We start from the raw sequence: 57,671 nt of genomic DNA on the forward strand, positions 1-57,671 counted from the left end.
ATCAAGGAAGTAATTCGCATTAATAATGGCATTTTATTAATGTGAATTACTGACGAAGAGTTATGAAAAATATACTAGAATTTAATTACATAGCTCTGAATTCAGTTCACTTATAGCCGTTTAGTCTTGGAAATAAAATGGCAAATTCATTAGAGTATCTTTGAAATTTTTATGAATAACGTTTTAAATAATTTCTGTTTCCTTTACTACTACCATTCTCATTTAATATTTGAATAATTTCATTTTTTAGCTTGGAACCCTATAACATTTATTAGATTTTTAAATTATAAAACCTAAAATAAAACTAGACTATTACAAAATTAAAATACTTAACTTTGTAATAGTCTAGTTTTATTTCAAATCATACAATTCTTTATAGATTTTATAATTTCTATTTACTTTTTTTACATATCTTTTTGTTTCATTAAATGGAATTAAGTGTAAATTTTCTCCATCCTTTGAGTATTCATCATTTTTTAACCACTTTTGAACATTTCCTCTACCACCATTGTATGCAGCCATCATGAGCTCAATATTACCATTAAACTCTACACTTAAGTTGTCTAAATACCAACATCCCATTCTTATATTAATTTCTGGATTATATAGCATATCATAAGTTATATCATCCATTCCAATTTGAGAAGCTATCCAATCTGCAGTATCTGGCATTATTTGCATTAATCCATATGCACCTTTATGAGATATTGCATCTTCATCAAAATTACTTTCTGCTTTAATTACAGCTGCAACTAAGTTAGGGTCCACATTATATTTGGTAGAATAAGTCATTATGTATGCCTCATATTTAAGTGGATATATTCTTTTAAGCAAAAAGTCTTTATTTAAAAATATAATAATTACTAAAACAAACAAAATAATTTTTATTAATGCCTTAAATCTCTTCATTTTTCCCCCTCAAATATATTTCAGTTAAAATAGAATCTAATTGAGTTTTAGCAAATTGTATATCTTTACTATTATCAATTATATAATCAGCAAATTTAATTTTTTTCTTTATTGGCAGTTGACTATTTATCCTCTTTTTTACTTCAATTTCACTTTGTAAATCCCTTTTCATAACTCGTTCAATTTGAATTTTTTCATCCACTACTACTAAAACTACAATATCCATATCATATTGTAAATTATTTTCTATCAAAGTTGGTGCATCTACTATACAAATTTTTTCCATATTTTCTTTGCACTTTTTTATTTTATCAAAAATTTCTCTTTTAATATAGGGTATTATTATATTTTCTAAATCTTTTTTAAGTTTTTTACTGGAAAATACATATGCCCCTAATTTTTTTCTGTTTAAAGTTCCATCTTCATAAAAATATTCTTTTCCAAATGCTTGTTCTATTTCTAAAAGAATTTCAGGATAAATACTTAAAACGTCTCTTGAGATTTTATCGGCATCAATAACTGTTATATTTTTTTGTACTAGCATATTGGAAATGGTACTTTTACCACTTCCAATACCTCCAGTAAGTCCAACTACTATAGTTTTATTTGGCGTCATACCAACTATCCCCTATATTTATATCAACTTCTAGGGGAACATCCAAAGTTAATACTTTTTCCATCTCATTTTTCACTAATTCTTTCACTACTTCAAGTTCATCTTTATATACATTTAAAATAAGTTCATCATGAACTTGTAATATAAGTGTACTCTTAAGCTTTCTGTTTTTAAGTTCTTTATATACATTAACCATAGAAAGTTTAATTATATCTGCAGCACTTCCTTGAATTGGTGCATTCATTGCTAGTCTTTTTCCAAGGGCTTTTAATATTTTATTTGAAGACATTATTTCTGGTATAAATCTTCTTCTATTTAAAATAGTTGTTACATAGCTTTTATTCTCTGCTTCACTAATTATGTTATCTATATATTCTTTTACCTTTGGATATCTTGCTAAATAAGTATCTATATACTCTTTTGCTTCTTTTCTTGTTATATTCAAATCTTGAGCTAAACTAAAATCACCAATACCATATACAATTCCAAAGTTTACTGCTTTTGCATTGCTTCTCATTTGAGGTGTGACATCTTCTATATTAACATTAAAAACCTCTGAAGCTGTAGTTGTGTGTATATCATTATGTTTTTTGAAAGCATTTATTAAATTTTCATCATCTGCTATATGTGCAAGAACTCTAAGTTCAATTTGAGAATAGTCTGCTGATAATAAAACACTCTCTTCATTATGAGGAATAAATACTTTTCTTATTTTTCTTCCCATTTCATATTTTATAGGTATATTTTGAAGATTAGGTTCTGTACTTGAAAGCCTTCCAGTAGTTGTAACTGTTTGATTAAAACTTGAATGTATTCTTGAATCTGAATCAATAACTGGTTTCAATCCTTCAACATAAGTAGAATATAATTTCGCTAGTTGTCTATAATAAACAATTTTATCTATTATAGGATGTTTATCTTTTAATGCATCTAATACTTCTGCATTAGTTGAATATCCTGTTTTTGTTTTTTTAATAACTGGTAGATCTAACTTTTCAAATAATATTTTTCCTAATTGTTTAGGTGAATTTATATTAAACTCTTCTCCTGCAAGTTCATATATTTCACTAGTGTAATCATCTAATTCTTTCTTAAAACTTACCCCTAATTCATAAAGAGAATCTTTGTCTATTGTAAAACCTTCACATTCCATATTTGATATAGCTTTAGTTAGAGGTTGCTCAACATCATATAGAAGCTCTTCCATATTTAATTCTTCTATCTTTTCTTTTTCTTTTATATATACATCTTCTAATTTAGATAATAATATCATTTGAACTTTATCATCATCTTCTTTGATTTCTTCCATAAGCAAGTTTGAAATTAATGTTTTCAAACTATATTCTGACTTTGATGAATCTATTAAATAAGCCGCTATTTCAGTGTCAAATTTAATACCATTAAGTTCTATACCATCTTTACTTAATGCTGTGTAAAGACTTTTTACTCCATGAGATATCTTATCTATATTCTCATTTTCAAAAAACTTCTTTAATACTTTTACAGTTTTTTCTTTGTCATCTTCTTTTATTTTAGATAACCTAATTAAATAAAGTTGTTCTTTTATCTTTATATATATTTCATTTATATAAATTTTAGAATAAAACTTATCATCTTTTACACTAAAAGTAAAAAACACTTTTTCATTTATTTCACTTAAAATATTTTCTAACTTATCAATATTATCTACAACTTCAAATTCAACATTTTGAGATTTTGCATTTTCTTCACTAGGCATTTCTGATTCTAATCTTGCTATTTGGTTTTTCATTTGAAGTTTATAAAATAATTCTTTTAATCCTTTAATATCATATTCTTTTTTAGATTTTATTTCTTCTAAATTTATTTCAACAGGTGCATTTTTTACTATAGTTGCTAATTTTTTACTAAAAATTGCTTGTTCACTATATTCTAATAAATTTTCTTTAAGTTTTTTACCACTTACTTTATCTAAGTTTTGAAGTAAATTTTCGATACTCTTATATTCCTTTATAAGCTTAAATGCAGTTTTTTCTCCTATACCAGGTACACCTGGTATATTATCTGATTTATCTCCCATAAGCCCTTTAACATCAATAAATTCATCTGGTGTAACTCCAAAATCTTCAATCATTCTATTTCTATCATAAATTTCTTTCTCAGTTACACCTTTTTTATTTATAACTACTTTTATATTGTCAGTAGCAAGCTGTAATGCATCTCTATCTCCTGTAACAATATATACTTCCATACTATTATTTTCTGCAAAGTTTGCTAATGTTCCTATTAAATCATCTGCTTCATATCCATCTAGTTCAAAAATATTTATAGCCATTTTATTAAGCATTTCTTTTACTATAGGAAATTGCATTTTTAATTCATCGGGCATATGTTTTCTTCCTGCTTTATACTCTTCAAAAGCTTCATGTCTAAAAGTTGGCTTTGATCTATCAAAAGTTGTTACTATATAATCTGGCTCTATTTCATCAATCATTTTAAATAACATATTTGAAAAACCATAAATTGCTCCAGTAAATAGCCCTTCCGAATTAGATAAATTTGGCATAGCATAAAATGCTCTATACATTAGACTATGTCCATCTAAAATAAGTAGTTTTTCCTTACTCACGTATAATCACCTCATTTTTTAAAATCATTTCCTTTAGTTTTTTAAAATCATCATTAGGGTAAACCTTTAATATTTCATTTAATATTTCAAATGCTAATATATTTTCAATTACAATGGATGCAGGTACTACTCCGCAAACATCAGATCGTTCATATCTTGTTGTAACATTTTTTCTATTTTTCAAATCTACTGATTTTATATCTAACTTTACTGATGGTATAGGTTTCATAAAAGCTTTAACTCTTATATTTTCACCATTGGAAACACCAGCCTCAATGCCACCACCACTATTGGACTTTCTTTTTATAGTGTCTTCGTCAAAATATATTTCATCTATATAGTCACTTCCAAGAAACTTTTCTTTGCTTAAAGCATCGCCAATTTCTATACTTTTAATTCCTTGAAGTGACATTATTGCCATACTTAAAATCCCATCTAATTTTCTATCATAATGAGCATAACTTCCAATTCCTAACGGCACACCTTTAATTTCTGCAATTATAGTTCCTCCAACAGTGTTTCCTTCTTTTTTGCATATGTCTATAAGATTTTTTATATCTTTTTCTGTGTCCTTATCAAATACTCTAACTTCACTGTTATTAACTTTATCATATACCCTATCATCAAATAAGTTCATATGTACATCTTCGTATTTTCCTATAGATTGAACTTTACTTCTTATTTCTATATTTAAACCTCTTAATATATCTTTACAAACTGCTCCAACGGCAGTTCTTATTGCGGTTTCTCTCGCTGAAGTCCTCTCAATAGAATTTCTAATATCAGAAGTATTATATTTATAAAATCCAACTAAATCACCATGCCCTGGTCTTGGAATTATAATCTTTTCATCTTCTAATGCATCTCTTTCCATGAATTCTTTCCAATTTTCAAAGTCTCTATTAAAAATTACCAACGTTATGGGATTTCCTGTAGTTATATTACCTCTTATACCTGACCATATTTCCACTTTATCATTTTCTATCTTCATTCTACTTCCACGGCCATACCCACATTGTCTTCTTTTAAGTTCATTATTAACATAATCTAAATCTATCTTAAAATTAGCTGGAATTCCTTCTAATATTGCCACTAACGCTTTTCCATGTGATTCTCCAGCATCTAAAAATCTTATCATTTTAATATTCCCTTTCTAAAATTTAAAACTTCTAATAAATCATATATTGTAATAGTTTATTATAGCATTCCTACATATTATTAACAATGTTCTATTAAATAATATGTGCCTTTATATTAAATTTAAACAAAATGTACTATTAATGTACTATTTTCGTCGAAATTTTAATTTTCATAATTGTATTAATATACCATATTATAAATTTTATTATATAAATTTATTCATATAATAAAAATCTTTCATTGCAATTTTTTATTCATGTATATTATAATAAGAATGTACGAATTTTCTTAAAGATTTTTTTGTTTATAAATTTCGTACTTGGGAATGCTTTCCATGAAAAGCTATTCATAAGATATTTTTTTGCTTTTATTTTAGTACTACTTAATATTATTAAATTTTTATAAAATACATTACAACAAAGGAGAGTGCACATTCTTATGAAAAGAATTTTAGATAACATAATAAATGATAGTAGAGACTCAGCCAATACAGGAAAAGTTGCAGATTACATACCTGAACTTGCAAAAGCTAACCCGCAAGCTCTAGGAATTTGTGTTACAACTCTTGATGGAAAAGAATATTACGCAGGAGATTACGATACAAAATTCACTATTCAAAGTATTTCAAAAGTTATTACATTAATGGTTGCTATTTTAGAAAATGGAGCTGAGTATGTATTTTCTAAGGTAGGTATGGAACCTACAGAACTTGCATTTAACTCAATAACTAATTTAGAAACAAGCCCTCAAAAGCGCCCATTAAATCCAATGATAAATGCTGGTGCTATTGCAGTCACTTCTTTACTTAATGGAAAAACTCCTGAGGATAAAATTAACACAATCCTTAATTTAACTCGTAAAATTTGTGAAAACGATTCTATCGCTATAAATGAAGAAGTTTACAGAAGTGAAAAAGCTACTGGCAATAGAAATAGAGCTTTAGCATATTATATGAAAAGCAATGGAATTTTTGATGGTGACATAGAGGAAATTTTGGATGTTTATTTCAAAGCTTGCTCTATGGAAGTAACTTGTAGAGATTTAGCAAGAATTGGTGCAATGCTTGCTAATGATGGCGTTCTTATAAGTGGAGAAAGAATTGTTTCAAGAGATATATGTAGAATTATAAAAACTATAATGGTTACTTGTGGTATGTATGATGCTTCTGGTAAATTTGCTGTACATATTGGAATTCCTGCAAAAAGCGGAGTTGGTGGTGGAATAATGGCTGCTGTTCCTAGAAGAATGGGAATAGGTCTTGTAGGTCCAGCACTAGATTCTAAAGGAAATAGTTCTGGCGGTCTTAAAGCTTTAGAATTATTATCTAGAGAATTTGATTTAAGTATATTTTAAATATATAGTTTTTACTAACATCTGTAAAAATCAAAGCAATCACAGTTTTCAATTTTGTAACTGTGATTGTTTTTATATATAGGGTTCAAATTCAAAGTAATCTCTTTCTTAAATGATACTATTAAGCTTACAATTTATTGCTATTTTTATATTTGAAACCAAGTAAGAGTTAAGAGTGATGGTGAATATCCCGGGGATTGAAATCCCCACTACAATGTTTTATTTGTACTTCAAATAAAATCAGTATAATATTTATCCATAAAAAGTTCATTTTGGAGAATAAATTCCCCATCATAATATTCTTACTAATCATAGTTTTAATAGTAACTATCATTATTACTTTGGATATTTTATAAAGCTAAATTTTTATATTGTGTTTAAATAATTTGCTTTGCAAATCTAATAAAAATTAATTTTTTAAAATTGGATCTCCAATTTTTACATTCACTTTCAACTTTCAATTTTTCATTTTCAATTAAATTAATTAGAATTCCCAAATGAAACAAAAATAATTGTACTTTTCAACTTGTTTCTCTATATAATTATATATATGAAAAATTTTTCATCTAATTTTAAAGGAAAATATTGAAAAGTTATTGATTTTATTATTGCATTATGTTAAAATAATTTTTGTCAGGTTGTGACATGCTAGTGTGGCGGAATGGCAGACGCATTCGACTCAAAATCGAACGGGAAACCGTACGAGTTCGACTCTCGTCACTAGTACCATATAAGATCATGAATTTATATTCATGATCTTATTTTTTATATAAAATCACTAACTTCCTATAATATATAATTATATAAAAAAATCCCTTGAATAATAGTACTATTTTATAAGTAAATGTTATTAATAACATCCTCTCTCATTTATGTATTATAATTTAATTATTTAAAGTAAATATATTTTTTTCCTTTTTATTAAATTTAAATTTATTTTTATATTTTTTCATCTATTTTGTATCATTTCTTAATACATCCTCATATGTTATATTATCAAAATAAATTTTATCAAAGTAAAAGTAAATTTTTAACATCAAAGTTTAAGCTTAATATTTAACTTGCAAAATTTACTTTTAAATTTATAAAGTGAGGTTTTTTAGAAATGACAAATCAATATAATTTCTATATATGCTCTGATGATGACTGTCAAGGTTGTTCAAATTGCTCAAATAATTGCAACAACAATAATAATAATTGTAACAACTCATGCAACAATAACAATAACAATAACAATTGCAATTGCAATGATTCATGTAACAACAACTGTTGTGATGATTATTTTTGGAATCCGTTTTGGTTTTTCTTCTGGTAGTAATTTATAAACTCAAATATAATTTTATTTAAAGTCCTTATAAGTATATATGACATAAACTACTAAAGTTAATTGTTTATTTTTATAACACCCTATGTATATTTAACATTCTTACCTTATAATTCATAAAAATAGAAGGGCTCCTCCCTTCTATTTTTTGTACAAAGTTAATCTGCATTCTCACTTTTATCATTATTAACTTTTTCTATTTTCTTTGTGCTTTCTTCATCATTATTACTTTTGTTATTCTTCTTAACGAATTCATCATCATTTTCAATTTTATTTATATTAGATTTATTAACCTCTAAATTAATTCTTCTTTCTAATCCGTTTATTCCTTTTGTAAGTTTTCTAATATGTTTGTTTACATATGAATTTTCATTTGAATTTGCTTCTACGTATAGACTTTCACTTTTCCTATTTTTTAAATAACCTAACTCTACCTTTAAATTTGCTTTAGTTGATTTTAATATCTTAGCATTGTCTAAGTGATTATTTGATTCCATTAATTCAATAAGGGAACCTGAAACTATAACACCATCTCTTTCTTCATCCTTGTGTTCATTTTTCACTTTTTCTTTAATTTTATTTTCAGCCTTTTCTCGCTCTTTCTCTTTTTCCATAATTTGAGCATTACAAATTTCTTGTTCTATTTTCATTATTTCTTCATTTACGGATTTTAACTTTTCTTTTAATTCTTCTGGTTCCAGTCCCTTTTCTTGTAATTCTTGTTTTTTCTTCAATAAATTTTCTTTCACTTTGTTTAAATTTTCTATAATGTTATTATTATTTTTAGTATTAATCTTAATAGATTGTGTATTCTTTTGTTCATTGTTCATTTTGTTGTTTTCATTATTATATTTCATACCAAAGCTTGTGTAATTGTTTAAACTTAAATCTACTGACCTAATATTCATAAATCTTCACCTCTATCTATTCTTTCGTATATATCTATCCTAAGTTTATATATCACTTTAAAAACATAACCTTATATTTAAATTTGTAATAAACATGAACTATTTTTCATAAGTTATTATATAATCTTTAGATAAAATATTTTAAAGACTATTAAATAAACTTTACTAAGGAGTTGATTTTTTATTATGTATAAAAGGCTTACTGCTATCATTCTTATATTATTCATAACATTAGGACTTACAGGTTGTTCTTCTGATTTAAAATTTATTTTTAAAAAGGAAAAACTCTCTTATAATTTTTACACTGACCAATTAATTAATTCGTACATAAAAAATCCACCATTAGAAGTATATGTTTTTGATGTAAATATGTACAAGCAAATAAATTTATCTCAAGATCAAAGTTTTGATATATTAAAATTTGTAAATTCTTTAAAACCTGAATATTGTAATCCTGATATAAAAAATTCTATTGGAGATAAAAAATCAATATACAAAGTTTTTATATCTTTTGCAGATACTAAGTATGCTATAAACATATATGATGAAAATTATATCTCCATTTCACCTTGGGATGGTTCATTAGACAAGGATTATGTGGATATGAAGGATATCCCTCTTTCTCTAAATTTATATGGATTATGTAAATACTATGTAGAAAACAATAGATAACTTTAAATTTAATATAATCCTAGATTTACTTGTAGCAAACTTCCTCATGGGTGTTAAAAATAGTCTTTTTTATATACAATTATGAATCTAATAACATCAATGTTTATGATATATTTTCAGAAAATTTAAAATCAGCATTATAATTTATAATGCTGATTTTTTATGTTTATTTGCTCTCTTGCAATAAATTATCTTTTAGTTCAACAACTCTCTTATTTAAGATAGGATGCACTTTATATGGAACTATATCGCATAAAGGATCTAACACAAAAATCCTTTCTTCCATTCTCGGATGTGGTATTATTATATCTTTATCATAACTTACAATGTCATCATAAAATATTATATCTAAATCTAAAGTTCTTGGTCCATATTTTATTATTCTTTCTCTTTTCATTTCCAACTCTACATCTAATAAATATCTCATTAATTTTTTAGGACTTAATATAGTTTTTACTTTTATTGCCGTATTCAAAAATTTATCCTGAGCTTCATATCCCCATGGCTCTGTTTCATAATAATTTGCTATTTCCAATATTTTTGTATGATTAGAATTATTTATAGAACTAAATGCATCTAATATATTTTTCTTTTTATCTCCCATATTGCTTCCTACAGCTATTATAGCTTCATGCCAAGTTCTTTCCATTTTTATTGAGACATAGTCTAAGTGTTTTTTTACCGGAGCCCATGGCTTCTTAAGTTCTAATCTTACAGTTTTTATTTCATCATATTTAAACATTATAAATTTAATTAATTCTTCACTTGCTTTTTCTATAAGATCATAACTTTTTCTTGTAAATTCTTTTTCTATTTCATCACATAATATACCATAGTGTACTGTATTATTTAAATCATCATCATTACCAGCTTTGCTTAAATCTAAATCAACTTCCATAGTTAAAATAAATTTTTGTCCTAAACTCTTTTCTTCCTCAAAATATCCATGGTTCGCAAAAACCTCTAAATCCTTTATATATATTTTGTCCATTCAAACACCTCTTGCTAATTGTCTTGTCATTTTATAATTTTTCTACTACTCACACTTTAGTATAGCTTCTGTCATCATAGCAGTACGTTTATTAGCTTTAACATCATGAACTCTAACAAATTCACACCCGCTCATAATTCCCATAACAGTAGTTACCATAGTACCTTCTACTCTATCTTTAGGTTCTTCTATATTTAAAGCTTTCCCTATAAATGATTTTCTTGATGTTCCCAATAAAACTGGATAACCCATTTCTTTTATTTTTTTTAGATTTTTCATAACTACAAGATTATCTTCATAAGTTTTAGCAAATCCTATACCTGGATCTAAAATTATATTTTCTTTTTTTACACCATTTTTTATTGCTATATCTATGCTTTTTTGTAAATCCACAATCATATCCTCTATTATATCATTGTAATTCTTATCTTCTCTATTATGCATTAAGCAACATGGCACATTATATTTTCCTGCAACTTCTGCAATGTATTCATCTTTCTTAAATCCCCAAACATCATTTATAAGCGATGCTCCATTTTTTATTGCTTCTTCTGCAACTTTTCCCTTATATGTATCTACCGAAATTGGAATGTCACTAACTTCTCTTATCGCTTTTATAATCGGTATAACTCTTTCAAGTTCTTCTTCTAAACCTACTGATTTATGTCCTGGTCTTGTAGATTCTCCACCTATGTCTATTATGTCTACACCTTCTTCAATCATCTCTAATGCCCTTTTAACAGCGTTTTCTATGGTATTATAATTTCCTCCATCCGAAAATGAATCTGGAGTTACATTAAGTATACCCATTATTATAGTTCTTTCATCTAAATCAAAATTTTTCTTTTCAATTTTCATTATTCTAGTCAAATCACTCACCCCTATAAAAATTTCTCATTAATATTTAATTATAAAATTTTTCTTTTTTTTATCCCAATAACAATCTAGTTCGCTTTTACATGCAAAGCACATTCTAGATAGTTTATCACTTTTATAAAGAATTTCTCCTAATTCACTTTTGCTTTCTTCTTTTCTATGAAATTTTATAGCATTTAAAATCATATCTATATCTTCATCACAATAATTACATTCCTTTAGTATTATCTTTCCTAAAATTAAACTTCCTTCTTCATGTGGAATATTTTCTTCATATTGAAGTACTCTTCCCAAATCATGCAAAAGTGCTGCACCATATATTATTTCTTTATCTATCTTTAAATTATTTTCTAAAACCATAATATATGCAATTCTAGCTACATCTAAAGAATGCTCTATACCATGTTTGCAAAAAACTCTATTTTTCTCAAGTTCTTGTAATTTTTTTAAATTTTTTTTAAAAGTTTCGTTATTAATTATAAGTTCTATTTTTTTCATAATATTTTAGTCCTTGTTTTATATATTAAAATTTAATTAAAGATATAATTTGATTTTGCATATCTATATTATCTCTTAAAATTCCCCTTCCAACTATAGTAGTTGTTTTAGTTCCAGGTTTTTTAATTCCTCTCATAGTCATGCACATATGTTCTGCTTCAATTATTACAAGAACTCCTTTTGTATCCAAATTATCCATTATAGCTTCTGCTATCTGTGCTGTTAATCTTTCTTGTAATTGTGGTCTTTTAGCAAATACCTCTACTGTTCTTGCAAGTTTACTAAGTCCAGTCACTTTACCATTAGGTATATACGCTATATGTGCTTTCCCGTAAAAAGGTATAAAATGATGTTCACACATAGAATAAAATGTAATATCCTTTTCTATAACTATATCATCATTTTCTACTGTAAAAACTTTTTCTAAATGTTTCTTTGGATTTTCTTCTAATCCACCAAATATTTCTTCATACATTCTAGCAATTCTATTAGGTGTTTCTAAAAGCCCTTCTCTATTGGGATCCTCACCTATAGCTTCTATAATCATAGTTACTGCTTTTTCAATTTTTTCCTTATCTATCATATTAAACACTTCCATTTCTATAGTTGTATTAACATTTGTAGGTCATTTTTAATCTTATATTATAATTTTTTACCTAATTATAGTGTTATAAGTTTATTTTAGTTGCAACTAAATTGTCAATTAAAATACTTTAAGTTATGTTTTATAAAAATTTAAGATAAAATTCTCTAATTTCATTTATTAAAGGACTTTCTTTCATTTTTGTCTTTTCTATTTCTGAAACTTTCATAACTCCCATTAAACTATTAGTTAAAAATACTCCATCTGCATTTAACACTTCTTCTTTTGTTAAATTTTTTTGTATAATCCTGTACCCTATAGTTTCTATGTTATCTATCAAAAATCCTCTTATTATTCCTGGTAAAATTCCACAATTAACTTTTGGAGTATAAATTATATCATCTTTTATTATAAATATATTTGATACTGAACCCTCAGCTAAAAAACCATTTGTGTTTAAAAATATGCTTTCATCAAATCCATCTTTTTTAGCATCTTCTTTTGCTATAATATTTTCTAAATAATTTAATGATTTAACATATGTTAAAGTAGAATATTCATTTTTTCTTATCTTGCTAAATTTTATTTTAAATCCATCTTCATAATTTTTTTCCAAATATCCAATATCTCTAACTTTATATACAACATTGTCACTTGAAACCATGATTTTTAGTGCTTTATTTCTAATATCTAGTTCTTTTATTTTGCTAATTACATCTTCTATCCTTAATTCATTATCCACATTTAAAGTTTTCAGCGAATAATTTAATCTATTGATATGTTCTTCTAAAAATATAGGTTTATCTTTTATAAGTATTGTCTCAAAGCATCCTCTTCCAAATATAAATCCATCATCTAAAATTATTTTACTTCTGCTTTCCAAAAAACTCACACTCTCTTCTTATATAATCTATATAATTATACAATTTTTTAACTTAACGCTCTCATTAAAGCTTTAGCTTTATCTATAGTTTCTTCATATTCCATTTCTTCATTAGACTCAAAAGTAATTCCTCCACCTACTCCAAAATATGCTTTATTATCTTTTATGAATATAGTTCTTATAGCTATATTTAAATCTACATTACCATCTAACCCTAAATATCCAATTGCACCAGTATATATATTTCTTTTAACCTTTTCAATTTCATCTATTATTTCCATTGACCTTATTTTTGGTGCACCAGTTATTGATCCCCCTGGGAAAGTTGCTTTTATTAAATCTATGCTTGAACACTCATTTTTTAGTTTTCCAATTACTGTGGATACTAAATGAAATACAGTACTATATTCTTCTAGCTTAAATAATTCTGTAACCTTTACTGAATTTTTTTCACAAACTTTACTTAAATCATTTCTTTCTAAATCTACTATCATTAAAAGTTCTGACTTATCTTTTTCACTTTCTAAAAGTTCAGTTTTAAATTTAAAATCTTCTTCATCATTACCCCCACGAGGTCTAGTTCCCTTTATAGGTCTAGTTTCTACTATCCCTTCTTTAACACTTAAGAATCGTTCTGGTGATGATGATAAAATTTTAAAATCATTTAAATTCATATATGATGCAAAAGGTGCTGGATTTATAGTTCTCAATTTTTCATATATTTCAAAAGCATCTTTTTCTATTTCTTTTTGAAACCTTTGTGTTAAATTAGTTATATAAATATCACCATTTCTTATATACTCTCTAACCTTTGAAACCGCTTCTATGTATTCATCTTTTCCAAAGTTTGATTTAAAATCATCAACATTATATTGTAACATTGAAAAATCCTTTTTCTTAACTTTTTTACCATTATTAATAAGTTGTTCTATATTGTCAATGCTCCTCATTTCATCACATAATTTTCCAAGTGCTGTTATTGTACATTTTCTTTTTAAATTATCAAATATAATTATATTATCATAAAAATTAAAGTAACACTCTGGAATTACAACATCTTCCACTGCTATTTCATTTATTTCTTCTATATTCTTAAGTAAATTATAAGAGAAATATCCCATTGCACCACCTATAAAAGGAAAGTCTGTTTTATTTTCAATTTTATCCTCTAAAAATATTTTATCTAATTCTTTAAAACAATCACCCTTAAAAGTTTTTCCATTTATATTGCATATATCATCTTTATACATAAATGTCTTATATGGATTTAATCCTATAAATGAATATCTCCCTAAACTTTCAAAATCTCTACCACTATCTAAAAATATAACCTCATTATATTCTTTGAATATGTTGAAAATTTCAAAAGGATTTAAACTACACTCTATCTCTTTTATATACATTTCATAAGTCCCCCTAAATTTACGCTTTAAACTCTTTATTCCATGACTTAGCATTTTTTGTGAAATTTTTTATAATCTCATGTCCAAATTCAGTAAGTTCTGCTTCTGGATGAAATTGAACTCCTTCTATTGGATAATTTTTGTGTCTAACACCCATTATTACATTATCTTCTGTTTCAGCCGTAATTTTAAGTTCTTTTGGTAATGAACTTCTTTCAATTATTAATGAATGATATCTTGTAACATTTATTGTGTTTTTTATATTTAAAAATACACCTTCTCCATCATGTTTTATAGCAGATATTTTTCCATGCATAGGCATTTTACCTTTAAGTATATTTGCTCCAAAAGCATGTCCAATAGCTTGATGTCCTAAACAAACACCAAATATAGGTATTTTGCCTTTAAATTCATTTATTACATCTAAAACTATACCACTTTCCTTGGGTGATTTAGGTCCTGGTGAAATTATTATACCTTCTGGATTTAATTTATAAATTTCTTCTATTGTTATTTTATCATTTCTGTAAATTATAGTTTCTTCATTTATTTCATCTAAATATCTTACCAAGTTATATACAAAAGAATCGTAATTATCTATCATCAAAAACATTGTCTTCTCCCCTTTTATTAAAAAGTTTGTTAAATTTATATAATTATATAGTGAAAATGTAAATATTGAAATTTATTAATTATTTAAAAACATCTTAAAATTCAATAATATATTTGCAAGTTGAATTTACTATGTAAAATATATTAATCATTATTTTTCTAATGCTTTATATCTATGTTATATTAGTAATAATATTATTATTATGTTTTCTTATTTAAGAATACAATTTTATTGGAAATAAAACAATTCATTGCGCTATAGTAAGGAATTACATTTAAAGGAGATGTTAACTTGAAGATTGATTTACATACACATACAACTGCTTCTGATGGAGTTTTAACACCAGTGAAGCTAATAGATAAAGCCCTTAAAAACACTTTAGATATACTAGCTATCACAGATCATGATACAACAAATGGTTTAGAAGAAGCACTGACATATAGTAAAACTAAAAATATAACTATAATTCCTGGTATTGAACTTTCTACAATACATAATAATGAAAGCATTCATATATTAGGTTATTTTAAAGATGATAGTTATAAAGATAAATCATTTCAAAATTTTTTAGATGATTTAAAAAGTTCTAGAATAGAAAGAGCTAAAAAGATAATCTCAAACTTAGAAAAATTTTTTAATATATCAATTTCATATGAGGATGTTAAGGATAACTATATAATAGCAAGGCCTCACATAGCTAAAGCAATAATAAAGAATGGATATAATTATACTTTTGATGAAATTTTTAAGAAATTCATTAATAAAGATAGTCCTGCATATGTAGAAAATAAAAATATTTCACTTGAAGAAGGTATTGATATACTTAAAAAATATAATGCTTTTGTTTCACTTGCTCATCCTGTATTAATAAAAAAATCTAATATTGAAGATTTAATGGAATTAAAATTTGATGGTATTGAAGCGTATTATTCAATTAATAGTGATTATGATACAGCTAAGTATATTAATCTTGCCAGAAAATATAATAAAATTTTGACATGTGGTTCAGATTTTCATGGAATTGAAAAAGATTCTAACCATGGAGATATTGGTTGTGTATCATTAGATGATAAAAGAATATCTATCTTTATGAATTCTTTAACTTAAATTTAACTTAAATTATATTTAATTACAGTTTTATGTAAACATATTAATTTATTGTTAATATTTTCTTTTTTTATTTTATTGTTTCCATTTTTGAGTTATAATTTATTTTGTATAAAATAGAATAAAAAAGGAGAGTGATGCATATGTGGAGGATTATTCCTAATTTCTATTGTAGAATTAAGACCTCCTAATATGTAATTAATGTTGTCTTAATTTTCTTTGGAAATTATATATATATCCATAATTTTTTTATAAATTATGAGTATATATAGGATAAGTTACATACTTGAAAATATTTTAATTCATAAATATAAATAATTTTTATATTCAAGTTTGTTTTACTCTACATTAATTAAAACATATAAAAAACTAACATGTTAATTAAATTGACTTATTATTTTGTTTATGTGTTTAAAGAAAGAAGGAATTTAAGATGAATAAATCAATAATTTTAGCAGAAGAAAGACTTAAAAACGAAACGGGTAAAAAAGTAAGAAAGCTTGGAAAGGTTCCTGGAATAATTTATGGCGAATTTTTAGAAACTAATATTCCTGTAAAAATGGATGAACCCTCACTATTAAAGCTGCTTAATGCTAATTCAGATGGTTCTATAATACAACTTAAAGTTAACGATTGTATGAAACGTTGTGTTGTAAAAAAAGTTGAAAAGGATTGTGTTACTAATAAAATTATGCATGTTGAATTCCAATATGTAAAAGAGAATGAAGTAATAAAACTAAGACTTCCTGTAAAATTCGTTGGTCATGAGAATTTAGCACTTAAAAGATTAGTTCTTGAAAATAACTTAAATGACATAGAACTTCAAGGTCCAGTTGAAAAAATACCTGAATACTTAGAAATAGATGTTAGTAGTTTAGAATATAATGATAAAATATTTGTAAAAGATATCAAGCTACCAGATGATATTAAACTTATAACTAATCCTGATACACTTGTAGCTTTAGTAAATTAATATATTTTTATTATATAAGGGTTTATCTCAGTAATGAGATAAACCCTTTATCTTTATTTAATATATTATTTCAATTTTATTTTGCCTCTATAGCAATAACAGCATACCATTCATTAATAAGTGGAATTAAATCAAATTTATTTTCATTACAAATACCCTCTCCAATTGTTACTAATTTAACATTATCAAATCCTCCATTTTTATGAATATTATATACATCTTTTTCAAATACCATTTCACCAATACTATCTAAATTACATAATTTTAAAGCATCATTTATCTTTGACTTAATGTTTTCATTATCTTCTTCTATCATTGCGGAATTTATAAGTTTTCCACTTTGCTTAAGTACTCTTTTGCATTCTTTAATTCCTTCAAGTTGAATTCCAATCATATTACATATTCCAAAGAAACTTACACATCTATCTATAGTTTTATCTTTTAATGGCAAATTCAAGCAATCACAAGCTATAAAATTAACTTTCAAAGAACTGTTTGTATTTTTTAATTTTATCCTATCATATTTTAATACTTCAAAACTTAAATCTGTTAAAATTATTGTTGGATTATAATTAATATTGGCAGCCATATATCTTGCAAGCATTCCTCTTCCAGATGCTATATCTAACACAACCTCTGGCATACTGCAATTTAGATCATCTATAATGTACTTTTTTAATTTATTATTTAAGTCACTTATTATAACATCAGTATTTTCTTCTATTTTTTTATCTAATTCATCATAATTAAGCTCCTTATAAGACTCACTCCATTGATTCATAGATTCTTGTTCTTTTGAGTTAAAATCTAGTACACCATCCTTTATTGAATACTTCTCTCCACAATTACAAAAAATTTCTCCATCTAATATCTCATTATCTTCCTCTTTTGTAATGTTATTAATCTTAAATTTTCCATTGCACTTTGGACACTTAACTATTTCTAATAAATCTAAATACATAACATCTTACCCCCTTAATATTTAAAACAACTTCAGTTGTTCTATTTCACACTCCCCAAGTGATGAGATTGTCAATCCTATTAATCGTATATCTTCTTTTAATTCTATACTATTTAGTATTTCTAAAGCTTCAATATAAATTTCCTCATTAGTACTAATATATGTATTTAACGTTCTACTTTTTGTGTGATTTTCAAAAGATGCTGTTTTTATTTTAACTGTTAAAGTCCTTCCTGATAAATTATTTCTTTTTAAGTATTCTTCTATTTTAAATGAAAATATTTTCAAATACTTTTTCAATTCATCTTTATCTTTTGTATCATTTTTCAATGTTATTTCTTTTCCAATGGATTTTCTTTCTCTAGTTGTAATTACTTCTCTATTATCCATTCCTCTAATTCTATAATAAATTTCTATTCCTTGTTTCCCAAAATATTCATAGAGAAATTCTTTATCTAAATCATACAGTTCTTTTATATTAAAAATAGCCATATTATTAAGTTTTCTTTCCATTTGTTTTCCTAGTCCATGAACTTTCCCTATAGAAAGAGGCCATAATATCCTAGGTATCATTTCTTTATCTATAATCTTTATACCATTAGGTTTATTCCAATCTGATGCTAACTTTGCTAAAAATTTATTATATGATATGCCTACCGATAAAGTAAGTTTTACCTCATCCATTACAAGTTTTTTTATTCTTTTTGCAACTATATATGCATCTTCATTTATATCCGTTATATCTAAATATGCTTCGTCTATACTAACAGGTTCTATTTTTCCTGTAATTCTATGTAAAATTTCAAAAACTTTACTTGATACTTCTTTATATCTTGAAATTCTTGTAGGTAAAAATATTGCATTTGGACATAGTGCTTTAGCCTTATATATAGGCATAGCTGACCTTATTCCATATTTTCTAGCTTCATAAGAGCATGTAGCTACAACACCTCTTTCTGAAACTCCCCCAACAACAACTGGCTTCCCTCTTAATTTAGGATTATCCAAAACCTCTACAGATGAAAAAAATGCATCCATATCTATATGAATGATTACTCGCTCCAAATATTTCACCTCTGCTACTTTTTATATTTTCATAACTTCTATTATATCATTTTATAGCTTTTCTTTTTAAAATTATAAATAAAATTTACAATTATTTATCAATATAAAAAAATAAAGTCCTGCTATAAGCAGAACCTTATTTTTTATATTATAAATTTTAATTAAGCTTCTATTAAGAATGCTTCATATGCTCTTCTTGCTTCATATATATCAGCTTTACTTGCTATTTCATATGGAGCGTGCATGTTGTGTAGAGCAACTCCTGAGTCGATAACTTCCATTCCATACTCAGCTAAGATGTAAGCGATTGTACCACCGCCGCCTTGGTCAACTTTTCCAAGCTCTGATGTTTGCCAAGAAACATTGTGTTTTTCCATTATGCTTCTTAACTCAGCAATGAATTCTGGGTTAGCATCGTTACAGCCACCTTTTCCTCTTGCTCCAGTATATTTATTGAATACAATACCTTTTCCGAAGAATGCATTGTTTTGTTTTTCACTTACTGATGGATAGTTTGGATCAAATGCAGCACTTACGTCTGAAGATAACATTTTTGAGTTAGCTAATGCTCTTCTTACTTTTAAGTCACTGTAATCCCCCATTAAGTTTACAACTTCAGCAACCATGTTTTCGAAGAATCTTGATTGCATTCCTGTAGCACCTTGGCTTCCAACTTCTTCTTTATCAACTAATAAAGTTACACAAGTTTTCTTTGTTTCTGTTAAAGCTGCCATTGCTTCATATGAAGTATAAGCACAGATTCTATCATCATGTCCATATGCCATAACCATAGAATTGTCTAATCCATAATGTCTAGCTCTTCCAGCTGGAACTACTTCAAGTTCTGCTGAAACGAAATCTTCTTCATCTATTCCGTATTTTTCATTTAATAATCTTAATGCATTTAATTTAACTCTATTTTTAGCTTCTTTGTCTTCAACTGGAATACTTCCTATGCAAACATTTAAGTCTTCACCTTCGATACCTTTTGCTAAAGTTTTAGCCATTTGGTCTCCTGATAAGTGAATTAATAAGTCAGAAATTCCAACTACTGGTTCATTTTCATCTTCACCTAGAACAACATTAACTATTGATCCATCTTTTTTACAGAATACTCCGTGTATTGCTAATGGAAGAGTTGTCCATTGATATTTTTTAATTCCACCATAGTAGTGAGTTTTTAACATTGCAAAATCTGCATCTTCATATAATGGATTTTGTTTTAAGTCTAATCTTGGTGAGTCAATGTGAGCTCCTAAGATGTTAAATCCTTTTTCTATTGGTTCTGAACCGATTAAGAATAATGCTAAAGTTTTTCCCATGCAATTAGCATATACTTTATCTCCAGCTTTTAAAGATTTATATGTATTTATATCTTTATAACCTTGAGCTTCTGCTAATTTAGTGAATTCTACAACACATTCTCTTTCTGTTTTGCATTTAGACATGAAGTCTACATATCTATTTGATAATGCAAATACCTTTTCTAAATCTTCTTTAGTGTATTTGTCCCAAGCTAATTCATATTTTTTTGTTAAATCTGCCATATTTTTTTCCTCCCTAAAATTTAAATTTTGAAAAAATTTATATCATTTCAAATTTTTATATCTCTCGGAATATATTGTACATAATATTTCTAATAATTACAAATGTTATTTTCTTATTTTTTTTAAATTGTTCAATAATTATTAACATTTTCTTAACTTTTTCTTCAAATCTCTATGTTATTTAAATCTTCTAACCTTTTTTCAATAGTTTCTACTGCAGTAATATTTTGAGTAGCATTATATCTAAAATTAACCGCTGCTGCTTCTATTATAACTGCTAAATTTCTACCTGGCCTTATTGGTAAAGTTATTTTTGGAACTTTAACATTTAATATTTCTATTTCTTCTTTATCAATTCCCAATCTTTCATAATATTTATCAGGATTCCAATTTTCAATAGATATAACTAGTTTTATAAATTTTCTAGGGATTATAGCACTTAATCCATATATAGCAGAAATATCTATTATGCCTAATCCTCTAACTTCTAACATTCCCTTAGTTACATAGGGACATGTTCCTTGAAGTGTTCCATCTATTTCTTTTATATCTACAGCATCATCTGCAACTAGTCTATGTCCTCTTTTTATAAGCTCTAATGCTGTTTCACTTTTCCCAATTCCACTTTCACCTAAGATAAGTATTCCTATACCATACACATCTACTAGAACTCCATGCATTCTAGTTTCTGGCGCTAATTCTGTTTCTAAAAAGTTAGTGATTCTTCCTGTAAATTTGCTAGCTTTTAATTTTGTTCTCAAAATCCATATCCCATGAGTTTTAGCGCATTGTAAAAGTTCATCATCTACTTCTAATCCACGAGTTATAATTATACAAGGAATATCTAAAGAAAAGAACTTATCTATTCTTTCACTCCTTAATTCTTTCGAAAGCGACTTTAAGTAGTAATATTCGCTTTTACCAATTACTTGTATTCTTTTCGTGTCGAAATAATCATAATACCCAGATAATTGAAGTCCAGGCCTGTTTATATCACAGGCCTTTATTTCTTTTTCTGTATTTCCTTCAATTAAAACTTCTACATTAAAATTTTTTATTATATCTTCAACAGTTACCATACTTAAATTTCTCCTTAACTTCTTGGTTTTGGTGGAATTCTTTCTATTCCCTCTAACTGTGCTCTAAAATTTCTTTTTACATTGTTTATGTATCTTTGTCTTAATTCTTGTTGTTCTTCTTTTTCTTCTTCAGTTAATCCTTCATTTTGACTTTTTTTGTACAAATAGTTTATTCTTTCTATCATTTTATCAAAATCCATAATAATACCTCTTTCTTAATTCGATTGCTTTTTACATTTTTTTCTTTATATATTTTTTAAAATTGCTTCTTTAATACTGGTATCTGTCTATTTACTAGCTTTTTTTCTTTTTTATGAATATACTTTCATAATTTTTTATATATTGTAAAAAAATAATTAAAAATGTATTTTTTTGACAAAACTTTTCTCTTAACATTACTAATTATTTCTGATACAATTTAATTTGTAAAAATCAGTAAAAAAAATAATATTTATGTAGGAGAAAGAAAATGAATGTTGATGCCAAAATTTTACAAGAAAAAATTGACTACTACAAATCTATCTTAAATTCATTAGTTTTAAAAAATTCAATAACTGATAATGAGATAGTCAATTATTCCCAAATGTTAGATAAATATATAGTTGAATATCAAAAACTTATTTTTAATTAATTAGATAAAATTTCATATATACGTTAAATACATATATTGTTCAAGCTTCAGATATTTATTCCTTTCTGAAGGCTTGATTTATTTTTTATCTAAATTTAACATTATTAAATCTATATCATCTATTTCATTTTTAGAAAATACTGCTATAAAATTCATAACATCATAACACACTTCAGTTGGTTCATAACATATCACTTCATAATTTAATTCTACTTCTTCACTACACTCTTCTACAATCTCTTCCACATTATCCATTGCAAAATCAGTTAAATATGGCAATAGATATTCATAATACCAACTTTCACTTTTACTTTCTTCCTCACATTCATCATTTGCATATTCTTCTGCTGCCTCTAGTTCTAAATCATCAAAGTAATAATTAAATTTTAATATTATTCTTGAATCATCATAAGATAACTCTTTTATATCCTCTAGATCACATTCTGCTAAAAACTCTACTATTTTCTTCTTATCCAAAACATTACCTCCTCTAATTATTATAAATCTATTATATTATATACTCAAATAGCAAATGCTTTTATTATAATTTTAACATTTTTCTTAATTTTTATAATGTTGAAATTTAAAGTTTTTTTTCAAAACTACTTATATTTTTTTTCATTTTGTTATATAATTTTAAATCGCAAAGGAGGAATAATTATGCAAATAAATGTTATAGGTGTGCCTTTATTTTTAGGCTGCGACAAAAAAGGTGTAGATTTATCACCAAATCAATTAAGAGAACAAGGTATGTTAGATATTTTGAGAAAGAATAATCATACAGTTTTCGACTTAGGAAACTTATATGTTCCTTCTATTAGTGAATGTGATAAGTTTTCTTCTCACCCTAAAATGAAATATCTTAATACTATAGTTGAGGTAAATTCAAATTTAGCTCAAACTGTTTACTCTTCATTAAATTCTAATTCTTTTCCTTTAGTTATTGGAGGAGATCACTCTTTAGGATTAGGTAGTATTTGTGGTGCTAGTAAATACTATGAAAATCTTGGAGTAATATGGATTGATGCTCATGGTGATATAAATACACCAGAAACTTCACCTACTGGAAATGTTCATGGAATGCCTTTAGGTGCTGCAATGGGTTTTGGAGACAAAACTTTAACTAATTTATATTTTAATGGTTCTAAAGTTAATCCTAAAAACGTTTTTATCATTGGTGCTAGAGATTTAGATAAAGGCGAATTAGAATTAATATCTAAAGAAGGTATAAATGTATATTCTACTAAAGATGTAGAAAGCAAAGGTATACTTTCTATACTAGAAGATATAAACAATATATTAAACAAAAATAATGTAGAAAACATACATCTTAGCTTTGATATAGACTCTATTGATCCTGAGTTTGCATCTGGAACTGGAACACCAGTACCTGATGGTATGACAGTGGATGATGTAAAAACCTTATTATCTAACCTTTTAAAAACAGGTAAAATAAAATCTATGGATTTTGTAGAATTAAACACAAAGCTTGAAGATGGTACTATTACTATAAACTTATGTTTAGATCTTTTGGATGTTATATCTGAAAGCTTATAATAAAAAAACTATAGGCAAAATTTGCCTATAGTTTTTTACATTACTTTATTAATTTTAAATACTCATCTATAAAGTTTTTACATTCCTCATATTCTTTTTCACTAGGTACAAAATTAAATTTAAATCCATTATCTAATGTTTTAAATTTTAATTCTTTTAATCTATTATGAAGCATTGATACCCCTTCACCGCTCCAACCAAAAGATCCAAATGATTCTGCTGCTTTTCCCTTATTAACTACAGCACTAATACCAGTTAATAAATTCCATGCAGGCGCTACTGCATCTTGATTTATTGTTGGTGATCCTACTAATATTCCACTTGCTTTATCAACTTTGTCAATTAAATTTATTAAATTATGACTTGTTATTTCATGCGCTTCTGCTTTTATCCCTCTTTCATTTATTAAATCTCTCATGAAAAATGCTATTTTTTCTGTATTACCATAAGCAGAAATATAAAATATTTGTACATTCTTTTCCTTTATTGGTTCTTCTTCAGCCCATTTTCTATATAAATCTATATACTTAAATATTTGTCTTTTTGTATGAATTGGTCCATGACTTGGAGCTACTAAATCAAGTTCTAAATCTTCTATTTTATCTAGTCCCATATTTACAAATTTCTTGAATGGTCCCATTATGCAATCGAAATATAATTTCATTTCACTTTCATAATCTCCACCACAATCTCCAGTTATACATCCTGTTGGACAATAATGACATCCCATTACATCACAAGTAAATAATGTTCTATCATATTCATCATATGTGAACATTGTATCTGGCCAATGTAAATTTGGTGCTGATATAAATTTTAATGTTCTCTTTCCTATATTTAATTCTTTATCTGCTACTAATTTATTGAATGGTCTATTTAAAATGTTTTCTAAATACTTTAATGCCGCTTTAGATGCTACTATAGTAGCATTAGGATATACATCTAAAACCTTTTCTAAAGATCCACTATGGTCAAGTTCAGTATGGTGAACTACTATATAATCAATACCTTTATCACCTATTACTGATTTTATATTTTCTAAAAACATATCTGAAAATCTATTTTTTACAGAGTCAAATAGAACTATTTTTTCATCTTGTATTAAGTAAGAATTATAAGTAGTTCCTCTTTTAGTTTCCATTATTATATCAAAAACTCTAAGTTCAGGGTCACTAACACCTACCCAATATAAATCTTCTTTTAATTTTTCTGGTTTCATAAAAACACCCTCTCTAATAAAACATTTACAAATACTTTTACTAATTTTTCATTCATAATATTTATTTTAAATTTTTTATATTAAATATAGGATTCCATAATATTAATAAATTTATTATCCTTTATAAAAAATTATTAACAATTTATTCACTAAATATATATTATCATATCAAATATTTCTTTTCAAGTAATAGTTATTATTAAGAAGTTAACATTTTAGATAATTCTCCATTGAAAAAAATAAATTCTTTATGCAATGCTCTTGTTAAGTTAACATAAAGTATTTTTTTATCTAATTCACTTGTTATATTATAATTATTTTCGCTACAATTATATATTATAGTAGTATCAAACTCTAATCCTTTAGTCATATAACTAGGTATTATTATTCTTTTACCTTTAATTTTAGAAGTACTATTACTTATGCATTCCCATTGTTTATTCATTTTTTTTGCATATTTAAAAATTTCTTTACATTCGCTTAGTGTTTTGCATATTATAGCTATTGTTGTTTTATTTTCAACATCTATTTCATTTATTATCTCTTCAACTTTTCTTATAAAATCTTCATTAGATTTAAACTTTAATATTTTAGGTTTATCTCCATGTCTTAAAACGGGTTTAGCCGGTATTATATCTAACTTTTGCTCTTTTAATACCTCATTTGCAAAATCTATAATTTCTACTGTTGATCTATAACTTTGTGTTAAATTTATATATATTGTATCATCATTATATACTGAACTTATAACTTTTTTCCAATTGTCAATTCCCTTATAATTGTAAATTCCTTGTCCTAAATCTCCAACAATTGTTACTGAATTTTGAGTGCTTAAAAGTTTTATTATATGCATCTCAAACATACTATAATCTTGTGCTTCATCTACTATTATATGAATAAAATTCTTATCTATTCCTTCAATTTTCATCTTCAAATATAGTATATGACATAAATCTTCACTATCAATAACCTTATTTTCTATATTATTTTTACTACTTTCCACAATATAATTTACTATTTTAGAAGGCAACTTATTATTAGTTATATTATTAAAAAATTCTTTACTTGAATATAATTCATTATATAGTTCAATAACATTTCTACTTTTCCATTGTTTGAAAAATTCTTTTAATACTTCTGATGAATTTCTTTTAAGCATAGAAATTTCTCTATCTCTTTCATCATAAAGTTCTATAATTTTTTTTCTTTTTTCAAGTTCATCAATTTCTAAACTTTTTATATCTTTTATCATAAAAAAGTAATCTTTTTCTATTTCATCTTTAAGTTTATCTATTCTATTATGCAATTGTTTCTTAAAATATCTTTCTATTTCTTCTTTTCTTTTCTTTATTGGCAAATGTATTAAATCCCTCACGTATAATCTTTTTATTTCATTTTGAGAGTATAATATATATTTTCCTACCTTTATATCATCTAAATTTATATCTTGTTTTTCTAAATACATTACATATTTGTCTATCAATGTTTTATAAGTAAGAGAACCTTTAATTTTACTAATAGCTTTTATATATTTACATTCTTCCTCATTTACTTCTTCTATTAAATATGCAAGTTTTTCATCTTTATTTAAAATCTTACCTTTATAACCTATAAATTCTTTACATATACCATCAAAAGTATTTTGTTTTATATTGTAAACTCCTAAATTAGGTAATATCTCTGAAATATAATCTAAGAAAATTTTATTTGGTGCTACTACTAATATATCTTTATCTTTTACTTCTTCTTCATACTGATAAACTAAATATGCTAACCTATGAAGTGCTACAGTTGTTTTTCCTGAACCAGCTGACCCCTGTATAATTATAGGTCTATTTTTATATGCTCTTATTATTTCATTTTGTTCTCTTTGGATTGTTGCCACTACATCCTTAAGTTTACTACTTACATTTTGATTTAGTGTAACTTTTAAAAATTCATCTACTAATTCATCGCCTTCTGCATTTGATTTCAATATTATCTCATTTATTCCTTCATCAAAGGCATCAACTAGCGCTCCATCTCTAATTAAAAACTTCCTTTTCAACTCTAATTCACCTTCTACTTTACCTGCTGGTGAATTGTATGAGCACTTTCCATATGTCCCACTGTAATATAAATTGGCTAAAGGTGCTCTCCAATCTATTATTACCTCTTCATTTTTCAAGTCATCATTTAATCCAAATTTTCCAATATAAAAACTTTCCTTTTCATTATATTTTTCTTTAAAATCTATTCTTGAAAAATAAGGAATATTTTTTGATTCGTTAAATTCATGTAAGTTTCTAGAAATAAATTTAAACCTTTGCTCACATAAAATTAAATCTGTACTGTATGTGCCTCCACTTGCTTTTTTCAAATTTGAAATTCTTTCTTTACATTCTTCATTTTTTATAGTTAAATCATCAACTTTATCTTCTATCCAAGTCTTTACATTTTGAAATTTTTTAATTTCAAGCTTCATCTCATTACTTCTTATAGCCATAAATACACCTCTACATAAATTTATATTTTGAGTTAATTTTTATGGACTTTGAAAATTATTTATTTCATTTTCTTTACATATAAACAGATATTAAACAGATATTTTCTTAATAACCTTTAAACTTACTATCAATTATATCAGAAAATTTAGTTTTTTAACCAATATTTTCATTATATTATAAATTAAAATTTGTTTAATTTGTTAACTTTTTGTTCATACTTTGTTTGAAATTTCACAAAAAAAATAATCATAACTCTAAGAATTTCTTCTTTTAAGTTATAATTATTTATCACAGAGTATATATTTTATTCTTCTTCTTCAACTAATTCATACATAACTTCAGCTTTTGACATATACATTATACCTGATAAATGATCTATTTCATGGCAAAAAGCTCTTGCTAAAAATCCTTTAGCTTCATACATTACTTTTTTTCCTTCTACTGTCATTCCTTCTACAACAACTTTAGTAGGTCTAACTACTTCACCTTCATGCATAACATAGCTTAAACAACCTTCAAAGTCTTTTTTACTTCCAGAACTTTTAACAATCTTAGGATTTAAAAGCACTATTGCATCGGAACCATCCCTAAGGTCTATTAATATAGCCTTTTTTAAAACACCTATTTGTGGTGCAGCAAGTCCTACTCCATCACAACTATACAATGTATCTTTTAAATCTTGCACTAACTCAAGTACCTCATCGTTTATTTCTGTTATATCTTCACATACAGTATTTAATATGTCATCACCGTATTGTAAAATTTCTCTTATTGCCATAAATATCTCCTTCCAAAACTTTTCTTCTTGATAGTTTAAATTCTATTACAACGTATTTTAAGTTTATTTCCTATATATTATATAACAAACAAGAATTTTTTTCATCATTTCTTTATATTACTTTCATCTATAACGTTTATAATAACTTTATTGTTTCTTCCGGCTTTTTCTTCCTCATTATAAATAAATTTTAAATCTATTGTCGTACTTCCCACACCTTTAGAATATAAATTTAAATTCTGTCTTCTTATTAGTTCTCTCGCTCCATTTCTTATTCCTAATTTATTTTTAGTTGGAGTTATATAATCATCACCTAAATAAGATATTATCTGTTCATTTATTTCACTATCTATTCTCCATTTATAGGATACCATTGAATTCGCAGGTAATGATATTTTAAACTCTTTTCCAATAGGTATAGTAATTTGTATACTTTCATTATCTTCAACATTATGTTTTTCAAACTTAATTAAATTATCTTCTTTATATATTACATAAATATTTTGAGAAGTATCATCTGTTTCAATATAATTATGATTAGTTATAAGCCACTTATCATTACCTATACTAAAATTTACACTAGAAAAGTATTGAACTAAAGAAAAACAGAGTAATACAATTATTAATAATACAATAAATATTATCTTTTTTTTCATCTAACATCACTCTTTTCTCAAAGCTATAATATTTATTATATTCACAATACATTATTTCTCTATTATATATATGTTAAAATTTAAATTATTTATATAGGAATCCAAGTTGAACCTTTAAGTTATTCATGTTTCAGTTGAGAATTTTAATTTTAAGTTTTAATCTATATTTCAAAAAAATTGACAATTTTCAATTGTCAATTGCTTCTAAAAACTAAGAATAAAATTTAAAACTAATATTATCAATTAATAATTGTATAAAATAAAATATGAACTTGGAACCCTATATTATTCTATAAAAAATAGATCTAAGTTTTTTCAACTTAGATCTATCTCTATTTCTAATTATTAGCGGCTTTAGCTTTCTGTTCTTCCATCATGCTCTTAACTTTCATAAGTCTTGTTAAGGCTCCTCTTTCATTTTCATCAAGTTTCATTTTTATGTACTTGATTGTTTCTTGTAATTGAGGAATTGTCATATACTCTAAAGCATTAACTCTTCTTCTTGTCTTTTCAATTTCATCTGCCATAAGCTGAGTTGATTTTTCAACCTCTGCAAGCTCAAGAAGCTTTGGTAATATTGAGTATAAATCTTCTAAGGATTCATCAAGCTCCATAGTAGTGGAAGCAAATCCATATGGATATATACTTCCATTATCGCCTTCTAATTTTCTTATAAATTCCATCATTGGAACATTAACACTCATTACATTTTTAGTAGATACATTAACAGATATACTTTCTTTTGGACATGCAAGCGCTGTTTCCAAAACCTCTGGTTCCATAGCTGCACTTGCCATAAAAAAGTTTTTAAATACATTCTGTAAACTATCTTCAACTTCTGCTCTTAATTTATTATTATACTTAACAAGATCTATAAATCTTCTCATAAGCTCATCTTGCTTATCTTTTAAAAGTTTATGACCTCTTGTTGCTGTAGTAAGTCTCTTTTTTAACTTACTAAGCTCCATTCTAGTTGGATTAACATTTAGTCTTGCCATATTTAATCATCCTCTCTTAGAGGTAAATACTTCTCTAAATATTCGTCCCTGATTCTCTTAAGCTCCGTTCTAGGTAGTATAGTTAATAAATCCCAACCTAATTTTAATGTATCTTCTATTGGTCTATTAGCATCAAATCCTTGTGATACATATTCTTTTTCAAATGCTTCAGCAAATTTAGCAAACTTTTTATCTGTATCAGAAAGAGCTGACTCTCCTAATATTGAAGCAAGTTCTTTTGCTTGTTTACCTTGTGCATAAGCTGAGAATAATTGGTTCATTGTATCAGCATGATCTTCTCTAGTTTTACCTTTACCTATCCCCTTATCTTTAAGTCTTGATAATGAAGGAAGAACATCTATTGGAGGCATTATACCTTTTTTGTATAATTCTCTTGATAATATTATCTGTCCCTCAGTTATATATCCTGTAAGGTCAGGAATTGGGTGAGTCTTATCATCCTCAGGCATTGTAAGTATTGGTATTTGTGTTATTGAACCTTCTTTACCTTTTATTCTTCCTGCTCTTTCATATAATGTTGAAAGGTCAGTATATAAGTATCCTGGATATCCTCTTCTTCCTGGAACTTCTTTTCTAGCTGCTGAAACTTCACGTAATGCTTCTGCATAGTTTGTTATATCAGTCATAATAACAAGTACGTGCATTCCTCTTTCATACGCTAAATATTCTGCAGTTGTAAGAGCCATTCTTGGTGTAGCTATTCTTTCGATAGCTGGGTCAGATGCTAAGTTCATAAATAGAACTGATCTGTCTATAGCTCCTGTTTTTGTAAATTCTTCAACGAAGAATTCAGCTTCTTCAAATGTTATACCTATTGCTGCAAAAACAACGGCAAATTTTGAATCTGAGTTTAAAACCTTCGCTTGTCTTGCAATTTGAGCTGCAAGTTCAGCATGTGGAAGTCCTGATCCTGAGAAAACAGGAAGTTTTTGTCCTCTAACTAGAGTATTAAGTCCATCTATTGCAGATATACCTGTTTGTATAAACTCTGATGGATAGTTTCTAGCTACTGGATTTATAGCTTCTCCATTTATATCAAGTCTTTTGTCTGGAATTATATTTGGACCGTTATCTTTTGGTCTTCCCATACCGTCAAATACTCTTCCTAACATATCTTCTGATACACCAATTTCAAGTGGTCTTCCTAAGAACTTAACTTTAGTTCCTTTTAAGTTTATTCCTGATGATCCTTCAAATAACTGAACCATTGCATTGCTGCCATTTACCTCAAGAACTTTACCTCTTCTTTTTTCACCTGTTTGTAATTCTATTTCAACTAGTTCGTCAAATTTTACTCCTTCAACGCCCTCTACAACCATTAAGGGTCCTACAACTTCTGTAACTGTTCTGTATTCTTTAAGCATTTAGGACACCTCCTTCAACGATTAGTTTATCTACTTCTTTAACTAGTTCTACACCAATTTCATCTATTTTATCTATTTCATTCTCTGGTATATACTTACTTCTAGCAATTTTATCTCTTACTTGCATTTTTAAGATTTTATCTAAATAAACTCCTGCTTCTAATGCTTTTTCAGCTTGTTCTTTAAATGCTATAACTAATTTTAACATTTTATATTGTTTATCAAGTGATGTATAAGTGTCTATCTCATGGAAACCATTTTGTTGTAAATAGTCTTCTCTTATAGATTTAGATACTTCTAATTTTAATCTATCTTTTTCAGATAATGCATCCATACCGATAAGTCTTACTATTTCTTGAAGACTTGATTCTTCTTGTAAAAGAACCATAGCTTCTGTTCTAAGTTCTGACCAATCATCTGCTACTGTCTTATCCATCCAACTTCCTATTTTATCTAGGTATAGTGAATATGAATTTAACCAGTTAATTGCTGGGAAGTGTCTTTGATATGCAAGTTGTGCATCAAGTCCCCAGAAAACTTTAACTATTCTAAGTGTACCTTGTGTTACTGGCTCTGATAAGTCTCCCCCTGGAGGTGAAACCGCTCCAATTGCTGTTACAGCTCCTTGTCTTCCATCTTTTCCAAGTGCTATAACTTTACCAGCTCTTTCATAGTAATCAGCAAGTCTTGATCCTAAGTATGCTGGATAACCTTCGTCTCCTGGCATCTCTTCAAGTCTTCCTGACATTTCTCTTAATGCTTCTGCCCAACGTGAAGTAGAGTCAGCCATTATTGATACAGAGTATCCCATATCTCTAAAATATTCTGCAATTGTTATTCCAGTATATATACAAGCTTCTCTAGCTGCAACTGGCATGTTAGATGTATTTGCTATAAGAACTGTTCTTTTCATTAAGCTTTCACCTGTTTTAGGGTCTTTAAGCTCTGGGAACTCATTAAGAACGTCTGTCATCTCGTTTCCACGCTCTCCACATCCAACATAAACAACTATTTCAGCATCTCCCCATTTTGCTATTTGGTGTTGAACTACTGTTTTACCAGCTCCGAATGGACCTGGAACAGCTGCTGCTCCACCCTTTGCAACTGGGAAAAATGTATCTATAACTCTTTGTCCTGTTGTCATTGGTTCAACTGGGTTTAATTTTTGTGCAAATGGTCTTCCTTTTCTTACTGGCCATTTTTGCATTAATTGTATTTCTTTATCTCCATTAGAAGTTTCAACTATGCATACTGTTTCTTCAACAGTGAATTCACCAGTTTTTATTTCTTTTATAGTTCCTTCTATACCATATGGAACCATAATTTTATGAAGTACAACTGCTGTTTCTTGAACTGTTCCTATAATATCTCCAGCTTCAACTTCATCACCTACATTTAAAGTAGGATTGAACTCCCATTTTTTAGTTCTATTTAATGATTTTACACTTACTCCCTTTGTAAGGAATGAAGATTTAGATGCTTCCATAAATGCATCTAGTGGTCTTTGTATTCCGTCAAACATTGACTCTATAAGTCCTGGTCCAAGTTCAACACTTAATGTTTCACCAGTAGTTATAACTGGGTCTCCTGGTCCAATTCCTGAAGTTTCTTCATAAACCTGAATTGAAGCTTTATCGCCTCTCATCTCGATGATTTCACCTATAAGACCACTTTCTCCAACTTTAACAACGTCATATATATTAGCTTCATCCATATCCTCAGCAACTACTAAGGGTCCTGAAACCTTAACAATTTTTCCGATCTTCAAGCTACATACCTACCTTTCTATAAGATATTAACACCTACAGCCTTCTCAACATTATCACTAATTCTCTTTTTACCAATATTTAAAGAACCTTGGTTACTTGGAATTAATATAATTGAAGGAAGCATTTCTCTTGTATATCTTTCAATAGTTTCTTCTAAATGCTGTGCTAATTGCTCTGTTACAAATATAACTGCATATTTTTCTCTTGCTAATTTATCTATTGCTTTTCTAGCTTCTTCTATTTCCACAACTGGAAAAACATCTATACCGATTGCTTTAAAAGCTAATACAGAATCCTTGTCGCCTACTACACCTATCTTATGCATATATATCACGCAACCTTTCTCTTATAATATTGCTATCAACTTTATTAAGTTTTCCTGCAAGTATTATTCTTACTATTTTAAGTTCCGTTTCTCTTGCCATAGTATAAGCTATTATAGGTTCTGGTCCAAAGTTAACTCTCTTAGCATTTTTTATATAATCCATTAAATAATTATCTGAGTGAACTTCAATTGAAGTGTATTTTTTGCTTAAATTAAAATCTTCAAGCACTGAATTTAAAACTTTATCATATCCATACTTAGATACTTTCTTTATAAATGTTTCAAAACTTACACTAAGTCCTTCTAATAATATAGCTTTAGATATATATCCATCTTCGATTATAACTTTTTCTAAAAACTTCATGTCTTTGTCTTGAGATTTAACTCTAAGCATAGTTTTTATATTTGTTAGATCTATAACTCTTCTTACATAACCTTCTATAAAGTCAACTTCACAAGTTTTTGCTTTTTCTAACATATCCTTATATTGATATTTATCTAAAATTATATCAATATTTTGTGAATCCTTAGTTTCTTCAAAATCTATTTCGGTTTTCTTTATGGCTTCTCTCATTATAGGCTCTAGATTTCTTAAATCATTAGTTACAATAGATGTCTTTAAAACATCGACATCTACTGTACCTAATGGAATTAATAGTGATGATAAATCACTATTAATTATTTTAGACTTTTCTAGAACTTTAATATTATGATAATCATATTTTAAACTCATAATATCTACAATTAATTTGTAAGGAGAAACCTCATACATAAGAGAGTATAATTTTTTTAACTCCTCGCTTAATGCAGCTTCGTAATCTTCAACTCTTTTTAATAATGATATGCTATCATTATATTGAGTTTCTGAAAGAACTTTTATAGCATCTTCTAATGAAGGGCTTTCAATCATTCTTTCAATTTTTACTTTATCAAGGAGTTTCGTTTCAATAACTCTTAACCTAGCCACCGCATGAGTAAAGTCCATTCTATCCATATGGCTATCCTCCTTAAAATTAATTAAATAACGTATTAGCTACTTCATTTTCTAATTCGTATCTTAAAGAGTTTATAACATCTTCAAATGAACAGTTAATTTCTATTCCATTTTTAGAAAGTATAAATCCTCCATTAATATCTCTATCTTCATTACTTAAAGAAATTGTTGCATTTTTAATTTCACTATTTAATTCACTTATGAATTCTTCAGTTATTTTTTCTTTATCCTTAGCATTTACTATTAAATCTTGCTCACCATTTAAAGGTAATGATTTAATTTGATTTTTTACATATGCTAAGAATTCATCTTTTTTCATATCATTTAATTTATTAATAGCTTCATCAAAAGCTCTATTTATAACAGTTTGTTTTGCTATAAGCTTTTCATTTCTTACTTGTAATTCAGCTTTAGAGATTCCTCTATCAAAAAGGCTTTTTCCCTCAATTTTAGCTTTCTCTAGAATGCTTTCACTTAATTTTTCAGCTTCATTTTTCTTTTTATTAATTATTTCAGTCTCTTTTAATTTTGCTTCATTAAGTATATCTTCGCTTTTATTTCTAGCATCTTCTATAATTTTGGAAGTTAAATTATCTAAATTCGACATTATAATCACGTCCTCAATTAAAAACTTATTTTTTTAATTAAAACTTAGCGTTTAAGATTAAAAGTAGAGACATAACGAATCCTAAAAGTGCATAAGTTTCAACCATAACTGTTAATATGATACCTTTTGTATTGTGCTCTGGTTTTTTAGCTAATATTTGGATTGCTGCTGCAGCTGTTCTAGCCTGAGATATAGCTGATTTCCATCCTGCAAAAGCTATTGGTAAACATGCTGCAAATAAGTATAATCCGTTTGCAAGTGACATATCTACACCAACTTGGAATGATACCATAAGTGCTATAACGAAACCATATAATCCTTGTGTACCTGGTAGTAATTCTAATATAAGAGCTTTACCAAACTTTTCTGGTTCTTCAGTCATTAAGCCTGTTGCCGCTTCTCCAACCATACCTACTCCTCTAGCTGAACCTATTCCTGGAAGTATTGCTGCTAATGCTATACCCATTGCTGCAAAAACTATTCCTCCATTTTCTATTAAGAATTGTGATAAACTTGTCATAAAAAATTCCTCCTTATTTCTTTACGATTTTTACATATTTTGAACTATATTTTAATGGGCTAAAAGCAGATCCTCCACCTTCATAGAACTTACCAAAATACTCTAAGTACTGAAGTCTTGAAGTGTGTACATATGCACCTAGTGCATTTATAAATAAGTTAAATAAATGTCCTACAACAAATATTAAAGTACCTGCTAATATTTTTGCTACAGGGTTTCCAAACATACCTATCATCATGTTGAAAGCCATACTTATAAATCCTGTTGCAAGGCCTAATGCCGCTAATCTTGTGTATGATACTAAATCTCCTACATATCCTGTTATGTTGTATAAAGAATAGAATCCTTGACCTAATTTTCCACCAATAGATTTTTCTTGTCTACCATTTGTTAATACAATTAGTACCATACAAGCTATTGCTACATATTTAGCAACATTCACTACAGTAGGGTTGTTTATTGTACCAAAAGCACCTAAGCCCCAAACTAAAAGGCCTGTTAGTACTCCGTACCAAATTCCAACATCCCATAGTGCATCTAATGGTTTTTTGTCTCTTATAAGCATATATGCTTTTATTCCTAAACCTACATAAATTTGAATTAATCCTAATGCTACTGCAACTATCATAAGTAACATTACATCCTGATCTGGCTTCATCCATACTGCTGGTATTTTAATTGCATCTCCAAAATAACTACCATACATTATTCCCCAGAAAGTAGTAGATAATCCTAAAACACAGAACATTTTAAATGATTTTTTCATTCCATCATCTAGGTTAAATAATTTTAATCCAACTAATGTACCTATAACTAATAAAAGTCCATATCCAGCATCTGATAGCATCATTCCAAAGAATAAAATATAGAATGGCATAAATAATGCTGTTGGATCAACTTCACCATATTTAGGTAAACTATACATTTCTGTAATTGGCTCAAATGCTTCTGCTATTTTTCCATTTTTAAGAAGTATTGGTGTTTCATCACCTTCTGCATCTTCTATTTCCAAGTAGTAGTCATTTCCTACAACTTCCTTTATAGCATTTTCAAATGCATTTGATTGTTCATATGGAACATATCCATTAATTGTTACTACATTTTTGCTCTTGCCAAATTTTTCACAACTTTTAAGCTTAAGAAGCTCACTTTCATAATACTCATACACAATTTTAAATTCTTGTATATGATTTTCATGATTTTGAATTTCATCATTTATTTCTTTTAATTCTAATTTTAATTCTTGTATTTTACTATCAAATTGTTTTATTACTTCACGTGGTGTCTCTTCATACTGATATTCAACTTTTGTAAAACTATATCTTTTTAATATTGTTTCAACATCTTTAAAGTTATCTTTATGACATAATACTAATATATTGGAGTCTTTACCATTTTCACTTACAACTTCTAAATATACTGTATCTGACACCTCTTCAGTATCTAATCTTAAATTTTCTAATAAATTTTGAGGAACACTTCCTAAATATGCAACTGAATTTTTTAATTTTTTCCCTGAATTCATTGGCATATCTAAGTTTATCCACTTGCTTAGTTCATCAATATCACTTGATAGTTTACTTATTCTTTGACTCTTGTTATTAATTTTCTTTTCAAGTTCTTTTAAAAGGATATATTCATCCTTCCAATTAATTTTTTGTACTCTTTTTTCAAGATCTTCATAAGTTAAACTTTCTTTTCCTTCTTTTAGTTCTTTAAGCATACCTTTTTTCTTTTCATATTTGCTTAAAAAATCAATAGCAAATTTTACTTCGGCTTGCTTTTCTTCAACTTCAGATATTTCAACATAAGCAGAATCTTGCTTTAAATACTCTTTAAACTGTTCATCATCAATGTTAAATTCAGTAAATTGAACAGTTTGTAACCTTTGCAAATTCTGTAAAAGTTTCTTTTTTTGTGATTCAAAGGCTAAAAGAGTAAACTTCTTCATTTTAACTATTGCCATTGAAATTCACTATCCTCTCAATTACTAATTTAACTGCATCATTGAACCTATCAGCTTCCACATTTAGTGTGCTTTGTATTTCTTTTTTACCATTTGCTAAAATTGGTTCACATTTTTCTTTACTTTCTTCTAGGAATTTGTTTTTTATTTCTTCACTCTTCCTATTTGCAGCTACTATAATTTCAGTATATTGACTTTTTGCTTTAGCTTCAGCATCTCTTACTAAGGTCTTGCTTTCATTTAAAGCATTTTCAATAATTTTACTAGCTTCATCTTCTGCTAGCTTTACTTTATTAATTGCTTCTAATGCCAAAATATCACCACCTTCTTATTGTTAATTATAAGATTTATGTAAGAAGTATTAGAAATCACATCTTACATAATATTAAATATCTTATAAAACATATAAAAATACTTATAAAGAGTTTTTATTTACCACTTATTATAAGTAATTTTTTCTAATTGTACAAGTGTTATGTGAAAATTATTATATTATTTAACAAATTTTTAACAAATTATTTCCTGCTCGACATATTATAATGTTTAGTTACAAATTCCTTCAAGTTCTATCCACTTAGGTTTGTCGCTATAAAAACCTATGTATGTATCTTTTTTCATAATTTTTCCACATTTGAAATATTCATTTAAATTATATTTAAATGTTTCTATATATATATCGTTTGAACTCTCTATAACATTATCCTCTAATAATATTTTTTTAATTTCACGTTCTACATTTTTTTCTACACTTTTGTCTAAAAATGTAGGAAGACCTCTTTTTTTATTATAAACTAAATAATCGAATTTAATTATGTCCTTTAATAAGGAACTATCCTCTTTTAAAAACTCATTATTAAACTCTAAAAATACCTTGTAATAATCTTGTGATGAAATATTTCTATCAAAATATCCCTTTTGTTTGTAAAACTTTGCTAGTGATTCATAAAAATCAAAAGGTGTTTTAAATATATTATGGTTTATAAAATAGTTTATTATGTTACTAAATTTTCCGCTATTTAAATATTTATCTACCATATGCTCAATTTCTTTTAAAATTATAAGTTCTTTATAACTTATATCCTTTGTTTTTAAAATTTCATATGGTGGATACTTACTATACTTCATGCCCCAAAAATCTGCATCCATCCTCATTGATGAGCCTTTTAAAAGTTTTAAAAATCCTAGTTGCAATTCATCTGGTCCTATATTGTAAACATCATTAAATGAATTTTTGAATGAATTAAAATCTTCACCTGGAAGTCCTGCTATTAAATCTAAATGTTGCATTATATTTTTTAAACTTTTAAGTTCTTCTACCTTCTCCTTTATCTCACTAAAATTAACATGTCTATTTATATTTCTTAAAATTTCATCATTAGTAGTTTGAACTCCCACTTCAAATTGGAATAATCCTTTTTTTGCTTTTGATAATGTTTTTATTGATGCTTCCCTTAAAAGATCCGCTGAAATTTCAAAATGAAATCTAGTTTCATTACCATTCTCAATAAGATAATTCCATATTTCATTGGCAAACTTTTCATTACAGTTAAATGTTCTATCTACAAATTTTACAAGTCTAACTTTCTTATCTATAAAGTATTTAAGTTCTCTTTTTACTCTTTCTATTTCTAAAAACCTTACCCCATGGAACGTTGATGATAAGCAATATTTACAATTAAATGGACACCCCCTAGAAGCTTCATAATAAACTATCTTATTTTCTAAGTTTTCATCTTCTTCATAAGGAAAAACAATTTCGTTCATATCCATTAGTTTTCTCTTATTTCCATGTTTTATTTCTGATCCATCTCTAAAATATAATCCATCTACTTTTTCAAATTGAACATTTTTCCCATCTTTCTGTTTTAGTTTTAGTTCAATAAACTCTCTATAAGTTTTCTCTCCCTCTCCTTCTATAACATAATCTCCTACATAATCCTTTAAAAATTCCTCACTATCATAACTTACTTCTGGACCACCATAAAAAATCTCAATACTTGGATCTATAGTCTTTATAAGATTTGTAACTCTTTCAATGAATTCAATATTCCAAATATAGCATGAAAAACCTAGAATACTAGGTTCTTTTGCTATTATTTCAGAAACTACTCTCTCAACATTATCATTGATTGAAAACTCAACATTTTCACATTCATAATTTAAATCTTTTGTATATGCTTTTAAGTATCTTATAGCTAAATTGCTATGTATATACTTTGCATTAATACCTACTAATAAAACTTTCATTAATTTATCTCCTCTTTCTACAAGTTATATGATATATTTCATTACCTACCCTTGAATATAAGACTTCAAACTTTTTACTCAAAAGTGATATTGTTCTATCTATTGAACTTATTTTTAATAAATTACCATCTTTTATGTTTATTTTCTTTAAACTTTTATCTGGCATATAAACTTTTATATTTTTTTCATAAGTTTTCCCCTTTTTCTTTTCAATATCCCAAATATATAAAATTCCATCTCTTTTTAAATATTTATACGCTTCTTCTAATATTTGTTCTCTTTCAAATACATTAGCCATTGTACTTAATGAAAAAAATAATACACAATTGTCATACTGCTCACATTCTATTGAACATTTCTCATTTTTTTCAACATAATTTATGTCACCATCATTATTTAAATATTTAAAGAGATTATAAATAACACCATAATTATCTTTTCCAATATCTAAAATATTTCCACTAAAAATTTGATCTTGCAAATTAATAAAAACTGTATTTTCCATAAATGATCACCTCATATTCTAATATACTTATAATATTTCTATGAATGGTATTTTTTTCCTTCCTTTTTATGGTAAAATATATTCTTATTATAAAAGGTGGCATAACTTTAGTTATCCACCTTAACATGTAAGAATTTTATAATCATGAACTTTACTATCTTTTAATTGGAATAGCTTATTATATATTATCACAACTTTATATTATATAATAATCAATAGATTTTTCAAATAATAGTTTTTATTTACATAATTTTTTCCATATGCATAAAAGAGTTATTTGAAATTAAACTAATAATGAAATTTCAAATAAACTCTTTTACTTCATATTTATTAAATATTATTATTTTTTCTAAGTATAAATTTTAAACTTTATTACAATTTAAATGAATACTATTTACATTTTATATTCTTATTTTTTATAAAAATAACTATGATAACTACAGCAACTGTTATTATAAGTGTAGCTATATATCCCCAAAATCTATTTACATTGAGTGCATTCATTTCTTCATTTTCTTTCTTTATTTCATATATATTACCTTGTGAAGATTCTAAAATTTTTAGCCCATCTTTACTAAACTTAATACTTTTAATATCTGACTTATTTCCTAAACTAACAAACTTTTTAGGAGATTTCTGAACTCCACTACTATATATAATTTTTTCTACACTATCATAAAAAAACATATCATCCTTTTCACCTAACTTACCCTCTTTATCAATTGCAATATTTTTTAGAGCACTTACTTTATCATGTTGATATACTGGCGCTTCAATTTTTGTTCTTGGATGTTTTTGCAAAACAAAATTTTGAGTTTTTCCACCTTCATCTTGGAACCTAGGTGAGTTTATAGGGTCACCGCCTGAATAATCAGGGAATCCATACCATTCACTTTTATTAATTTCATAAATATAATCCACATCATTCTTCACAGGCCTCTCGCCTCTATCTTCCATACCTCCAACTATTGCATATAGTTTTTCTTTGCTTGAAAAATCAAAGCCAGTTATATTTCTTATTCCCCATGCAAAAGTTTCATATGCTTTACTTTCTATGTTATAAATTAAAACACTAGAATTTCCTATTTCATCTTTTTCTATAATTTGATCTTTAAAACTCTCTTTTCCCTTTTCTCTAAATGCACCTGTATTATATTCTCCAAAATTAGTTCCATTTAAAATTAACTTTTGTGAACTATGATCTCTCTCCATAGGATACTCTTTTATCCACTCATTATCATTTCCTACAACACCTGAATTTGTAGCTGCACCTATGGATATAAAAATATATTTATCTTTTATTTTTATATCCATATCAGTATAATCCCCTACATTAGGTATTTCAGTTACACATTCTTCTGTTTCTTTTGTTAAATTGTTAAATGCCATTATCTTTCCTTTTGATGCAAAATATATAATATCATCTTTATAATCTATGCTAGTTATATCTAAATTATTATCTGAAAACAATTTATAACTTTTACCATTTTCCTCAATTATTATAATTTTATTTTTAAATGCTATGTAAAAATTGTTTTTTTCATCTTCTACAAAATCTCTTGCACCACTTAATCCTTTAAACTTTAAATTAATTTTAATGTTATCTTTTTCTTTTGCAACACCATATCCTGTTTTATTTATATTTATAAAAACAAAACTTAAAATCATAAGTGATATAAGCATTATAAACCCTAATTTTTTTTTCATAAACTCACCTCTACTTTTATATTTCAGTTTATATATACTATTTCTATTCATGTTAAATTACATTTATTTCAATTTTTAACAACTTTAAGTTATTAAAATTATTATTAAACTTAATAATAATATAACAACAATTAATATAAAAACTATTTACTATTTTCACATTAATTGTTATTATGTTTAAGTTGAGAAAAATTTTTATTGTAAAATAATCCTCATGTAAACTTATACATAAGGATTTATACATAATTAAAAAATCATTTTGAAGGAGGACTTTTCTTATGAAAGATCCAAGAATTGCTACATTAGCAAAAAATTTAATCAATTATTCATGTCAATTAAAGCAAGGTGAAAAAGTTCTTATTGAATGTGTAGGACTACAAACTCAACTTGTTAATGAATTAGTTAAAGAAGCTTACAATGTTGGTGCTCATCCTTTTGTCAGCATAAAAGATAATGAAGTTGAAAGAGCTTTACTTTCAGGTTGTAATGAAGAACAAATGAAATTAAGAGCAAAAATAGATGCTGAAAGAATGGCTGAAATGGATGCATATATTGGTATAAGAGCTGGTAATAACTTAACTGAGTTATCAGATGTTCCAAGTGAAAAAATGGGTATATATTCAAAAGAATATATGATGCCTGTACATATGGATATAAGAGTTCCAAAAACTAGATGGGTAGTTTTAAGATATCCTAACCATTCTATGGCACAAGCTGCTGATATGAGCACTGAATCATTTGAAGATTTCTATTTTAATGTATGTAATCTTGACTACGGAAAAATGTCAAAAGCAATGGATCCATTAGTTAATCTTTTAGAAAAAACTGATAAAGTTCACTTAAAAGGTGAAGGCACTGACTTAACATTCTCAATTAAGGATATTCCTGTTGTTAAATGTGCTGGAGAAATGAATATTCCTGACGGTGAAGTTTATACTGCACCTGTTAAAGATTCAGTTAACGGATATATAACATACAATATTCCTGCTGTATACCAAGGATATACTTTTGAAAACATAAAACTTGAATTTAAAGATGGAAAAATAATAAATGCAACTGCTAATAATACTCAAAAAATAAACGATGTATTTAATACTGATGAAGGTGCTAGATATGTAGGTGAATTTGCAATTGGAGTTAACCCTTATATTTTAAATGGTATGAAAGATACTCTATTTGATGAAAAAATAGCAGGCTCTATCCACTTTACTCCTGGAAATGCATATGATACTGCATTCAATGGAAATACATCTTCAATTCACTGGGATTTAGTTTATGTTCAAAGACCTGAATTTGGTGGTGGAGAAATTTACTTTGATGATGTGTTAGTAAGAAAAGATGGTTTATTTGTACTTGATGAATTAAAAGTATTAAATCCTGAAAACTTAAAATAGCAATATTAATAAAAACTATTGTTTATATAGCTTATGTTGTATAAACAATAGTTTTTTTATTTATTATCTAATTTGCTTCTAAATTCTCTGGAACATTTCCTAGCGTCTTTTTATAGAATATGAAAAAGCATGTTATTGTTGTTAATGCAGCTGTTATATCTGCAATTGGTTCCGCAAGTAAAACACCTTGCAATTTATTTTCAATAAACATAGGTAATATAAATATTAGTGGAATCAATAAAACAATTTTTCTTAAAAGTGCTAAAATTAAAGACACTTTTGCTTGTCCTAATGCTAAAAATGTTTGTTGACATGCTATTTGCGCACCAAACAAGAATATTCCACCAAAGAATATCTTTATACTCCATGATGTTATTTCAACAAGTTCTGGTTTATTATTAAATATACCTACAAATACTTGTGGGAAAAACATAAGTCCACACCACATAAATACTGTATATATCATGCAACTTTTTAAAAGTAATTTAAATGTAGACTTAACCCTTTCTAATTGTTTTGCTCCAAAGTTATAACTTATTATAGGTTGAGCTCCCTGTGTAAGCCCCATAAGTGGCAACATTACAATTTGCATTATACTACTCATTATAGTCATTGCCCCTACCGCTAAATCTCCTCCATACATTTGAAGTTTATTGTTTAATGATATTAAAACTAAGCTTTCAGTTGCTTGCATTATAAATGGTGATATACCTAATGCCATAATAGGCATTACAACTTTTAGACTTGGTAATATATATTTTTTTCTAATTTTTAATACGCTCTTTTTCCCAAATAAGAATATAACAACCCAAGCTGCTGAAACAAACTGTGCTGTTATAGTCGCTATTGCTGCTCCTTTAACCCCTAAACCAAATCCAAATATAAATATAGGGTCTAACACTATATTTATAACAGCTCCAATTAAAACTGTTATCATTCCTGTTTTTGCAAATCCCTGTGTATTTATAAAAGGGTTCATGCCTAAAGCAATTTGCACAAACAAAGTTCCTATTAAATATATATTTAAATAATCTTTTGCAAATCCTATAGTAGATTCACTTGCTCCAAAAGCCCAAAGTATAGGCTCACTAAAAATCAAAAATACTCCTGTTAAAATTATAGCTATAATTATAAGAGTAGAAAAACTATTACTTAATATTTTCTCTGCCCCATCATTATCTTTCTCACCCATTTTTATAGCTACAAGTGGTGCTCCACCCATACCAATAAGTGCTGCAAAGGCAGAAATTATCATTATTATAGGAAATGCCACTCCTACTCCAGCCATAGCTAAATCTCCATTAGCCATTCTCCCTATAAAAATTCGGTCAACTATGTTATATAAAACATTTACTATCTGCGCTATAATTGCCGGTGTCGCTAATTTTAACAATAGTTTTCCTACACTATCATTTCCTAAATCCACATTATTATTAGACACATTAATCGCTCCCATCATTTTATGAATATCAATTCATTTAATATATATCTATATATTACTACATTTTGATTGAATTATAAATATATTTTATCTAAATAATTTCTATTGACCAATTATCTAATTATAAGCAAACTTCATATGATTTATTTTTTTATTTTATTTATTAACATTTTGAATAAATATCTATCTCACATCATAACTATTATAAGACACAATATAATTTTAATTATTAAATACTATAGGGTTCCAAGTTTGAATTTTAAATAACATCTTTATCAAATGATATTATTAAGCTTACAGTTTATTTCTGTTTTTATATTTGGAACCAAGTAAGAATTAAGAGTGAAAAGTGAAAAGTTATGGTATATATTACTCACTTCGTTCCTACTATCTAGAAATAAAAATGCTTAAAAACTACGTTTTTATATTGTTTTCAATTAATTTACTTAGTAAATTTAATAAAAAATCATTATTTAAAATTGGAAGTCCAATTTTTGCATTCACTTTCAATTTTCAATTTTCCATTTTCAATTAAATTAATTAGAATTCTCAACTGAAACATAAATAACTTAAAGTTTAGACTTGTATTCCTATATATGTAAACAATCTAATGTTTTAGTTTTCTTTCCTTAAAAATTATGAGTTAAAGTTTAACTATTATTAGCATAGGCTTTAAAATGAACAATTTGCTCTTTTAAATGAATTTTTTTGATAAGTATAAGTATTTTATTTATTGCTAATTAAAATATATATAGAAATAAACATATATGAGTTTTAGGAATTTTTTATATTGGAGGTTTTTTTATGGGTAGTGATAATTTTTATAGAGATACTTTTGTTTTAACTATTTCAAATCTTACAATGGCTATTATTAGATTTATTTTTTCAATTATTCTATCGGACAAGCTCGGTCCTGAAGGTGTTGGACTTTATGGTCTTATAATGCCTATATATGATTTATTTTGTTGTCTAGTTTGTGGTGGTATAGTAGCTGCAATTTCTAAAGAAGTTTCATCTTATCATGGGACAGGCTCTTACAAAAATATGAATAAAAGTGTGAGATATAATTTTGCTTTTCTATTACTTTGGTCTATCTTTGTTACTGTTATTATGTTTATTTCTGCACCTTTAATAACTAAATATGTTATTAAAGACCCTAGAACTCTTTATTCACTTTGGATATTATGTCCTGCTATAATTTTCATTGCACTTTCATCTATCCTTAAAGGATATTTTTTTGGTGTAATGGAGGTAAATACTCCTGCAATAATAGATATAGTGGAAAAAGCACTGAGATTATTCATAACTTTAAGTCTTATAGATTTGCTTCTACTTAAAGATATAACAACTACAGTAACTGCTACTTATGCCTCATTCACTATTGGAGAATTTGTAAGCTTTGTGCTTTTATATATCTTCTTTAAAAGAAGCTCTAAGAAATTTACTGAAGCAAAATCTAAAGATAAAGAAACAGAAAATGGGGCTCAACTTTTATATAATTCTTTTAAAACGGCATTTCCACTAGCTGTAAACGGATTTTTAACAACAGCAATAACTAGTGCTTCTACTTTATTAATCCCAAGAAGATTAATAGTCAGTGGTATGACCTATAATATGGCATTAGAATCAATAGGAAAATTTTCAGGTATGGCTCTTACAATAATATTTTTTCCACTAGTTATAGTAAATTCTATGGCTACAATATTAGTTCCTGATATTTCACAAAGTCTTACAAAAAAAGATTATAAAAGTATAGGTATAAGAGTAAATGAAGTAATTAAAATGTGTTTTATCCTAGGTGTTAGTATAATGATTATTTGTTTCATGATTCCTGACAATTTGGGTCTTCTCTTTTATAAAAGAAATGATTTAAGTTCATTTATAAAGTCTGCGGCAATTTCTGTTCCATTTCTTTATGCATCAAGTTGTACATATGGAATATTAAATGGCCTTGGTAAACAAAAGAAAATCCTTATAAATTCAATACTTACTTCAGTTATAGAACTTGTTATTATGTATTTTTTAATGGCTATTCCAAAGATTAATATCTATGGATTTGCTATAGGTCTATTTGTATCATCACTTCTAGGTTTTATACTTAATCTAATTGAAATAAATAAAACAGTTAAGTTATCTATTAACCTTTATGAAATATTAGTTATAACTGCTCTTTCTTTAATATGTATATTTACTATAAAAATTTTAAATGCAACAATATCAAATGATAATTTTCTAATTAAAAATATTATTTTATTTGCCATTAGTTTCGTATTGTTTTTCGGTTCAATTTTCACTATAAGAAAAACATCTACTAATTCTAATGTCTATTACTAATTTTTTTACGAAAAAAACTATGAAATTTAAATTTCATAGTTTTTTGTTTATCTAATATACTTAAGTAATTTATTTGGTATTAAATTTGTAAGTTTTTTAGGAAGTATGTTAAGTTCTCTTTTATTAATTCCACCAAGAACCAAAATGGTAATTCCATATACAATTATAGCTATTATTATTGATATAACTAATGATAATGCATTACCTATATACCCACCTAAAATAACCATGAAAATTTTATTTAATCCCATATAAGAATAACCGCATGCAACTCCCATTATAATTGATGCAATTAATGGTTTTATCATAGCAACTATTACTTTTACTTTTACTTTTAAAACTCTATTTATAAGCCACTGATTAAGTATAAACATGACAATAAATGATGATGCTGAACTTATTATAGCACCATAAACATTTATACTTGGCATTGATACAACAAAATAATTAATAATTATTTTTACAACCATTCCAATTGCACAAAATATAGTTGCAGCTTTTACTCTTCCTAATCCTTGTAGTATAGATGTTTGAAGATATACTATACCCATTATAACTAATACAAATGAACCATATATTAAAAAGGTTGAAATTTCTTGATCCATTTTAAGCATTCTTAGTATTGGCTTACTAAGAACTGCAAGTCCCATAGCTGAAGGCACTGCAAGTAAATACATAAGTTTTGTAGTTGAATTTATACTGGTTTTAACTGCTTTTCTGTCTTTTGCTGCAACATAAGTTGCTATCATTGGAACAGCAGAAACAGATATAGAACTTACAAGCCCTAACGGAACATTAATAAGTGTGTTATACTGTCCATAAAATCCCCAAAGTATATTGGTTTGTGCTTTAGAATAACTTAGTGTATCCATAAGCGTATGTTTAACCATTTTTATATCAATAATACTTCCAAGTTGTTGTATAGCAATGGCTATAGTTATTGGAATTACATACTTTATAATCTTTTTTAATATTTCTTCATTACTATCTCTTTTCACATTAGGATTATTTTTAATTGTCCCTAATCCTCGGCTACCTCTTTTTCTATAGTAATAAACAAAATATATTAATGCCAAAAATGCCCCTATAGTTGTTCCTACTGTACCACCAGCTACACCAATTTCTAACGAAACTTTTATAAGAAAGTATGCAAATAATAAACTAAATACAACGTTTGCTATTTGTTCCATTACTTGAGATACACCTGTAGGAATCATATTCCCAAGTCCTTGAAAATATCCTTTATAACAACTTAAAACTGTTGTTAAAAGCATAGTAGGTGCTATTGCCATTAATGCTATTTTTGCTTGTTCACTTTTCATAACCTTTGTAATTGGTCCTGCAAAAACTATTAAAATTATAGTTGAAATTAGTCCAATACATATAGCAAGAAGTCTTGATATCTTAAATGCCTTTACAGCATCCTTTTTATTACCAACTGATACATATTCTGCTATTATTTTTGATATTGCAACAGGAAGTCCTGCATTTGCAATCATATATATATATGCATATATTCCATAACAACTTTGATATATTCCTACACCTTCTTGACCTAATATAGCTCTTAAAAAAGGAAGGTATAAAATTGACATAATTTTGGATATAAACATACTTATACTTAATATAGCCATACCCTTAGCAGCAGATTTTGTATCAAAATTTGAACTACTACCCATGATATTCCTCCACTAAAATTTAAATACATCCGTTTTTATCTTCTTTAAAATAGGTGGAAGAGATTCTGCTATTGTTTTTCCTTTTAAATAAGATAAATTTTCTCCCGTTTCTTTAAATATTACTTTATATGCATAAAGGAACTGATAATCAAGTCCATATCTATTTATAAAGAAACTATTTAATTTTTTCTCTCCATATTTAAGATCTCCAACAATTGGATTTCCTAAGTATGATAAATGTGCTCTTAATTGGTGACTTCTTCCTGTTAAAAGCTCTAATTCTACTAGTGAAAAAGTACCACAACTTTGAATGTTTTTAACATTCATTGCTATATGTTTTGTGTTTGGTTTTGGCACATCTGATATACTTGATATATTGCTATCTTCATTTTTAGATATATATGCTTCATAATATCCTTCTTTTATTCTACCTTTTACTAGTGCAGTATAAAACTTCTCAACTTTTCTATCTCTTATCATTTCATTCATTTCTTTTAAAGCTGCAAAATTCTTACCATATATAACAATTCCTGAAGTATTTCTATCTAATCTATTGCAAGGTGCAGGAATAAATGTAACCTCTTTCTCTGGTTCATAATCACCTTTATCATAAAGATATGATAAAACATAATCTGTTAATGTTTTATCTCCATTCTTTTTATCACTATGTACTAACACTCCTGGCCATTTTTCTACCATAAGTATATTTTCATCTTCATATGTAATTTTTAACTTATTATCTATTCTTTGAAAAGTATCTTTCTTTTTCTTTTCTGCTTCTGTTTTTATTTCTCTAAATTCTATTACATCACCATCTTGTAGTGAATATTTTTCTTTAACCTTTTTACCATTAACCTTAATATCACCTTTTCTAAAAGATTTATATATTGCACTTAATGGAACATCCTTTAAAAGCTTTCTAGCAAATTTATCACATCTCTGTCCTGCTTCATTCGGTCCTATATTTATTTTCATATTTTTTCCTCCTGTAATATCTATTTTAAATTTATTACTTATTTAAAAAATCAATAGCCATAGCTACTTGTAACTTTACACCTATAGATAAACACTCTTCATCTATATCAAATAAACTACTATGAGCAGGATTAACTATATTTTTTTCTTCATTTCTACATCCTAACCAGTAAAATATTGAAGGAACCTTTCGTGAAAAATATGAAAAACTTTCAACTCCCATAGTTGGATTATCTATAATTTTAACATTTTTCTCACCTAAAATTCTTTTTGAAGATTTTTCAAATTCATAGTAAATATCATCATCATTTATAACACATGGATAACCATCATTTACTTCAATCTCACATTCTCCACCTTTTATATTTACTATACCCTCTATAACATTTTTAAATCTTCTAGTTATATATTCTCTTTCATCAGGATTTACAGTTCTTATCATTCCTTCTAAAACAACTTCATCTGCTATTGCATTTTGTGCCATTCCACCATTAATTTTTCCAACTGTAATTACAGCTGGTGAAGTTGGCGAAATTTCTCTACTAACTAAAGTTTGAAGCATAAGTATTGCTTCACTAGCTATAACAATCGCATCTATACCTCTATGCGGACTTGCTCCATGTGATCCCTTACCTCTAATTATAACTTTAAATGGATTAGATGATGCATAAACCACACCTCTTTTTATGCCTATTTTTCCACATGGAATCTCTTCATTTACATGAAGTCCTATCATAGCATCAACCTTAGGATTATCTAGAACTCCATCATCTATCATTGCTTTTGATCCACCGCTTGTTTCTTCTGCTGGTTCAAAAATAATTTTAACTGTTCCACTAAATTCTTCTTTTAAATCATTTAAAACTTTTGCTGCTCCTAATGCTATAGTCATATGAGCATCATGTCCACAAGCATGCATTTTTCCTATACTTTGAGACTTATATGTACAATTTTTTTTATCTGTAATGGATAATGCATCCATATCAGTTCTTATTCCAATAGTCTTACCTTCATTTTTGCCCTTAATTTCAGCAACTAAACCACTTCTGCCAATTTCTTTATACGAAATATTTTCCTTATCTAGAAAAACTTTTATCTTACTAATTGTTTTAGGAAGCTCAAAATCAAGCTCTGGACTTTTATGGAATTCTCTTCTTAATTCTATTAATTCCGGTTGTAAATTATTTATATTGTTTATAAAGTCCATATTATATCTTTTCCCTTCTATATTAAACTTATCTATCTAATAAATTCTATAGATACTATTTTCTTTATATATACTAAAACACTAAAAAAAATAATAGACAATAAGCCTATTACATTTTTAAATATTTTTAAACTTAATATTGATTATATAACATTATTTATAATACTTCAAGAAATAGCAAAAAAACAGGATTTTCATCCTGCTTTTTAATCTCCATATTCACTTGAATATCTATATAATAAATTTTCTTTTAATTTCCAAAGTTTAGTTGATAAATCAACATAATAATGATGTGGATTTTGAAGTCTTAAAACTTCTGGCCAAAGTTTCTTTTGCTCTTGTTTTGCATATTCTCTAATTTCCATAACTGAAGGACTATTATACACTTTTTCACCTTTTTCAAAAACTTTAACCATTAATTCTTTAACATAATAATTTTTTATTTTCTTTCTTTTCCAAGTAAAAGTAGGATCGAATATTTCTAGTGTTTCATTTTCATCAATGATTTCATCATTTGTACATATTAAATCTGCAATAGCTTTATCTGTATGTTTATCAAATATTCTATATATCTTTTTAAAACTTGGATTTGTTATCTTTTCTATGTTTTCACTTATCTTTATCTTTGGTATTATTTCTCCATTTTTTTCTACAGCTACTAACTTATATACTCCACCAAATACAGGCTCACTTTTTGCTGTTATAAGTCTTTCACCAACACCAAAACTATCAATAGGTGCACCACTTTCTAATACAGATGTTATTATAGATTCATCTAGTGAATTAGATATAGTAATTTTCACATCTTCATAACCTGCATCATCTAGCATTTTTCTAACTTCTTTAGTAAGGTATGTTATGTCACCACTATCAATTCTAACTGCTTTTGGTCTTCTTCCCATAGGTTTTAAAACATTCTCAAATACTTTTATAGCATTAGGTACTCCTGATTTTAATACGTTATATGTATCTATTAAAAGCACTGTATTATCTGGATAAGTTTCTGCCCATGCTTTAAATGCTTCATATTCAGAATCAAATAATTGAACCCAAGAATGTGCCATAGTTCCAATTGCGGGTACATTAAACATTTCTTCTGCTATAGTACATGCAGTTGATGAACACCCTCCTATAATTGCAGCTCTTGCTCCATATATAGCTCCATCATATCCTTGTGCCCTTCTAGATCCAAATTCCATAACTGGTCTTCCTTTAGCAGCTTCGCATATTCTAGCAGCTTTTGTAGCTATTAATGTTTGATGATTTATAGTAAGTAACATCATTGTTTCGATGAACTGTGCTTGCATTATGGGCCCTTTTACAGTAACTAATGGTTCCCCTGGGAAAACTGGTGTACCTTCTGGAATTGCCCAAACATCGCAGCAAAACTTAAAATCTTCTAAATATTTAAGAAATTTATCATCAAACATATTTTTAGCTCTTAAGTAATCTATGTCATCTTTTGTAAACTTTAGACTACTTAAAAATTCAATAGCCTGCTCTACTCCAGACATTATACAATATCCACCACCATCTGGAATTTTTCTGAAAAACATATCAAAATAAGCGATAGTATCTTGCACATTATTATTTAAATATCCATTTATCATAGTTAATTCATAAAAATCTACTAACATTGTTAAGTTTCTATGATTTTTAACATTAAAACTTTCTAAAGTACTCATTTTTTATCCCCTTACTGTTTTATAAATTCTGTGTTATATTATAACATATTAGATACTCATAATCTATATGTTATATAATATATACATTACTTCATAAATATAATCAAGGAGGAATTATGTATACAGAATATAAAAATCTTGACAATGAAAAAATAAACGCAATTTTACATGATTCTGGAAATATTTTAGTTAGTGCCGGTCCTGGTAGTGGTAAAACTACTGTTATAGTTCATAAAGTATATCACTTAATTAAATATAAAAAAGTCAATCCTCAAAATATAGTAGTAATAACATTCACTAAAGCCGCTGCTGATAATATGCGTGAAAAATTTAAATATATATATAAAGATAGTCGCATTCCATTTTTCGGAACTTTTCATGGTCTCTTTTATAAAATTCTAATTAATTATTATGGTGAAATTAAACTTATAAATTCTACAGAGACTTTTAAATTAGTAAGAAGTTTTTTATCTTCTTACATGGATGAGGTAAGTGATGAAAAAGTAAAAGAATACATAAACAATATATCTTTATATAAAACAAGTGGACTTAATATTTCCGATTTTGAAACCAAGCTAGATAAAGATTTATTTAAAAATACATTTGAAATATATGAGAGCTATAAAAAAGAAAAAGGATTATATGATTTTGATGATTTACAAATAATGTGCCGTCAATTATTTATAAAAAATCCAAAACTTTTAAATGGTTATCGTGAGCTTTTTAAATATATTTTAGTAGATGAATTTCAAGATTGCGATGAAATTCAAATAGATATTTTAAAAATGCTTAATTATAATAATTCAGTGTTTGCAGTAGGTGATGAAGATCAATGTATCTACTCATTTAGGGGATCAAAACCTCATTATATGGTGGACTTTGAAAATACTTTTTCTAATTCTGAAATATTATATTTATCTCAAAATTATAGATGTTCAAAAAACATAGTAGAAATCTCCATGGATTTAATAAAAAACAATAAATTAAGAAGAGATAAAAATATAATCTCTCAAAAAAGTAATGATGGAGATATTCGTGTATTAAAACTAATGGATGATACATCTGAGAGTAAATATATAGCTAATCATATAGAAAAAGCTATAGCTTCAAATACATATACATATAATGATTTTGCAATTTTATATAGAACTAATATTGAAAGTCGTAGAGTAATTGATGTCTTTATAAAAAGATCTATTCCTTTTAAACTTTTAGATAAAGAATATAATTTTTTCAACCATTTTATTTGCAAAGATATAATTTCATATCTTAAACTTAGTTTAGATCTAAAATCTAAAGAAGACTTTATTCGTATAATAAATAAGCCTTTTAGATATATAAGTAAAAATGCTATAGAAAAAATTAAAAATTCTATAATTGAGATAGATTGTTTTGAATCACTAAAAGATATGGATAATATTAGAAGTTTCCAAATGAAAAGTTTAGATGATTTAAGAAATGATATAGCTTATTTAAATAAAATGTCATTAAATTCCGCTATAGCTTTTATTATACAATCACTAGGTTACTATGATTATCTTATCGAGTATTCACAAAAATTTAAAATAGATATTAAAGATTTTGAAGGTATTTTGGAAGAATTTAAATCTGTTGCATTTGAACATAAAACAATAATTTCATTTCTATCATATATAGATGAATATGATAATTATTTAAATAATAACAATAGTAATAAAGATGGTGTAATATTAAGTACCATTCATGGTGTTAAAGGTATGGAATTTAATACTGTATTTATAATTAACTTAGTTCAAGGTTATTTACCTCATGAAAATAATATAGATGAGAACTTAGAAGAAGAAAGAAGACTTATGTATGTTGGAATCACCAGATCTATTGAAAATTTATTTCTTTTAATTCCGTCTAAAGTTCAAAATAAATCTTATAAGCCATCTCAATTTATAAATGAATGCAATTACAAATTAAAACTTCCATTTAAAGTTAATGATGTTGTACGATATCAAGGAAAAGATGCTGCTACTATAACTTATATAGATGAAAATATTATAGAATTAAAATTTAAAAATGAAACAAAAAAATTTGACTTATCAGTTTTATTAAACTCTAATCTAATAGAAAAACTATAGGGATCTCCATTTAAACACCCTATAGTTTTTCTATATTTAAGCCTCATATTTTAAATCCTCTTTTTTAATGAAATCCACAACCAAATTATTTAAATTCATAGCATCATCTAATGCATTATGTAAATCTCCCTTAAATTCTATATTACAAAATTTCAATGCATTAACAAGTCCTATTGCACTTTTACTATGTACATTGCTACAGAATTCACATTGAAAATCTACATAATTTTTAATCATCTCATTAACTATTTTTACTTTATTTTTATTAATTAAATTATCACTTTCTAGCACCTTTATATCAGCCATTCCCCAGCTTACATAAATAGATTTAGAATCCCCTACCCATTCAGAAAATTTTTTCATAACACTATTAAAACTTTTTGCATTATCAATTTCATCTTGATTTATATTAGTAAGTTCCACTATTTTCTCTTGTAATATATAGCTAATTTTAGGCTTTATTAAAGAGTAAAATGTTTCAACCTTTCCAGTTATACGACTATATTTTACTGCTCCGATAGATATAGTTTCATTTATATTTCTATCATCTAAAGAGGCATAGTTCATTTCTAAATCAAAAGAAATTATATTATTACAATCATCATCTAAACCTTGTAAAGTTTTTGAAACAGTTCCATTGTTTTTCTTTTGATTTATTTTCTTAACCTTCTTATTTTGTGGTTTATTATATATTATTTTCCAATTACTATGACTAATAAATATCTCTTTTGATTTCTGGTATGAATAATACTTCTTATTACTAATATCTTTAAAGTTTTTTAAATCTTTTACTATATATTCATTTTTAACTATTATAGTTATATTATGATTTTTAGTAATATTATTAGTCATATGTAACTCTTCTAAAAATGAGATTATTAAGGCGAAAATTTTCTGCCTACTTTCTTTTATATTGATACACTTTATACTATAGTTACTTTTAAATATTACCTTACTATCTTTTTCTAAATATATATGTACTAAGTTCTCTTTTTTAAATTTATTATATTTTTCCTTATAATAACATATAAAATTCATTTTCTCATTCATTTTTATCACCATTGTTTTAATTCATTTATACTTAGTTGTTTTGCCCTTAGATTATAGCAATAATTTTTTATTATTACAAATTTAATTATATAAAATCTAAAAAGTTATATTAAGTATTATGGTTACATACTTAATATAACTTTTCATTTCGTAATCTCACAATATAATTAATCTATAGTAATATTGGTAACAACTTATCATTAATAATACTATTAATTTTAAATACTTTTCAAAGCATGTCCTAACTTTTATAGCATTGTAATTTTAAATATATTTTCATAATATTTGCTCTAATTATTTAATACAAGTCTTTTAACTATATATATTATAGATTTTCTATTCTTTTCTCAGATTTATTGTATATACTTTTAATATAATCATCACTATAAAGTATACTTATAGGTGATGTTTTATCTTCTTTATACGCTTCATAATCACAAAGATGTTTACATAATCTTTTGGTTCTCTTCACTTCTAGAAAAGGACACTTTTTCCCGTTTTCTTCCCAGTTATAAAATTCACACTCCTTAAAACATTCAACATCTTCATCGATAGTGCTTAGTAATGGACACTTAGTCATAATTAATCACCTCACCCCAAGTCATTTAACCTATCAATAAATATTATAATTCAAAATCACTATAATATAAAGTATTTTCTGAAAATTTAAATGTTTTTTATAATAATTTTACACATCTTTTAGTATGTATTCATATTTGCTCAATAAAATTCAAAAAAAATAGACCTTAAGGCCTATTTTTATATCATTAATTTATTAAAATCCTAATTCTTCTCCAATTATAACAACACTTATATCACTTTGCATTGGTTTTCTTTTTAAAACCGAATAAGCTCTGCATATTCTTGTCTCACTTTTACAATCAATACAATTGCCATTAATAGTACATGGATTTTTTAATGATAATCTCTTGTTATTTTTAGGTGATGCATTATTTCTAATCCTTCTAAATCCTTCTTCTATATCCTCAACTATTTTGTTTACACCTGCAACAACTATAACTTTTCTTGGTCCAAATGTCATAGCTGCAACTCTATTACCTGCTCCATCTACATTAACAAGTTCTCCCTTAAGTGTAATTGCATTGCTGCTACATAAAAATAAATCACTAACAAGTTCAGCTCTCATAACTTGTAATTTTTGTTCTTTATTTAAACCAAATTCTCCATGATCTAATATATTTCCACCAATTTCTCTTATTCGTTTCTTTAAGTCTAATGCTTTTATTGTTTGTGAGCCACCAAATCCAACATCATCTCCTGATTTAACGTGATACATTATAAAATTTTCTGCTTGCTCTTTTGTTTCAAAATATATTGC

General features: G+C 26.5%; 52 protein-coding genes and 1 tRNA gene (1 of these 53 running past the window's edge). 11 read left to right on the forward strand and 42 right to left on the reverse strand.

Annotation, left to right across the window (positions count from 1 at the left end):
- Window positions 1-351: 351 nt before the first annotated feature.
- Genes BN346_RS12790 through aroC form a run of 4 tightly spaced genes read right to left on the reverse strand, consistent with a single transcriptional unit; the run spans window position 352 to window position 5,271 of the window.
- Window positions 352-909 (reverse strand): lytic transglycosylase domain-containing protein, encoded by a 558-nt coding sequence (locus tag BN346_RS12790; RefSeq protein ID WP_040329121.1) that lies wholly within the window; start codon window positions 907-909, stop codon window positions 352-354.
- Window positions 896-1,525 (reverse strand): dephospho-CoA kinase, encoded by a 630-nt coding sequence (gene coaE / locus BN346_RS12795; protein WP_040329124.1) that lies wholly within the window; start codon window positions 1,523-1,525, stop codon window positions 896-898. Before coaE ends, BN346_RS12790 begins: the two co-directional genes overlap by 14 nt.
- On the reverse strand, window positions 1,512-4,133 hold the full coding sequence (polA, locus tag BN346_RS12800) for a DNA polymerase I (RefSeq protein WP_040329125.1): 2,622 nt from the start codon (window positions 4,131-4,133) through the stop codon (window positions 1,512-1,514). Before polA ends, coaE begins: the two co-directional genes overlap by 14 nt.
- A complete protein-coding gene (gene aroC / locus BN346_RS12805; RefSeq protein ID WP_040329126.1) occupies window positions 4,126-5,271 on the reverse strand; it encodes a chorismate synthase in 1,146 nt (381 codons plus the stop codon). The genes polA and aroC overlap by 8 nt, the downstream gene beginning before the upstream one ends.
- 440 nt (window positions 5,272-5,711) lie before the next feature.
- Here aroC and glsA point away from each other — a divergent pair, with 440 nt between their 5' ends.
- The 3 genes from glsA (at window position 5,712) to BN346_RS21350 (ending at window position 7,951) form a co-directional block, all read left to right on the forward strand.
- A complete protein-coding gene (gene glsA / locus BN346_RS12810; protein WP_040329127.1) occupies window positions 5,712-6,626 on the forward strand; it encodes a glutaminase A in 915 nt (304 codons plus the stop codon).
- A 647-nt stretch (window positions 6,627-7,273) separates the two neighbouring features.
- A tRNA-Leu gene (locus tag BN346_RS12815) sits at window positions 7,274-7,355 on the forward strand.
- A gap of 410 nt (window positions 7,356-7,765) precedes the next feature.
- Window positions 7,766-7,951 carry a hypothetical protein gene (locus BN346_RS21350; RefSeq protein ID WP_158644492.1) on the forward strand — a complete coding sequence of 62 codons (186 nt, stop codon included), beginning with the start codon at window positions 7,766-7,768 and terminating at the stop codon, window positions 7,949-7,951.
- 157 nt (window positions 7,952-8,108) lie between these two features.
- Here BN346_RS21350 and BN346_RS21715 read toward each other — a convergent pair whose 3' ends face one another.
- Window positions 8,109-8,858, reverse strand: a complete 750-nt coding sequence (locus BN346_RS21715; RefSeq protein WP_040329128.1) for a hypothetical protein — start codon at window positions 8,856-8,858, stop codon at window positions 8,109-8,111.
- 186 nt (window positions 8,859-9,044) lie between these two features.
- Here BN346_RS21715 and BN346_RS12825 point away from each other — a divergent pair, with 186 nt between their 5' ends.
- Entirely contained in the window at window positions 9,045-9,530 is a 486-nt protein-coding gene (locus tag BN346_RS12825) for a DUF4883 family protein (RefSeq protein ID WP_040329130.1), read from the forward strand.
- 166 nt (window positions 9,531-9,696) lie between these two features.
- Here the strand turns inward: BN346_RS12825 and folK are convergent, their stop codons facing one another.
- The 7 genes from folK to BN346_RS12860 all read right to left on the reverse strand — a co-directional run bounded on the left by folK (window position 9,697) and on the right by BN346_RS12860 (window position 15,377).
- Window positions 9,697-10,521, reverse strand: coding sequence for a 2-amino-4-hydroxy-6-hydroxymethyldihydropteridine diphosphokinase (gene folK, locus BN346_RS12830; RefSeq protein WP_040329132.1), 825 nt, complete (start codon window positions 10,519-10,521; stop codon window positions 9,697-9,699).
- 45 nt (window positions 10,522-10,566) lie between these two features.
- Window positions 10,567-11,379 (reverse strand): dihydropteroate synthase, encoded by an 813-nt coding sequence (gene folP, locus BN346_RS12835; RefSeq protein WP_040329212.1) that lies wholly within the window; start codon window positions 11,377-11,379, stop codon window positions 10,567-10,569.
- 39 nt (window positions 11,380-11,418) lie between these two features.
- Window positions 11,419-11,895, reverse strand: coding sequence for an HD domain-containing protein (locus BN346_RS12840; RefSeq protein WP_040329134.1), 477 nt, complete (start codon window positions 11,893-11,895; stop codon window positions 11,419-11,421).
- A 25-nt stretch (window positions 11,896-11,920) separates the two neighbouring features.
- Window positions 11,921-12,475: a GTP cyclohydrolase I FolE gene (folE, locus tag BN346_RS12845; protein WP_187372138.1), complete on the reverse strand. Its 555-nt coding sequence runs from the start codon at window positions 12,473-12,475 to the stop codon at window positions 11,921-11,923.
- 145 nt (window positions 12,476-12,620) lie between these two features.
- Window positions 12,621-13,361, reverse strand: a complete 741-nt coding sequence (locus BN346_RS12850; protein ID WP_242838431.1) for an aminotransferase class IV — start codon at window positions 13,359-13,361, stop codon at window positions 12,621-12,623.
- Window positions 13,362-13,408: 47 nt separating this feature from the next.
- On the reverse strand, window positions 13,409-14,764 hold the full coding sequence (pabB, locus tag BN346_RS12855; protein ID WP_040329138.1) for an aminodeoxychorismate synthase component I: 1,356 nt from the start codon (window positions 14,762-14,764) through the stop codon (window positions 13,409-13,411).
- 19 nt (window positions 14,765-14,783) lie between these two features.
- Window positions 14,784-15,377 carry an anthranilate synthase component II gene (locus BN346_RS12860; RefSeq protein ID WP_040329139.1) on the reverse strand — a complete coding sequence of 198 codons (594 nt, stop codon included), beginning with the start codon at window positions 15,375-15,377 and terminating at the stop codon, window positions 14,784-14,786.
- Between the two features lie 291 nt (window positions 15,378-15,668).
- Here BN346_RS12860 and BN346_RS12865 point away from each other — a divergent pair, with 291 nt between their 5' ends.
- Both BN346_RS12865 and BN346_RS12870 read left to right on the forward strand, forming a co-directional pair.
- A complete protein-coding gene (locus BN346_RS12865) occupies window positions 15,669-16,484 on the forward strand; it encodes a PHP domain-containing protein (RefSeq protein ID WP_040329140.1) in 816 nt (271 codons plus the stop codon).
- Between the two features lie 433 nt (window positions 16,485-16,917).
- Complete coding sequence (locus BN346_RS12870; RefSeq protein WP_040329142.1) at window positions 16,918-17,457, forward strand: 50S ribosomal protein L25; 540 nt, start codon at window positions 16,918-16,920, stop codon at window positions 17,455-17,457.
- Between the two features lie 76 nt (window positions 17,458-17,533).
- Here the strand turns inward: BN346_RS12870 and BN346_RS12875 are convergent, their stop codons facing one another.
- The 5 genes from BN346_RS12875 to BN346_RS12895 form a co-directional block, all read right to left on the reverse strand.
- Window positions 17,534-18,418, reverse strand: a complete 885-nt coding sequence (locus BN346_RS12875; protein ID WP_040329144.1) for a class I SAM-dependent methyltransferase — start codon at window positions 18,416-18,418, stop codon at window positions 17,534-17,536.
- 21 nt (window positions 18,419-18,439) lie between these two features.
- Window positions 18,440-19,483, reverse strand: coding sequence for a DNA polymerase IV (locus tag BN346_RS12880; RefSeq protein ID WP_040329145.1), 1,044 nt, complete (start codon window positions 19,481-19,483; stop codon window positions 18,440-18,442).
- Window positions 19,484-19,644: 161 nt separating this feature from the next.
- Window positions 19,645-21,030: an aminopeptidase gene (locus BN346_RS12885; protein WP_040329146.1), complete on the reverse strand. Its 1,386-nt coding sequence runs from the start codon at window positions 21,028-21,030 to the stop codon at window positions 19,645-19,647.
- Between the two features lie 164 nt (window positions 21,031-21,194).
- Window positions 21,195-22,109, reverse strand: a complete 915-nt coding sequence (gene hprK / locus BN346_RS12890; protein ID WP_040329148.1) for an HPr(Ser) kinase/phosphatase — start codon at window positions 22,107-22,109, stop codon at window positions 21,195-21,197.
- A gap of 14 nt (window positions 22,110-22,123) precedes the next feature.
- Entirely contained in the window at window positions 22,124-22,309 is a 186-nt protein-coding gene (locus BN346_RS12895; RefSeq protein WP_040329149.1) for a DUF896 domain-containing protein, read from the reverse strand.
- 269 nt (window positions 22,310-22,578) lie between these two features.
- Here BN346_RS12895 and BN346_RS20995 point away from each other — a divergent pair, with 269 nt between their 5' ends.
- Window positions 22,579-22,740, forward strand: a complete 162-nt coding sequence (locus tag BN346_RS20995; RefSeq protein ID WP_074432712.1) for an aspartyl-phosphate phosphatase Spo0E family protein — start codon at window positions 22,579-22,581, stop codon at window positions 22,738-22,740.
- Between the two features lie 78 nt (window positions 22,741-22,818).
- Here the strand turns inward: BN346_RS20995 and BN346_RS12900 are convergent, their stop codons facing one another.
- The gene (locus BN346_RS12900; protein WP_040329150.1) at window positions 22,819-23,217 is read right to left on the reverse strand and encodes a hypothetical protein; all 399 of its coding nucleotides are present in this window, start codon (window positions 23,215-23,217) and stop codon (window positions 22,819-22,821) included.
- A gap of 183 nt (window positions 23,218-23,400) precedes the next feature.
- Here BN346_RS12900 and rocF point away from each other — a divergent pair, with 183 nt between their 5' ends.
- A complete protein-coding gene (rocF, locus tag BN346_RS12905; protein ID WP_040329152.1) occupies window positions 23,401-24,297 on the forward strand; it encodes an arginase in 897 nt (298 codons plus the stop codon).
- Between the two features lie 40 nt (window positions 24,298-24,337).
- On the opposite strand, the gene BN346_RS12910 is transcribed toward rocF, so the two are convergent.
- From BN346_RS12910 to BN346_RS12985, 16 genes are all read right to left on the reverse strand, one after another.
- The gene (locus BN346_RS12910) at window positions 24,338-25,516 is read right to left on the reverse strand and encodes an FprA family A-type flavoprotein (protein WP_040329153.1); all 1,179 of its coding nucleotides are present in this window, start codon (window positions 25,514-25,516) and stop codon (window positions 24,338-24,340) included.
- A 199-nt stretch (window positions 25,517-25,715) separates the two neighbouring features.
- On the reverse strand, window positions 25,716-28,001 hold the full coding sequence (gene helD / locus BN346_RS12915; protein ID WP_040329154.1) for an RNA polymerase recycling motor HelD: 2,286 nt from the start codon (window positions 27,999-28,001) through the stop codon (window positions 25,716-25,718).
- Between the two features lie 305 nt (window positions 28,002-28,306).
- Window positions 28,307-28,780, reverse strand: coding sequence for a peptide deformylase (gene def / locus BN346_RS12920; RefSeq protein ID WP_040329155.1), 474 nt, complete (start codon window positions 28,778-28,780; stop codon window positions 28,307-28,309).
- 104 nt (window positions 28,781-28,884) lie between these two features.
- Window positions 28,885-29,436, reverse strand: coding sequence for a hypothetical protein (locus tag BN346_RS12925; protein ID WP_040329156.1), 552 nt, complete (start codon window positions 29,434-29,436; stop codon window positions 28,885-28,887).
- Window positions 29,437-29,774: 338 nt separating this feature from the next.
- Window positions 29,775-30,434 (reverse strand): V-type ATP synthase subunit D, encoded by a 660-nt coding sequence (locus BN346_RS12930; RefSeq protein ID WP_040329157.1) that lies wholly within the window; start codon window positions 30,432-30,434, stop codon window positions 29,775-29,777.
- A gap of 2 nt (window positions 30,435-30,436) precedes the next feature.
- A complete protein-coding gene (locus BN346_RS12935; protein ID WP_040329158.1) occupies window positions 30,437-31,819 on the reverse strand; it encodes a V-type ATP synthase subunit B in 1,383 nt (460 codons plus the stop codon).
- Complete coding sequence (locus BN346_RS12940) at window positions 31,812-33,587, reverse strand: V-type ATP synthase subunit A (protein ID WP_040329159.1); 1,776 nt, start codon at window positions 33,585-33,587, stop codon at window positions 31,812-31,814. The genes BN346_RS12935 and BN346_RS12940 overlap by 8 nt, the downstream gene beginning before the upstream one ends.
- A 17-nt stretch (window positions 33,588-33,604) precedes the next feature.
- Entirely contained in the window at window positions 33,605-33,913 is a 309-nt protein-coding gene (locus BN346_RS12945) for a V-type ATP synthase subunit F (protein WP_101541705.1), read from the reverse strand.
- Window positions 33,906-34,907, reverse strand: coding sequence for a V-type ATP synthase subunit C (locus BN346_RS12950; protein ID WP_040329163.1), 1,002 nt, complete (start codon window positions 34,905-34,907; stop codon window positions 33,906-33,908). Before BN346_RS12950 ends, BN346_RS12945 begins: the two co-directional genes overlap by 8 nt.
- Before the next feature lie 19 nt (window positions 34,908-34,926).
- Window positions 34,927-35,514: a V-type ATP synthase subunit E gene (locus tag BN346_RS12955; protein ID WP_040329164.1), complete on the reverse strand. Its 588-nt coding sequence runs from the start codon at window positions 35,512-35,514 to the stop codon at window positions 34,927-34,929.
- A 37-nt stretch (window positions 35,515-35,551) separates the two neighbouring features.
- The gene (locus BN346_RS12960) at window positions 35,552-36,034 is read right to left on the reverse strand and encodes a V-type ATP synthase subunit K (RefSeq protein ID WP_040329166.1); all 483 of its coding nucleotides are present in this window, start codon (window positions 36,032-36,034) and stop codon (window positions 35,552-35,554) included.
- Between the two features lie 13 nt (window positions 36,035-36,047).
- Entirely contained in the window at window positions 36,048-38,000 is a 1,953-nt protein-coding gene (locus tag BN346_RS12965; RefSeq protein WP_040329167.1) for a V-type ATP synthase subunit I, read from the reverse strand.
- Entirely contained in the window at window positions 37,987-38,313 is a 327-nt protein-coding gene (locus tag BN346_RS12970) for a hypothetical protein (protein ID WP_040329169.1), read from the reverse strand. The genes BN346_RS12965 and BN346_RS12970 overlap by 14 nt, the downstream gene beginning before the upstream one ends.
- A 230-nt stretch (window positions 38,314-38,543) precedes the next feature.
- Window positions 38,544-40,247: a B12-binding domain-containing radical SAM protein gene (locus BN346_RS12975; RefSeq protein WP_040329171.1), complete on the reverse strand. Its 1,704-nt coding sequence runs from the start codon at window positions 40,245-40,247 to the stop codon at window positions 38,544-38,546.
- A 4-nt stretch (window positions 40,248-40,251) separates the two neighbouring features.
- Window positions 40,252-40,752, reverse strand: coding sequence for a hypothetical protein (locus BN346_RS12980; RefSeq protein ID WP_040329172.1), 501 nt, complete (start codon window positions 40,750-40,752; stop codon window positions 40,252-40,254).
- Between the two features lie 390 nt (window positions 40,753-41,142).
- Window positions 41,143-42,459: a PQQ-dependent sugar dehydrogenase family protein gene (locus BN346_RS12985; RefSeq protein ID WP_040329173.1), complete on the reverse strand. Its 1,317-nt coding sequence runs from the start codon at window positions 42,457-42,459 to the stop codon at window positions 41,143-41,145.
- A gap of 278 nt (window positions 42,460-42,737) precedes the next feature.
- Between BN346_RS12985 and BN346_RS12990 the strand changes: the two genes are divergently transcribed.
- Window positions 42,738-43,853: an aminopeptidase gene (locus tag BN346_RS12990; protein ID WP_040329174.1), complete on the forward strand. Its 1,116-nt coding sequence runs from the start codon at window positions 42,738-42,740 to the stop codon at window positions 43,851-43,853.
- Between the two features lie 67 nt (window positions 43,854-43,920).
- Here the strand turns inward: BN346_RS12990 and BN346_RS12995 are convergent, their stop codons facing one another.
- Complete coding sequence (locus BN346_RS12995) at window positions 43,921-45,294, reverse strand: MATE family efflux transporter (RefSeq protein WP_242838432.1); 1,374 nt, start codon at window positions 45,292-45,294, stop codon at window positions 43,921-43,923.
- Between the two features lie 804 nt (window positions 45,295-46,098).
- Between BN346_RS12995 and spoVB the strand changes: the two genes are divergently transcribed.
- Window positions 46,099-47,628 (forward strand): stage V sporulation protein B, encoded by a 1,530-nt coding sequence (gene spoVB, locus BN346_RS13000; protein ID WP_040329175.1) that lies wholly within the window; start codon window positions 46,099-46,101, stop codon window positions 47,626-47,628.
- 47 nt (window positions 47,629-47,675) lie between these two features.
- Here spoVB and BN346_RS13005 read toward each other — a convergent pair whose 3' ends face one another.
- The 4 genes from BN346_RS13005 to BN346_RS13020 form a co-directional block, all read right to left on the reverse strand.
- Window positions 47,676-49,307, reverse strand: a complete 1,632-nt coding sequence (locus tag BN346_RS13005; RefSeq protein WP_040329176.1) for a putative polysaccharide biosynthesis protein — start codon at window positions 49,305-49,307, stop codon at window positions 47,676-47,678.
- A gap of 12 nt (window positions 49,308-49,319) precedes the next feature.
- Entirely contained in the window at window positions 49,320-50,282 is a 963-nt protein-coding gene (locus BN346_RS13010) for an RluA family pseudouridine synthase (protein WP_040329178.1), read from the reverse strand.
- A gap of 34 nt (window positions 50,283-50,316) precedes the next feature.
- On the reverse strand, window positions 50,317-51,489 hold the full coding sequence (locus BN346_RS13015; protein WP_040329180.1) for a M20 metallopeptidase family protein: 1,173 nt from the start codon (window positions 51,487-51,489) through the stop codon (window positions 50,317-50,319).
- 206 nt (window positions 51,490-51,695) lie between these two features.
- On the reverse strand, window positions 51,696-53,174 hold the full coding sequence (locus tag BN346_RS13020) for a nicotinate phosphoribosyltransferase (protein ID WP_040329181.1): 1,479 nt from the start codon (window positions 53,172-53,174) through the stop codon (window positions 51,696-51,698).
- A 116-nt stretch (window positions 53,175-53,290) separates the two neighbouring features.
- On the opposite strand from BN346_RS13020, the gene BN346_RS13025 reads away from it, so the two are divergent.
- The gene (locus tag BN346_RS13025; RefSeq protein ID WP_040329182.1) at window positions 53,291-55,282 is read left to right on the forward strand and encodes an ATP-dependent helicase; all 1,992 of its coding nucleotides are present in this window, start codon (window positions 53,291-53,293) and stop codon (window positions 55,280-55,282) included.
- A gap of 36 nt (window positions 55,283-55,318) precedes the next feature.
- Here BN346_RS13025 and BN346_RS13030 read toward each other — a convergent pair whose 3' ends face one another.
- The 3 genes from BN346_RS13030 to BN346_RS13040 form a co-directional block, all read right to left on the reverse strand.
- Window positions 55,319-56,344 (reverse strand): 3'-5' exonuclease, encoded by a 1,026-nt coding sequence (locus tag BN346_RS13030; RefSeq protein WP_081771009.1) that lies wholly within the window; start codon window positions 56,342-56,344, stop codon window positions 55,319-55,321.
- Between the two features lie 313 nt (window positions 56,345-56,657).
- Entirely contained in the window at window positions 56,658-56,912 is a 255-nt protein-coding gene (locus tag BN346_RS13035; RefSeq protein ID WP_040329186.1) for a hypothetical protein, read from the reverse strand.
- A 195-nt stretch (window positions 56,913-57,107) separates the two neighbouring features.
- Window positions 57,108-57,671 carry the 3' portion of a lactate utilization protein gene (locus BN346_RS13040; RefSeq protein WP_040329187.1) on the reverse strand. Its footprint extends 78 nt past the window's final position, so 564 of the gene's 642 nt are visible here — the last part of the coding sequence; its start codon lies beyond the right edge, outside the window; the stop codon is at window positions 57,108-57,110.

Origin of the sequence: Clostridium ihumii AP5, assembly GCF_000612845.1 — a bacterium.
GTDB lineage: Bacteria > Bacillota > Clostridia > Clostridiales > Clostridiaceae > Clostridium_J > Clostridium_J ihumii.

Bases quoted from the DNA above. Each gene is read 5' to 3' on its own strand.
- BN346_RS12790 (WP_040329121.1), bottom strand. From the start codon at position 909: ATGAAGAGATTTAAGGCATTAATAAAAATTATTTTGTTTGTTTTAGTA.
- coaE (WP_040329124.1), bottom strand. From the start codon at position 1,525: ATGACGCCAAATAAAACTATAGTAGTTGGACTTACTGGAGGTATTGGA.
- aroC (WP_040329126.1), bottom strand. From the start codon at position 5,271: ATGATAAGATTTTTAGATGCTGGAGAATCACATGGAAAAGCGTTAGTG.
- glsA (WP_040329127.1), top strand. From the start codon at position 5,712: ATGAAAAGAATTTTAGATAACATAATAAATGATAGTAGAGACTCAGCC.
- BN346_RS21350 (WP_158644492.1), top strand. From the start codon at position 7,766: ATGATGACTGTCAAGGTTGTTCAAATTGCTCAAATAATTGCAACAACA.
- BN346_RS21715 (WP_040329128.1), bottom strand. From the start codon at position 8,858: ATGAATATTAGGTCAGTAGATTTAAGTTTAAACAATTACACAAGCTTT.
- BN346_RS12825 (WP_040329130.1), top strand. From the start codon at position 9,045: ATGTATAAAAGGCTTACTGCTATCATTCTTATATTATTCATAACATTA.
- folK (WP_040329132.1), bottom strand. From the start codon at position 10,521: ATGGACAAAATATATATAAAGGATTTAGAGGTTTTTGCGAACCATGGA.
- folP (WP_040329212.1), bottom strand. From the start codon at position 11,379: ATGAAAATTGAAAAGAAAAATTTTGATTTAGATGAAAGAACTATAATA.
- BN346_RS12840 (WP_040329134.1), bottom strand. From the start codon at position 11,895: ATGAAAAAAATAGAACTTATAATTAATAACGAAACTTTTAAAAAAAAT.
- pabB (WP_040329138.1), bottom strand. From the start codon at position 14,764: ATGTATATAAAAGAGATAGAGTGTAGTTTAAATCCTTTTGAAATTTTC.
- BN346_RS12860 (WP_040329139.1), bottom strand. From the start codon at position 15,377: ATGTTTTTGATGATAGATAATTACGATTCTTTTGTATATAACTTGGTA.
- BN346_RS12870 (WP_040329142.1), top strand. From the start codon at position 16,918: ATGAATAAATCAATAATTTTAGCAGAAGAAAGACTTAAAAACGAAACG.
- BN346_RS12875 (WP_040329144.1), bottom strand. From the start codon at position 18,418: ATGTATTTAGATTTATTAGAAATAGTTAAGTGTCCAAAGTGCAATGGA.
- BN346_RS12885 (WP_040329146.1), bottom strand. From the start codon at position 21,030: ATGGCAGATTTAACAAAAAAATATGAATTAGCTTGGGACAAATACACT.
- hprK (WP_040329148.1), bottom strand. From the start codon at position 22,109: ATGGTAACTGTTGAAGATATAATAAAAAATTTTAATGTAGAAGTTTTA.
- BN346_RS12895 (WP_040329149.1), bottom strand. From the start codon at position 22,309: ATGGATTTTGATAAAATGATAGAAAGAATAAACTATTTGTACAAAAAA.
- BN346_RS20995 (WP_074432712.1), top strand. From the start codon at position 22,579: ATGAATGTTGATGCCAAAATTTTACAAGAAAAAATTGACTACTACAAA.
- rocF (WP_040329152.1), top strand. From the start codon at position 23,401: ATGCAAATAAATGTTATAGGTGTGCCTTTATTTTTAGGCTGCGACAAA.
- BN346_RS12910 (WP_040329153.1), bottom strand. From the start codon at position 25,516: ATGAAACCAGAAAAATTAAAAGAAGATTTATATTGGGTAGGTGTTAGT.
- helD (WP_040329154.1), bottom strand. From the start codon at position 28,001: ATGGCTATAAGAAGTAATGAGATGAAGCTTGAAATTAAAAAATTTCAA.
- def (WP_040329155.1), bottom strand. From the start codon at position 28,780: ATGGCAATAAGAGAAATTTTACAATACGGTGATGACATATTAAATACT.
- BN346_RS12925 (WP_040329156.1), bottom strand. From the start codon at position 29,436: ATGAAAAAAAAGATAATATTTATTGTATTATTAATAATTGTATTACTC.
- BN346_RS12930 (WP_040329157.1), bottom strand. From the start codon at position 30,434: ATGGCAAGACTAAATGTTAATCCAACTAGAATGGAGCTTAGTAAGTTA.
- BN346_RS12935 (WP_040329158.1), bottom strand. From the start codon at position 31,819: ATGCTTAAAGAATACAGAACAGTTACAGAAGTTGTAGGACCCTTAATG.
- BN346_RS12945 (WP_101541705.1), bottom strand. From the start codon at position 33,913: ATGCATAAGATAGGTGTAGTAGGCGACAAGGATTCTGTATTAGCTTTT.
- BN346_RS12950 (WP_040329163.1), bottom strand. From the start codon at position 34,907: ATGGATAGAATGGACTTTACTCATGCGGTGGCTAGGTTAAGAGTTATT.
- BN346_RS12955 (WP_040329164.1), bottom strand. From the start codon at position 35,514: ATGTCGAATTTAGATAATTTAACTTCCAAAATTATAGAAGATGCTAGA.
- BN346_RS12960 (WP_040329166.1), bottom strand. From the start codon at position 36,034: ATGACAAGTTTATCACAATTCTTAATAGAAAATGGAGGAATAGTTTTT.
- BN346_RS12965 (WP_040329167.1), bottom strand. From the start codon at position 38,000: ATGGCAATAGTTAAAATGAAGAAGTTTACTCTTTTAGCCTTTGAATCA.
- BN346_RS12975 (WP_040329171.1), bottom strand. From the start codon at position 40,247: ATGAAAGTTTTATTAGTAGGTATTAATGCAAAGTATATACATAGCAAT.
- BN346_RS12980 (WP_040329172.1), bottom strand. From the start codon at position 40,752: ATGGAAAATACAGTTTTTATTAATTTGCAAGATCAAATTTTTAGTGGA.
- BN346_RS12985 (WP_040329173.1), bottom strand. From the start codon at position 42,459: ATGAAAAAAAAATTAGGGTTTATAATGCTTATATCACTTATGATTTTA.
- BN346_RS12990 (WP_040329174.1), top strand. From the start codon at position 42,738: ATGAAAGATCCAAGAATTGCTACATTAGCAAAAAATTTAATCAATTAT.
- spoVB (WP_040329175.1), top strand. From the start codon at position 46,099: ATGGGTAGTGATAATTTTTATAGAGATACTTTTGTTTTAACTATTTCA.
- BN346_RS13005 (WP_040329176.1), bottom strand. From the start codon at position 49,307: ATGGGTAGTAGTTCAAATTTTGATACAAAATCTGCTGCTAAGGGTATG.
- BN346_RS13010 (WP_040329178.1), bottom strand. From the start codon at position 50,282: ATGAAAATAAATATAGGACCGAATGAAGCAGGACAGAGATGTGATAAA.
- BN346_RS13015 (WP_040329180.1), bottom strand. From the start codon at position 51,489: ATGGACTTTATAAACAATATAAATAATTTACAACCGGAATTAATAGAA.
- BN346_RS13020 (WP_040329181.1), bottom strand. From the start codon at position 53,174: ATGAGTACTTTAGAAAGTTTTAATGTTAAAAATCATAGAAACTTAACA.
- BN346_RS13025 (WP_040329182.1), top strand. From the start codon at position 53,291: ATGTATACAGAATATAAAAATCTTGACAATGAAAAAATAAACGCAATT.
- BN346_RS13030 (WP_081771009.1), bottom strand. From the start codon at position 56,344: ATGGTGATAAAAATGAATGAGAAAATGAATTTTATATGTTATTATAAG.
- BN346_RS13035 (WP_040329186.1), bottom strand. From the start codon at position 56,912: ATGACTAAGTGTCCATTACTAAGCACTATCGATGAAGATGTTGAATGT.